Source organism: Maricaulis sp. (genome assembly GCF_048270265.1).
In the GTDB taxonomy this organism is placed as follows: domain Bacteria; phylum Pseudomonadota; class Alphaproteobacteria; order Caulobacterales; family Maricaulaceae; genus Maricaulis.
Genome location: NZ_JBLWTD010000001.1, coordinates 272601 through 330271, shown reverse-complemented (window position 1 = coordinate 330271; position 57671 = coordinate 272601). Strand labels below are relative to the sequence as shown.

Genomic DNA, 57671 nt, shown 5'->3' with positions numbered 1-57671 from the left:
TCACGCCGCCGCATGGCTGTTCGCAGCCGGTCGTTCATGTCGCGCGTCGGAACGCCGCCGATGAGAACCTCGCCGCTGTCTGGGCGTTCCAGCAGGCCGGCCGCATGCAGCAGGGATGACTTGCCGGAGCCGGACGGGCCGACCAGGCCGACAATCTCGCCGGGCATCAGGACCAGGTCGACGCCGCGCAGGACGTGCAGCTCGTCAGCCTCGGTGACATAGGTCCGCTCGATCTTGCGTAATTCCAGAACCGGTTCACTCATAACGCAGTGCCTCGACAGGATCGAGCCGGGCCGCGCGCCAGGCCGGCGGCAGCGTCACCAGCAGGGAGACCGCAAGCCCGAAGATCGAGACAAAGGCGACCTCGCCCCAGTCCAGCTCGGCGGGAATGCGATAAAGGTAGTACACGCTCGGGTCCCAGACCTGCGCGCCGGTCGTCCAGGTGATGAAGTCCTGGATCGGACCGACATTGATCACGAACAAAATGCCCAGAATGATGCCGGCCAGCGTACCGAGCATGCCGATACTGGCGCCGACGATCAGGAAGATGCGCAGCACCGAGGCCTGGGTCGCACCCATCGTGCGCAGGATGGCGATGTCGCGGCTCTTGTTCTTCACGAGCATGACCAGGCCGGAAATGATATTCAGCGCCGCGATCGCGATGACGATGGTCATCACCAGACGCATGGCCGAGCGCTCGAACTGAAGTGCGTTGTAGAAGGCCGGGTCCAGCCGCGTGTAGTCGTAAACCATCGCCTCGGGACCGGCGATCGCCTCGACCGGGCCAACGAAGGTGGCCGCGAGCTGGGGATCGTCGAGCCGGATCTGGATCATGTCGATGCCCTGATCACGGCCAAAGAAGAGCTGGCCCTGTTCGAGCGGCATGAAGGCAATGGCGTCATCGATGGTCGAGACCCCTGCCGCCAGAAGCGCGCCGACATAATAGGCCTTGCGCCGCGGCGCGACGCCGAAGGAGGTCGCCGCCCCCCGCGCCGTCAGGAAGGTGACATAATCGCCGACATTAACGTTGAGCCGCCGCGCCACGCCCGTGCCGAGCACGATCACATCGCCGCCATTGCGGCCCATGCCGAATTCCTCGATCGAGCCCTGGGTAATGCCGGTGGGGCTGCGCGGATCATCGCCGCTGCGCACGACATCGAGTTCACCAAGATCCTCCGGGCTGATCGCCAGTACCTGAAGAAAGGCCTCGGAATGCTCGGTCGAGGCCATAACCTGGCCCTGCACAACCGGGTCGGCGCTCTTGACGCCAGTCAGCGCCTCGATCTCGGCGACCATGCGGTCGACCTCCTCCGGCTCGATCATGCGCGTATCGACAAAGACATGCGGCTGGAAGCCGAGGAGCTGGCTGAACAGCTCGTTGCGAAAGCCGTTCATGATCGACATCACCGCGATCAGTCCGGTCACCGCCAGCGCAATCCCGGCAAAGGAAATCATCGCGATCAGCGCGACGCCGCCATTCTTGCGCTTGGTCCGCAGATAGCGCGCGGCGATCTGGAACTCATAGGGGCTGAACGGCATGGCGCCGCCCGGATCGATCGGCGGCGCCTCAGCCATGGGCAAAGTCTCTCGCCGCCAGCCGTGCCACCGCATCCTCGATCGACAATTCATGCGTCTCGCCCGAACGCCGGACCTTGACCTCGACCTTGCCCTCTTTCAGCCCGCGCGGACCGACAACCAGCTGGTAAGGCAGGCCGATCAGATCGGCCGTGGCGAACTTGGCGCCAGCCCGGTTGTCGGTATCGTCATAGAGCGGGTCCAGCCCGGCTGCCAGAAGGCTGGCATAGGCGGAATCGCAGGCCGCGTCACAGGCCTCGTCGCCGGCACGCATATTGATGATGCCGACATCAAACGGCGCGACGCTGTCGGGCCAGATACAGCCCTTCTCGTCATGATGCGCCTCGATGATCGCCCCGAGCAGGCGCGAGACGCCTACACCGTAGGACCCCATATGCACCGGCCGGTCCTGACCGTCGGGATGGGTGAGATTGGCTTTCATCGGCTCGGAATATTTGGTGCCGAAATTGAAGATATGGCCGACCTCGATCCCGCGCGCCGAAAGCTGGCGATCGGCAGGCACGGCCGCGAAGGCCTCCGCGTCGTGCATTTCCTCGGTGGCGGCATAGAGCGCGGTGCGCTGGTCGACCAGCGGCTGCAAATCGCCATCGAAATCGACGTCGAGGCCCGGCGCGCCCATCTCCACCAGATCGGCATGGCAGAAAACCTCGCTCTCGCCGGTTTCGGCCAGAACGATGAATTCATGCGAGAGATCGCCGCCGATCGGACCGGTATCGGCACGCATCGGCACCGCCTTGAGGCCAAGGCGCGAGAATGTGTTGAGATAGGCCACAAACATGCGGTTATAGGATTTGCGGGCTGCAACCTCGTCGAGATCGAAGGAATAGGTGTCCTTCATCAGGAATTCGCGGCCGCGCATGACGCCGAAGCGCGGGCGGATCTCGTCGCGGAACTTCCACTGGATATGATAGAGCAGCTTGGGCACGTCCTTGTAGGAGCGGCAATAGCTGCGGAAGATGTCGGTGATCATCTCCTCATTGGTCGGCCCGTAGAGCATTTCGCGCTTCTTGCGGTCGACAATACGCAGCATCTCCTGGCCGTAATCCTCATAGCGCCCGCTCTCGCGCCAGAGATCAGCGGACTGCAGCGTCGGCATCAGCAATTCGATGGCACCGGCGCGATTTTGTTCCTCGCGCACGATCTGCTCGATCTTCTGCAACACTTTCCAGCCCAGCGGCAGCCAGGAATAAATCCCCGCCGCCTGCTGGCGGATCATGCCGGCGCGCAGCATCAGCTGATGGGAGACAATCTCGGCATCCGAAGGAGTTTCCTTCAGGACGGGCAGGAAAAATCGGGACAGGCGCATGAGTCGGTATCCGTATCGCAGGGTTCAAGTCTCATTAGAACGCGTCCGGTGCCGATTACAAGCAGCGGTCCCGCCGTTCAGCTGCGCTTTGGCCTCCTAGCCCCACCGCCCGCCATGCGGGGTGAGTTGGGCCAGCACGCCGCTGTGCATCAGGACGAAGTAGGCAATCCAGATCACCGAGGTGAGCGCGGTTGTCCACCAGAGCTTCTTCGCCAGATTGGGACGCATCGGCGCGCCGGGCTCACTCCCGGCCACGACATCGCCGGTCTCTTCCTGGCTGGTGATGCCGATCGGCAGCATGGTGAAAAGCAACACCCACCAGATCAGCAGGAAGACCACCAGACCGTTGACAATGCCGACACCGCCATCGCGGATGAAAAAGCGCGACAGCCACAGCAGCGCAGCAGACGCCACCGCTGCGCGGGCAAACCATTTCATCATCGCTGCGGCTCCTGCATCAGCTCGATCAACAGACCGCAGCTATCCTTGGGATGGATGAAAATCACCGGCACGCCATGGGCACCCACATAGGGCTCGCCGGTGCCAAGCACGGTGGCGCCCTTGGCACGCGCATCATCGCGCGCGGCAATGATATCGGGCACTTCGAAGCAGAGATGGTGCTGGCCGCCCTTGGGATTGCGCTCGAGGAATTTGTGCACCGGGCTGTCGGCGCCAAGTGGCTCGAGGAGTTCGATCTCGGAATTGGCCAGTTTTACAAAGGCGACACGCACACCGAGATGCGCGAAATCGCGGGTTTCGGTTGCTTGAGTGGCACCGTAGAGCTCGGCATAGGTCTTTTTGGCGGCCTCGATATCCGGCACCGCGACTCCGACATGATTGAGACGTCCGACCTGCATCACTCGCTCCCTAGACTGCCAACACCATCACATCGACCATCGGCTTCTTGCCCCAGATCCCGTAAGCGGTGCGCCGCACGGCGCGGCGAATTTCTTCCTCGAGCTGATCGTCGTCCTTCTTGACGCGCGGATGCAGCTTTTCGAAACAGTCCTCGGCCGAGGTTTCCAGGGCATCGAGGAAATCATCGATCGAGAATTCGGCGCTTTCCGCCAGACCGGCCTGCTTGATGTCCGGTCCGGAGATCAGGCGGCCCTTGCTGTCCACCGCAAGGGCGACAACGATATAACCGGCCGAGGCGAGACGGCGGCGTTCGCGCATCGAGGTCGCGTCCGCCGGTGTCAGGAACTTGCCATCGAGATGCAGGCGCCGGGCCGGGGCCTCGTCGATGATGGACGCGGTGCCATCCGAGCGGATCTCGACCATGTCGCCATTGCGCACGGAGACCGAGTGCGGCACCTGCAGGCGGCGCGCATAATCGGCATGCTCGAGCAGGTGGCGCCGTTCGCCATGCACCGGGATGGCCACGCTGGGCTTGGCCCAGGCATACATTTGCGCCAGCTCGCCGCGGCAGGGATGGCCGGAAACGTGGATCGGCCGGTCGCGTTCGGTGATGATCTCGACGCCCTTCTCGGCCAGCTGGTTCTGCAGCTCGAAAATCCCGACTTCATTGCCCGGAATGACACGGCTGGAGAAGATCACGGTATCGCCCTTGGTCAGGGTGACATTGCGGTGATTGCCGGCGGCGATGCGCGACAGCGCTGCGCGTTCCTCACCCTGGCTGCCGGTGCAAAGATAAAGAATGCGGTTCTTCTGATAGGTGACCGCCTCTTCCTCGCTGACGAAGTCCTGGACATGGCTCAGCATGCCGACAGCCTTGGCGGCGGCCGTCATGCGGTGCATGGAGCGGCCAACCAGGCAGACACGGCGGCCATTGGCCTCCGCTGCCTCGATCGCCGATTGCAGGCGCGCGACATTGGAGGCAAAGGCGGCGATCGCCACCCTGCCCTTGTGCTCGCCGACGACCTTGATCAGCTCGTCGCGGACATCGGCTTCCGAACCGGATTCGCCCTCGGAGAAGACATTCGTGCTGTCGCAAATCATTGCGAGCACGCCCTCTTCACCGAGCGCCTGGATTGCGGAGATGTCGGTGGCCTCACCGATCAGCGGATCGGGATCGATCTTCCAGTCGCCGGTGTGCAGCACCAGCCCCGCCGGAGTGCGGATCGCGAGACCGTTCGGCTCGGGGATGGAGTGGGTCAGCGTGATCATCTGGCAATCGAAGGGGCCGACATTGAAACGGCTGTCCAGACCGACCTCGTGCAGGGTTACGGCATCAAGCAGGCCGAATTCACGCAGACGGTCGCGCACCAGCCAGGCGGTGAAGGGGGTCGCCCAGATCGGGCAACGCAGCTTGCGCCAGAGATGCGCCACAGCGCCCATATGGTCTTCATGGGCGTGAGTGAGCACCATACCGACAAGGTCGCCGCGGCGTTCCGCGATGAACTCCGGATCGGGCATGATCAGATCAACGCCGGGCGTCGAGAGATCGCCAAAGGTCACGCCACAATCGACGATGATCCATTTGCGGTTTTCCTCCGGGCCGTAGCCGAAGAGGTTCAGATTCATCCCGATTTCGTTGGAGCCGCCCAGTGGCAGAAAATACATGCTATCGGTCAATTGGCACCGCCATTGAGTTTCCAGACCTCCAGCAGGCCTCGGATGGTGAGATCGGGATCGTAATGCTCGATCGTCCGGGACGCGCCTTCGAAGAGCGAAACCACGCCGCCCGTTGCGATCACCGTCATGGGTTGGCCATACTCAGCCTTGAGCCGTTCGACAAGCCCGTCGATGAGATCGATATAGCCCCAGAACACGCCGGACTGCATGGCGCTGACCGTATCCTTGCCCATCACACGGGCCGGTTTGGCGATCGCCACGCGTGGCAATTTCGCCGCCGCGCCGTGCAGGGCCTGCATCGACAGATTGATGCCCGGCGCAATGATACCGCCCTCGAACGCACCGTCGGCACCGATGACATCGAAGGTGGTGGCCGTGCCGCTATCGATCACGATCAGGGCACCGGGATAGCGTGCCCGGGCACCGAGCGCATTGACCAGACGGTCCGCCCCAGCATCCTGCGGCCGGTCGAGCCGGACCTCGATATCGAGACGCACCCCCGGCTCACCCACAATCACCGGCTCGCACTCGCAATATCGGCGCGACAGGTTGCGCAGGTTGAACAAGGCCTGCGGCACCACGGTCGAGATCACGCAGGCATTGATGTCTGAGAATTTGAAGCCCTGCAATTCCATCAATTGCGACAGCCAGACGGCATGTTCGTCGGCGGTACGGCTGCTGTCGGTTCCGGCGCGCCACTGGGCCCGCCAGCCATCGCCATCATGGATGCCGAACAGGATATTGGTATTACCGCAATCGATCGCGAGCAGCATGTCTAGCTCTCCTCACCCATGGCCGGAAAAAACACTTCACCCGCGGAGATATACCTGTGCTGGCCTGCGGCCAAGTCGAGCCGCAGCGCACCGTCGGGCCCCAGATCGCCGAACACGCCATCCAGCGTCTCGTGATCGAGGCGCACCACACAACGCTCGCCCAGCCCGTGCGCCCGCGCCAGCCATTGATCGCGAATGGCGCCGAAACCGCTTCGCAGCCAGAGCTGGACATTGCGCTCGAACGACGCCGCGAGATGCTCCAGCGCGATTTCGCGCTCCAGCCGCCTGCCGGCCAGGGCCAGACTGGTCACCGGCCGGTCAAGATCGTCGGGCGCGACAGCGAGATTGACCCCGATACCGACTGCCAGCCAGAGGCCGCCCGCCGGTGCCGCTCCGGACTCCAGCAGGATGCCCGAGACCTTGCGGCCGTCCACCAGGACGTCATTGGGCCATTTCACCCGCGTGCGGGCAGCGTCGCCAAGCGCTGTATCGCAGAGCTCCGCGACGGCAAGCGCTGCCACGAAGGACAATTCCGCCGCCTGCGCCGGCGGCCGGTTGAACACATACAGCCCGCTTGCGAACAGATTGCCGTCGAGACTGTGCCAGGCACGGCCACGGCGTCCGCGACCGGCACTCTGTCGCCGTGCCGCTATCCAGAGCGGGCCACGCTCGCCGGCCAGTGCGCGATCACGCACTTCGACATTGGTCGAGCCTGTCTCATCAAGCCATTCGATACGGGGCGCCGGTGATGCCAACGTCTAGAGAACGTCGAGGCCGACGCTGAAGGCCCGGTAGATGAACCAGCCCAGAGCCGGAAGCAGGAGGATGGTCGACCAGCCTGCCACGCGCGTCACCCAGTAGACACTGAGCGCCGGCTCGACAAACGTGACCTCCGGCGGATCGAACCACATCACCTTGACCACCCGTAGATAGTAGGCGGCGCTCACGACGCTGAACAGAACCGCGAGAACGGCCAGGATCAGGAGATCGGACTGCACCGCCGAGAAGATGACGAAGAACTTGCCGAAGAAGCCGACGAAGAAGGGCAAACCGCCGATCGAGAACATCAATGCGGTCAGCGACCAGCCGAGGCCCGGATTGGTCTGCGCAAGGCCGGCCAGGTCGGAGATCTGCTCGACCATGCCCTCGCGGGTCCGCATCGACAGGATGGCGCCGAAGGTCCCGATCACCGAAATCATGTAGAGCGACATATAGACCAGCAGGGCCCAGACACCGGTCTCGCTGGCGGACGCGATGGCGACCAGCGCATAGCCCATGCCGCCGATGGAGGAATAGGCCATCAGGCGCTTGAAGTTCTGCTGGGTGAGCGCTCCGAAGGCACCGATGGCCATCGACAGTACGGCAATGATCCAGATCACGTCGCGCCACTGGTCCAGCATGCCGCCGAACGGCTCCAGCAGGACCCGGGTCAGCAGCACGATTGCCGCCATTTTCGGCGCGGTCGCAAACAGGGCTGTCACCGGGGTTGGCGCGCCTTCATAGACGTCGGGCGTCCACATGTGGAACGGGGCTGCGGAGACCTTGAAGGCCAGGCCACAGATCACGAACACAAGGCCGAAGATCACGCCGACCGAAGGCTCGCTGGCCACGGCAATGGCGATCTCGTTAAAGCCGGTTGCGCCGGTGAACCCGTAGACCAGCGAGGCGCCATACAGCAACAGGCCGGAAGAGAGTGCGCCCAGGACGAAATATTTGAGGCCGGCTTCGGAGGCGCGCAGGCTTTCGCGGTTGAACGCGGCCAGCACGTACAGCGCCAGCGATTGCAGCTCGACAGCCATATACATGGAGATCAGGTCATTGGCCGAAACCATCATCACCATGCCGGTGACACCGAGGGCGACGAGGACCGGGAATTCGATCTTGGAGAGCTTCTCCGCTTCCAGGTAAGGCAGGGCCAGCAGCATGGCGAGCGCCGCAGCCAGGGTGATAGCGACCTTGGCGTATTTCGCAAGCGGGTCGAGAACGAAGGCACCGCCAAAGGCCTGGCCATCTTCGCCGGTCAGGAAGAGCGCGGCGAGGCCCGCAGCGACCAGCAGGCCGATGGTGAGCAGGTGAACGAGACGGGCCGTCCCCTCACCCTTCAGGAAAACACCGAGCATCAACAGCGCCATGGAGCCGCCGGCCAGCATCAGTTCCGGTGTCAGGAGCGACAGGTCGTGGGAGAGCATATCCGCGGTCATGTCAGGCCTCTTACTGAGCCGGTGCGGCGAGTGCCGCATCATAATTGGAAATCAGCGCCTCGACCGAAGCGGCCGTGATATCGGTCACCAGGGTGGAGAAGACGCCGAGCAGAAGCGTCATGATGATCAGCGGCACGAAGATGATCCATTCCGTGCGATTGAGATCGGTCAGCGTGTTGAGCTTCGGATTGGTGATTTCGCCGAAGATCACGTCGCGATAGACGGTCAGCATGTAGACGGCCGACAGGATGACGCCGATGGCAGCACCGGCACCGACCCACCAGGCGACCTGGAAGCCACCGACCATGGTCATGATTTCACCGATAAATCCGGATGTACCCGGCAGGCCGACATTGGCCATCGCGAACAGGCCGAAGATGGCGGCATAGACCGGCATCTTGTGAACCACACCGCCATAGAAGGCGATCTCACGCGTATGCATCCGGTCATAGATCACGCCGACACAGAGGAAGAGTGCCGAGGAGATGAAGCCGTGGGAGATCATCTGGAAGATGGCGCCCTGCACACCGAGCATGTTCATCGAGAACAGACCCAGGGTCACGAAACCCATGTGCGCGATAGAGGAATAGGCGATCAGCTTCTTGATATCGGTCTGACGGAAGGCCACCAGCGAGGTGTAGACGATGGCGATCAGCGAGAGCACGAACACCATCGGCGCAAAATAGGAGCTGGCATCCGGGAACATTGGCAAGGAGAAACGAAGGAAGCCGTAACCCCCCATTTTCAGGAGCACGCCGGCCAGGATGACCGAACCGGCCGTGGGGGCCTGAACGTGCGCGTCAGGCAACCAGGTGTGCACCGGCCACATCGGCATCTTGACCGCAAAGGACGCGAAGAAGGCCAGCCAGAGCCAGGTCTGGGCCTGCGGCGCAAAGCTGGTTTCCAGCAGCACGGTGATGTCGGTCGTTCCCGCCTGCAGGAACATGTAGATCATCGCCACCAGCATCAGCACCGAGCCAAGCAGGGTGTAGAGGAAGAATTTGAACGCGGCATAGACGCGGTTCTGTCCGCCCCAGACGCCGATGATCAGGAACATCGGGATCAGGCCGCCTTCGAAGAAGACGTAGAACACCACCAGGTCGAGCGCGGTGAACACGCCCAGGATCATGGTTTCCAGCAGCAGGAAAGCGATCATGTAATCGGCGACGCGTTTTTCGATCGCACCGGACGCCAGGATACAGATCGGCATCAGGAAGGCAGTCAGCACGACGAACAGCACCGAAATACCATCCACGCCCATGCGATAGCCCATGCCGATCTGCTCAAGCCAGAGCACTTCATGCACGAACTGGAAGCCGGACACGGCCGGGTCGAACTCCAGCAGCATCACACCGGCGAAGGCCAGGGTAACCAGCGTTGTGACCAGGGCCACCATGCGCGAATTTCTGTCGATCAGCGCCTGGTCTTCCGGACGCGAGGCAAAGCGGAAGACGGCAATGATGAGCGCGCCGATTGCCGGCGTGAACGTCAGGATCGACAGGAAGGCATCGAGCTCGGAAAACATGCTATTGGCCTCCTGCGCCGACCAGGATCCAGAGCGTCAGCCCCAGAATACCGATCAGCATGACGAATGCGTAGTGATAGACATAGCCGGACTGCGCCTTGGCGATGCGTTTCGCTGCGGCGAGCGTCGTGCTGGCGACACCATTGGGGCCGAAGCCGTCAATGATGCGCACATCGAAGAATTTCCAGAACAGATCGCCCAGGCCCTTGGCGCCTCTCACGAAAATGAAGTGGTAGATCTCGTCGACATACCATTTGTTGTAGAGCAGCGAGTAGATCGGACCACCACGGGCGGCGATCCGCGCACCCATGCCGAAATTGATCAGATAGGCATAAACCGCAGCCAGGAAGCCGACCAGCGTCACGATAAACGGAGCCAGAATGACCCAGACCGGCGGATGTTCGCCACCCGCATGAGCCTCACCATCAGTGGCCTCTGCGTGCGCATTGGCTGCCACGGCATGCTCTGCCCCGTCGCCGTGTTCTGCCGCAGGTGCGCCATGGTCGGCATCGGCTCCGGCAACGGCCGGTCCGTGCACGGCACCGGGCAGGCTTTCATTCCAGAAATGGGATGAATTGCCGCCGATGAAATCATTCTTCATCAGACCGCCGGCGAAGATCGCACCGACCGCGAGCACCACCAGTGCGCCCATCATCGTCCACGGTGGATCATGGGCGTGGTCGAAGGTGTGCTTGTCACCCCGGAAGGTGCCGTTGAACGTCATGAAGATCAGGCGCCAGGAGTAGAAGCTGGTCAGAAGCGCTGCGATGACACCGACCCAGAAGGCGAGATTGCCGAAGGCAATGCCCTGCTGGCCGGCCATATAGGCCCCTTCAATGATCGCATCCTTGGAGAAGAAGCCGGCGAAACCGATATCGGGCAGGAAGCCGACACCGAGCGCGGCAAACGGCAGGCCGACACCGGTCAGGGCGAGCGTCCCGATCAGCATCATGATCCAGGTCGCAGGCATCATCTGATAGATGCCGCCCATTTTCCGCATGTCCTGCTCATCGTGCAGCCCATGGATGACCGAGCCGGATCCGAGGAACAGGAGCGCCTTGAAGAAGGCGTGCGTGAACAGGTGGAACATCGCTGCGCCATACAGGCCGAGGCCGGCGGCGAAGAACATGTAACCCAGCTGGGAACAGGTCGAATAGGCGATGACGCGCTTGATGTCGTTCTGGGCCAGGCCAACCGTGGCCGCGAAGAAGGCCGTCAGCGCACCGATCACGGTGATGAAGGCCGACGCGTTCGGTGCCAGCTCGAAGATCGGGAAGCAGCGGCAGACCAGGAAGACACCGGCGGTGACCATGGTGGCCGCGTGGATCAGGGCGGAGACCGGCGTCGGGCCTTCCATCGCATCGGGCAGCCAGACGTGCAGGAAGAACTGGGCCGACTTACCCATCGCACCGATGAAGAGGAGGAAGGCGATCAGCTCGATCGCAGGCAGCTCCATGCCGGCAAAGGCCAGCGTCGTCGCGGTGTGGTCGCCGACCTGGGCAAAGACATCGCTGAAGCTGACCGAACCGAACACCAGGAAGAGCGCCATGATGCCGATGGCAAAGCCGAAATCGCCGACCCGGTTGGTGACGAAGGCCTTGATGGCGGCGTCATTGGCGGACTTTTTCTTGTACCAGAAACCGATCAGCAGATAGGAGGCGAGACCGACGCCTTCCCAGCCGAAGAAGAGCTGGAGGAAATTGTCTGCCGTCACCAGCGCCAGCATGGCGAAGGTGAAGAGCGAGAGATAGGCGAAGAAGCGCGACCGGTGCGGGTCGTGCGCCATATAGCCCCAGGAGTAGATATGGACCAGCGAGGCGACGCTGGTGACCACGACCAGCATCACCGATGACAGCGTGTCGAGCTTGATCGCCCAGCTGACATCAAACGTGCCGACCGACATCCAGGTCGCCAGGTGAATGGTCTGGCTGTTGCCGCCATAGGCGACGTCGAAGAAATTCAGGATCGACAACAAGGCCGACACCACGACAAAGCCCGTGGTGACGATCTGGGCGGCGCGGTGACCGATGAAATTGCCGAACAGGCCTGCAAAGGCAGCGGCAAACAGCGGACCGAAGACGATGAGAACTGCCATAATCCCCTTAGCCCTTCATCAGATTGGCGCCCTCAACCGAGATATCACCCCGGTTGCGGAAGTAGACGACGAGAATGGCGAGGCCGACAGCGGCCTCGGCAGCGGCGACGGTGAGTACGAACAGGGCGAAGACCTGCCCGGCGAGATCGCCGAGGAAGCTTGAAAACGCCACCAGGTTCAAATTCACCGAGAGCAGGATCAGCTCGATCGACATCAACAGGATGATGACGTTCTTGCGGTTCACGAAAATCCCGAACACGCCGATGGTGAACAGGATCGCCGCGACGGCGAGATAATGTCCCAGACCGATATCGATCATTCGCCAATCCCCTGTCCTGGTTTGATGTCGAGCATTTCGATCGCCTCTTCGCGGCGGCGGCCGACCTGGGCCGTCACGCTCTGGCGCTTGACGCCGGTCTTGTGACGCAGGGTCAGCACGATGGCGCCGATCATGGCGACCAGCAGAACCAGGCCCGAGGTCTGGAAGAAGAAGATGTAGTCGTCATAGAGAATCTGGCCGAGCGCCTCGATGTTCGACATGCCCTCCGGCGTCGCCGCAGCGCGCAGCGATTCAGCCTGGGGCGAAGCCTGCCAGTTCATCGTGATCAGGATCAGCTCACCGGCCAGAACCAGGGCGACGATGGCGCCGAGCGGCAGATAGCTGAGAAAGCCCTGTTTCAGCTCGGTGAAATCGACATCGAGCATCATCACCACGAACAGGAACAACACCGCGACCGCGCCGACATAGACAACGATCAGCAGCATGGCGAGGAATTCCGCGCCGAGCAGGACGAAGAGGCCCGCCGCCGAGAAAAAGGCGAGGATCAGGAATAAGACCGACCTGACCGGATTGCGCGCGATGACGACCATAAGGGCCGAAAAAATCGCCACTCCGGAAAAGGCCCAGAAGGCCAGTGTTGCGAGCATAGCGCCCTCTTCCGTTCTCTTGCTTCTCAGACCAGCCCCGTATCAGCGATACGGCGCGTCAAGTTCCAGGTTCTTGGCAATTTCCCGTTCCCAGCGATCGCCGTTCGCGAGCAGTTTTGCCTTGTCGTAATACAGTTCTTCGCGCGTCTCGACGGCGTATTCGAAATTCGGCCCTTCGACGATGGCGTCGACCGGGCAGGCTTCCTGGCAATAGCCGCAATAGATGCACTTGGTCATGTCGATGTCGTAGCGCGTGGTGCGGCGCGAGCCGTCTTCACGAGGTTCCGCTTCGATGGTGATAGCCTGGGCCGGGCAGATGGCTTCGCACAGCTTGCAGGCAATGCAGCGTTCTTCGCCGTTGGCGTAGCGGCGCAGGGCGTGCTGGCCACGGAAGCGCGGGCTGAGCGGCCCTTTCTCGAAGGGGTAGTTCAGCGTCGCCTTCTTGGCGAAGAAATACCGCATGCCCATGCCGAAGGCGGACCAGAAGTCCATCAGCAAGGCACCGCGAATGGTTTGTTCGATACGTCCCATGACGATTATCCCTGTGCCCCGAAGACGATGTAGGCGCCGACCAATGCGACCGCAGCGAGCGAGGTCGGCAGGAAGATCTTCCAGCCCAGACGCATCAGCTGGTCATAGCGGTAACGCGGCACGAGTGCCTTCACCATGGCAAACATGAAGAAGAAGAAGACGATCTTGATCGCGAACCAGAAGAAGTACCACAGGTGCGAGACCATGTAGGGCCAGCCGCTGGTATCCAGGTCGATCGGCGAGTTCCAGCCGCCAAAGAACAGGATCGTCGTCATCGCACACATCAGGACGATGTTGAGATATTCGCCGATCATGAACAGCAGGTAGGGCGTCGAGGAATATTCGGTCTGATAGCCGGCGACGAGTTCGGACTCGGCCTCGGCCAGATCAAACGGCGGCCGGTTGGTCTCGGCCAGCGCCGAGATAAAGAAGATCGCCGTCATCGGGATCATCACCAGGAACATCGGCCAGCCGTCCTCAAACAGGGCCCGCCCGGCAAGCACGTTCCAGTTCCAGAACCCGCCCGACTGCGCCTCGACGATGACGGTGAGGTTCATCGAGCCGGCGAACAGCAGCACGGTAACGATCACGAAGCCGATCGAGACTTCGTAGGAGACCATCTGCGCCGCAGACCGCAAGGCCGCGAGGAAGGGGTATTTCGAGTTGGAGGCCCAGCCGCCGATGATGATGCCATAGACACCCAGCGACGACATGGCGAACAGGTAGAGGACACCGACATTGAGGTCGGAGATGACCCAGCCCGGAGCGACCGGCACCACGGCCCAGGTCGCGAAGGCGAGGATCAGGGTGATCAGCGGCGCCAGGATATAGAGCGTGCGATCAACGCCGGCCGGAATGACGATTTCCTTGAACACGAATTTGAAGAAATCGGCGAAGGACTGCAGCAGGCCGAAGGCGCCGACCACGTTCGGTCCTTTGCGCATCTGCACCGCGGCCCAGACCTTGCGGTCCATCAACAGCAGGAAGGCCAGCGAGACCAGCAACACAATGGTGAAGCCGAGGATCTGCAGCACGGCCATGCCAAGACCGCCCCAGACGCCGAATTGGGTGATGAAATCGCTCATCGCTTACTCCGCCGCAGCTTGGGCCGGCCCGGCGGCGATGGCGGAGCATTCCGCCAGCGTCTTCGAGGCCCGCACGATCGGGTTGGTAAAGTAGAAATTCGTCACCGCAACGCCGAAATCGGCCGAGGCGACATCGCCGGCAGCGCCAATTTTGGCAACGTCAAACTCGGCAGCGTCATCGGCACCCGGGGCATAGTCGATCCCGGCGAAGACGGCGTTGCTGCCGAAGAGTTTGCGGCGCAATTGTTCCAGATTGTCGTAGGGCAGTGTCTTGCCGAGGCGCTCGGACAGGGCACGGAAGATCGCCCAGTTCTCTTTGGCTTCGCCCTTGGGGAAGACGGCGCGCGAGGCAAGCTGAACCCGGCCCTCGGTATTGACGTAGATGCCGTCCTGCTCGGTCCAGGCGGCGCCGGGCAGAATGAGATCGGCGCGGTGGGCACCGGCATCGCCATGGCTGCCGAGATAGATCACGAAGGCATCGCCAAAGCTGGCCATGTCGAGCTCGTCGGCGCCCATCAGCACGATGGTGTCCATCTTGGCCGATTGCATGCCGGCGACGTCATAGCCCCCCTCACCCGGCACGAAGCCGAGATCGAGACCGCCGACGCGGCTGGCCGCCGTGTGCAGCACGTTGAAACCGTTCCAGTCGGCACTCACGGCACCAACGGCCGCAGCGAGTTCGCCGGCGGCGCGCAGCACCTGCTCGCCATCAGCGCCGGCAAGGGCGGCCGAACCGAGAATGATCATCGGACGCTTGGCGTCCTTGAGCGTCTTGATGAAGCCGGAGCGCTTCTTGGCCAGACCGGCCAGATCCGCCGCGGACGTCCCGACATGCTCATAGGTATAGGTCAGATCGACCGGCGCACCGATCAGCCCGACCTTGGTGTCATTGTGCAGCCAGGTCTTGCGGATGCGGGCATTGATGATGCTCGCCTCAATGCGCGGATTGGCACCGACGATCAGGATGGCGTCGGCCTCTTCGATACCGGCAATGGTCGAGTTGAAGAGATAGGACTGGCGCGTGCCCGAATTGAGCTTCGATCCATCCTGGCGGCAATCATAGGAGACGACGCCGAGGGCATCGAACAGGTCCTTGGCGGCCTTCATTTCCTCGACCGGGCAGAGGTCGCCGGCAATGGCGCCGATCTTCGAAGCGTCACCGGAGAGCTTTTCGGCAGCAATGGTCAGGGCTTCAGGCCAGTCGATCGGGCGGAGCTTGCCGTTTTCGCGCACATAGGCCTTGTCGAGACGTTGGCGACCGAGGCCTTCCCAGGCAAAGCGTGTCTTGTCGGAAATCCATTCCTCATTCACGCCCTCATGCACGCGCGGCAGGATGCGCAGCACCGCAGGCCCGCGCGCATCGACGCGGATATTCGAGCCGACCGCATCCATCACATCGATGGTCTCGGTCTTTTCAAGTTCCCACGGGCGGGCGTTGAAGGCGTAGGGCTTGGAGGTCAGCGCACCGACCGGACAGAGATCGATCACATTGCCGGACAGTTCCGACGTGATGGCCTGTTCCAGATAGGTGGTGATTTCGGCATCCTCGCCGCGGCCGATCATGCCGATCTCCGGCACACCGGCGACTTCGGTGACAAAGCGGACGCAGCGCGTGCACTGGATGCAGCGCGTCATCTCGGTCGCGACGATCGGACCCATTTCCTTGTCTTCGACAGCGCGCTTGTTTTCAGGAAAGCGCGAACCGGTGCGGCCATAGGCCATCGCCTGGTCCTGCAGGTCGCATTCGCCGCCCTGGTCGCAGATCGGGCAATCGAGCGGGTGATTGATGAGCAAAAACTCCATCACCCCTTCGCGCGCCTTCTTGACCATGGGCGAGAGCGTATTCATCGCCGGCGGCTCGCCATTCGGCCCGCCGCGCATATCCTTGACCTGCATGGCGCACGAAGCTGCCGGTTTGGGTGCCCCCACCAGCTCGACCAGACACATGCGGCAATTGCCGGCCACCGACAGGCGCTCGTGATAGCAGAAACGCGGAATTTCGCGCCCGGCAGTCTCGGCGGCCTGCAACAGCGTGTAGGAATTCGGAACCTCGATTTCCTGGCCGTCGATAATGATTTTGCGGAGATCTTCGCTCATGCCGCAATCCCTGCTGTTTGGGGCTTAGGCGCCCGTAACCAAAAAACTGTGCCCCAGATGGCGCCTGCGGAACCCCATGCGAGTCCCACCATCACCGCGAGCTGTGCCAGCGCCGATTGACCGGTTTGGGTTTCGAAGCCGATTCCGTATTGGGAAAGCAACCCCTCAACTGCCAACACCGACGTAATAATCGCAACGACGGAAAATAGCGCAGCCCCAACCAAGGCGAGGCCTATCGCACCAAGAGACACACCTGCGACCCGCAGCGCACTAGAGCTGATCGCCCAAAGCGCACTCCCAAACACTATCAACAAGACGAATGCCGCGATCACTGACCCGAAGAGTTGTGAAAGCGCCGAGTTAAAATTCCCAGCGCCTGGCCCTGAGCCGTCATTGCCGATCAGGCTCGGAGCCGCCGCTTGAACGAGCGCGCACACAGCCGCTGCCAAGAGCGCCGCCAGAACATATGTGAGGAGAGTTCTCACAGCCCGCCCTACTCCGCCGCGACTTGCGAAACAAACACCGGCTTGCCGGCGCGATAATTATTGATGCGGGACTCAATCTCCGGACGGAAGTGCCGGATCAGGCCCTGGACCGGCCAGGCGGCGGCATCGCCAAGGGCGCAGATCGTGTGACCTTCGACCTGACCGGCGACATCAAGCAGCATGTCGATCTCGGAGATCTCGCTCTCGCCGCGCGACATGCGCTCGAGCACGCGCCACATCCAGCCTGTGCCTTCGCGGCATGGCGTGCACTGGCCGCAGCTTTCATGGCGGTAGAAATACGAGATCCGCGCGATGGCTTTGACGACATCGGTCGACATGTCCATCACGATGACGGCGGCGGTGCCGAGGCCGGACTTGTGGGCCTGCAGGGCATCGAAATCCATCAACACATCGTCGCAGATATGTTTCGGCAGCAGCGAGACAGACGAACCGCCCGGGATGACGGCCTTGAGATTGTCCCAGCCGCCGCGCACGCCGCCGGCATGGGTCTCGATCAGGGTCCGCATCGGGATCGACATCGCTTCTTCGACATTGCACGGCTTGTTCACATGGCCGGAGATCGAGAAGATCTTGGTGCCGACATTGCGTTCACGCCCGAAGGAAGAGAACCATTCGGCGCCGCGGCGCAATATGGTGCCGGAAACCGCAATGGATTCGACGTTATTGACGGTGGTCGGGCAGCCATACAGGCCGGCATTGGCCGGGAATGGCGGCTTCATGCGCGGCTGGCCCTTTTTGCCTTCCAGGCTTTCCAGCAGTGCCGTCTCTTCGCCGCAGATATAGGCGCCGGCGCCGTGATGGATATAGACGTGGAATGGCCAGCCATGGACATTCTTGTCGCCAATCAGCTTGGCCTTGTAGGCCTCGGCTACGGCCTTTTCGAGCGCCAGACGCTCGGTGACGTATTCGCCGCGCAGATAGATGTAACAGGCATGGGCCTGCATCGCGAAGGAAGCGATCAGGCAGCCTTCGATCAGCAGATGCGGATCATGGCGCATGATCTCGCGGTCCTTGCAGGTGCCCGGCTCGGACTCGTCCGCATTGACGACGAGATAATGCGGGCGCGCGCCCACTTCCTTGGGCATGAAGGACCATTTCAGGCCAGTCGGGAAACCGGCGCCGCCACGGCCGCGCAGGCCCGAAGCCTTCATATTGTCGATGATCCAGTCACGGCCCTGCTGCAGGATCTCGGTGGTCCCGTTCCAGCAGCCGCGCTGTTTCGCACCTTCCAGATCCGGGCTGTGATGCCCGAACAGATTGGTGAAGATGCGGTCCTTGTCTTGCAGAAGCTGAGGCATCATGCGCCCTCCGCCAGGGCCTTGGCTTGCGCCACCCAGCCTTCACGTTCGATCCGGCCCTTGAATTTCAGACGGCTGTCGACCCAGGCAATCTCTTCCGGCCCCCATTGCGCAATCTGCGCAAAATGGAAGAAGCCGAGCTCGTTCAGCGTTTGCTCAAGCTTGGGGCCGACACCACTCAAACGCTTGAGATCATCGGGCTGACCCTTGGCTTTTTTCAATGTTTTCGGGGCCTTGCCGCCGCTTGTTGCAGCAGCAGGCTCGGCCTTCACCTTCGGCGCCGGCTTCGGCTTGGTCTTGCTGACCGGCTTGGTGGCCGCAGCGGGCTTGGGCGCAGGCGCCGGTTTGGCGGCAGGCTCGGGCTTGGCGGCGGGCGCCGCAGGCTTGGCGCTGCCGGTATTGGGCAAATTGATCGGCTTGGCGCGAGAACCGTCATACAGGCTCGGATCGGTGAGGACGGTCGTGCCGTGGGCTTCCGAGGAGACGCGGTCCGATTGCGGGCCGTACTTGATGGCCTTGCCGGCGGCGAGATCGTCGAGAATCTGCTCGAACTTGGCGGCATCAAGGTCTTCGACGTAGTGATCGCCATCCTTGTTGGCGAGCTGGAACATCGGCGCATTGGCGCAGGCGCCCATGCATTCCACTTCAAGCCAGGTGAACTTGCCGTCGGCGGAGATCGCGCCGGCCTCACCGATGCGCGACTTGCACACCTTGATGAGATCGCCCGAGCCGCGCAGCATGCATGGCGTCGTGCCGCAGACCTGGATCAGATGTTCCCCGACCGGAGCCAGGTTGAACATGGTGTAGAAGGTGACGACTTCGTAGACGCGGATATAGGCCATATCCAGCCGCTCGGCGACAGCGCGCAGCGCCGGCTCGGGCACCCAGCCCTCCTGCTTCTGGACGATCCAGAGCAGGGGAATAACGGCCGAAGCCTTGCGGGCTTCCGGATATTTCGCCAGCCAGAACGCAATTTCCTTCTCGCTGTCCGCGCTGAAGGTGAAGCTTTCCGGTTGCTGTTTGGCGAGACGGCGAACGCTCATCGGTCGATCTCCCCGAAGACCACGTCCAGCGATCCGATGATCGCGGAGACATCGGCCAGCATGTGGCCCCTGTTCATGAAATCCAGTGCTGCCAGATGGGCAAAGCCGGGCGCGCGGATCTTGACGCGATACGGCTTGTTGGAGCCGTCGGAGACGAGATAGACGCCGAACTCGCCCTTGGGCGCCTCGACGGCGACATAGCATTCGCCTTCCTCGACGTGCACGCCCTCGGTGTAGAGCTTGAAGTGCTGGATCAGCGCTTCCATCGAGCGCTTCATCTCGGCGCGGCGCGGTGGCGAGAACTTGGAGTCGGTCGCCAGGACTTCGCCCTGGTTTTCCGGTTTTTCCAGCCAGTCGCAGCACTGGAGCATGATCTTCACGCTCTCGCGCATTTCTTCCATGCGGCACAGATAGCGATCATAGCAATCGCCATTCTTGCCAACCGGAACGCGGAATTCGAGTTCGTCATAGACCGAATAGGGCTGCGACCGGCGCAGATCCCAGGCCAGGCCGGAACCGCGCACCATCACGCCGGAGAAGCCCCAGGCGAGCACGTCTTCCTTGGTGACAACGCCGATATCGACATTGCGCTGCTTGAAGATGCGGTTCTCGGTCAACAGCTTGTCGATATCATCGAGCTTGGCCGGGAATTGTGCGCACCAGGCCCGGATATCGCTGATCAGCTGCGGCGGCAGGTCCTGGTGGACACCGCCGGGACGGAAATAATGCGCATGCATGCGGCTGCCCGAGGCGCGCTCATAGAAGACCATGAGCTTTTCGCGCTCTTCGAAACCCCAGAGCGGCGGCGTCAGTGCGCCGACATCCATCGCCTGCGTCGTGACATTGAGCAGGTGATTGAGGATCCGGCCGATCTCGCAATACAGCACGCGCACATATTCGCCGCGCTTGGGCACGGAAATCCCGGCCAGGCGTTCGGCGGCCATGCAGAAGGCATGTTCCTGGTTCATCGGCGCGACATAGTCGAGCCGGTCAAAATAACCGATGCCCTGGAGATAGGTCTTGTGTTCCAGCAGCTTCTCGGTGCCGCGGTGCAGAAGGCCGATATGCGGATCGACCCGCTCGACGACTTCGCCATCGAGCTCGAGCACCAGGCGCAGCACACCGTGCGCAGCCGGGTGTTGCGGTCCGAAATTGATCGTGAAATTGCGCGGGGCGGTATTGGTCGCGTCGTCAGCCATGGCCTAGCCCTCCGCCTTCTCGTCGCCGGGAAGGATGTATTTGGCACCCTCCCACGGGCTCATGAAATCGAAATCGCGATAGGCTTGGACCAGTTCGACCGGTTCGTAGACGACGCGTTTCTGCTCATCATCCCAGCGCACTTCGACATAGCCCGACAGCGGGAAATCCTTGCGCAGCGGATGCCCCTCGAAACCGTAATCGGTGAGGATGCGGCGCAGGTCCGGATGGTTGGCGAAGGTGATGCCATACATGTCGAAGGCTTCGCGCTCGAACCAGTCGGCGACCGGGAAGAGCTCGTGACAGCTGTCGACCGCCGTGTCCTCATCCGTGGTCAGCTTGACGCGGATGCGCTGGTTCTGATGCATGGAGAGCAGGTGATAGACCACTTCGAAACGCTCGGCGCGCTGCGGATAATCCACCCCGCACAGATCGATCAGGGTCGTGAAACGGCAGGCCGGATCATCGCGCAGGAAGCGGAGGACTTCGGTGACGCGATCCCGGTGGATATGGATGGTCAGATCGCCAAACTTGATGTCCCAGCCGGTGACCGCCGATTCCTGGGCCGCAGCGATATGCTCGCCAAGCGTCGTGAGGGCTTCGCTCATCTCGTCCTCTCCTAGCGCTCGATCGAGCCTTCGCGGCGGATCTTCTTCTGCAATTGCAGAATTCCGTACACGAGGGCTTCAGCGGTGGGCGGGCAACCGGGCACGTAGATATCGACCGGCACGATGCGGTCACAGCCGCGCACGACGGCGTAGGAATAATGATAATACCCGCCGCCATTGGCACAGCTGCCCATCGAGATGACATAGCGCGGCTCGGGCATCTGGTCGTAGACCTTGCGCAAGGCCGGGGCCATCTTGTTGGTCAGGGTGCCGGCGACGATCATCACATCGGACTGACGGGGGCTGGCGCGCGGTGCGAAGCCGAAACGCTCCACGTCATAGCGCGGCATCGACGCCTGCATCATCTCGACGGCGCAACAGGCCAGACCGAAGGTCATCCACATCAAGGAACCGGTACGGGCCCAGGTGACGAGATCATCGGCGGCAGCGACGACAAAGCCCTTGTCAGCGAGCGCGTCGGAGACACCGTCGAAGAAGGGGTCGTGCGCCTTCGGATCATAGCCGGGCACTGTCGCACGGCCGGCCTGGCCGGCATGGGGGGTGAGGTCTGAGGTCATGGCTTCATTCCCAATCCAGCGCGCCTTTTTTCAGCTCATAGATGAAGCCGATGGTGAGCACGGTGAGAAAGACCATCATCGACCAGAATTCGAACTGACCCAGGCTCTCGCGCAGCGATACCGCCCACGGGAAGAGGAAGGCCACTTCGAGGTCGAAAATGATGAACAGGATGGCGACGAGGTAGAAGCGGATGTCGAATTTCATGCGCGCGTCATCGAAGGCTTCGAAGCCGCACTCATAGGTCGACACTTTTTCCGGATCAGGATTCGAGGGCGCGATCACGAAGGCGGCGGCCATAAAGCCTACACCCAGCGCTGCCGCGATGCCGAAGAAGATCAAGATAGGCAGGTAGTCGAGAAGCAACGCGTCCATTGCCGGGCCTCGCCAGTTTGCGTCCGATACCGGGCCGGTATCCGCCGGGTTTCCAGTGCCCGATCATCAAATTGACGAATCGAAACACCACGACAGCCCCCTGCCCGATTTGGCGCGGAAGCTAGATCGCACCGGCGTCAGGGGCAAGGGCAAAAGGCGGCGTAATTTCAGTGATTGCGGCAGATGGGGAGGTTTGACCGGGCAGTTGCGAACGGGTCTCAAATATGGGTGTGGAAAGCCGCGCAAACATGGCGGCGCAACCGGCTCACACCGCCGCCGCATCAGCCACGCCGACAATCCAGGCCGCAACCCGCTGCGGCGCTTCCATCGGGGCCAGATGGCCAACCCCGTTCATGTCGTCAATCTTCACGCCGCGCCGCTCGAGTCCGGCACGATTGACCACGGTTGATCCGTGCTCGACCCGCAGGACATGCGCCCGGCCGCCGACCACGCGCGCCGCTCGCAACACGTCATGGCCCTGCGATTCGTAATTGGCAGCCTCCCATTGCGGGTTGCAGGCAAGGCGCACGCCATTGGCGTCTTCCACCAGTCCGTCAGCGAGATAATCCTCGAGCACGCCGGGCGCCCAGCTGGCAAACGCCTTGTGGCGGCGATAGCGATCCGCCGCCGCGGCCCGGTCGGGCCAACCATCCGCACGGCGGCGGGCAAGCTTGGCGAGCCCGAACCGCCCCTTGAGCGGGTTGTGCCAGGGCCAGCGGGCTATCAGGCTGAAGCTCAACGGCAGAACCACCGGCTCGACCAGGGCCAGGGTCGGGCTGTCCGGCATCTGCGCCGCCGCCAGCAAAGTGCTGATCGCCCCCATGGAATGACCGGCCAGCAGCGCCGGTGGCTGTGGCAGCTGATCATAGACAGCGCGCAAATCGGCGGCGAGGATATCCCAGCTGCGATGGGTCTCCGGATCGGTCGGCAGGCGGGTGCGGCCATGGCCACGCAAATCCACGGCGATGATTTCGAACCGGTCCGCCAGTGGCGTCAGCATCTGGTCGTAGGCACGGGCGCAAAACCCGTTGGCGTGGGCAAACACCATCACCGGCGCCCCCGCATGAGGCCAGACACGCGCCGACATAACGCCGTCAGCCAGCTCAAACTCACGGTATTCAGGCGATGTCATGCGCGCTTGTCCCTCGGCTGCCCAAAGCGGGGCGCGTCGATTTCAATCACCGCCCGCCAGCGCAATCAATGCCGCAGGCTGCATGACGACCATGCACCGGGGCTCACTCCACCGTTGCGCAGCCGAGGGTCTGGCGCATGCGTTCACCGGCGCCGACATCGCGCATCACGGCAACATCCGCGATCGCACAATGGTCGGCCCGGGTGAGATCATCATTGGCGAGGATCTCCCGCGGCAGGCTGTCCCAGTCATCGCTGCCGGTCAGGATTTCCGGACCGCCATCCGCCGGCGAGTCAAAGCGCATCAGACGGCCGCCCGCCTCCCAGCTTGGCCATTCCAGCCGGTCTTCATTGCCGGCATTGGGATCGCCGGCATGGGCGAAGGCTCCCCAATAGGCCCCCATTGCCTCGGCCACGGCCTGACGGCCAGCGGCGTTGTCGGTGGTGAACAAGACCTTGCTGATATCGCCGTAGAGAATTGAGAAGTCATTGAACACGAACGGCAGTTCCATGGTGTGGGCGGCGCCGAGCAGGGCACCGGTGTCGGTGAAGAGCAGCGTGCCCCCCTCGTCCCAGTCAAAGCGATAGGCCCAGACCTCATCATGACCTGATGCCAGCAGCCGGTTGGCGGCATCATCAACCCCGTCCATCCGCCACAGCCGGGCGCCGATATCGCCCATCGCCACATAACGCGCCGGATCACGCCGGTTGCGGATCACGCCCAGCGTCGTCTTGGTGAACTCCGGATCGAAGGCGAGATACAGCCGGTACTCATCCCGATTGGTGCCGGTGATGAGCGGCACGAAATCACGGGTCGGATCCGAGAAGGCGGCGCGCATGCCACCGCTCATCAAGGTGACGCCATCCTCGATCACGCGCGGCATGTCTGCTTCGCCATAGGCGTTGAAGATGGCATCAAGCGGGGCGGCGCGCAGTGCCGAGGCCGGCGCAGCGGCTCCGGCAAAATGCGCGGCGGCCTCTATCCCTGCGATCTCGTCCAGCGCACTGTCGGGCAAGGGCTCGGTGCCCTCGGCGCGGGCCAGCGAGACACTGCGCATGGTGCCGCTCTCGGCGATCGCCCGATGGAACAGGCCATCGGCCAGAGGCGAGGCCATCAGGGCCAGAACATTCTGCGCCCCGGCGCTCTCGCCGAAAATCGTCACCCGCCCGGCATCACCGCCAAACGCCGCAATATTGTCCCGGACCCAGGCGAGGCCGGCGATCTGGTCGAGCAAGGCGAAATTCGCGGCCGCGTCTGCGGGCACCAGGGCGTCCTCGCGCAAGGCCGGATGCGCAAACCAGCCCAACGGTCCCAGCCGGTATTGCGTCACGACCACGATCACATCCTGGTCAAGCGCGAGCTGAGAGGCGTCATACTGGGCCGCATAGCCCCAGGTATTGGCGCCGCCATGAATGAAAAACATCACCGGCAGATCACGCCCGGCCGCGCCCGGCGGGGCGTAGATATCGAGATAGAGACAATCCTCAGCGCCGATCAGCTGGCCGGGTTCGAGACCAGCATCATAGCCATTGGTGATCTGGGGACAGCGCCCCGATGATTCCAGCGCCTCAAACACGCCCTCGTGCTGGCCGACGGCGCGCGGGGCGCGCCAGCGCAAATCACCGGTCGGAGGCGCCGCAAAGGCCAGCCCGCGCCAGGCATCGGCGCCGCGCGCGGTGCGAAAACCGACCACCTCACCCTGCCCGAGCACCCGCAGCGTCGATGCGTCCGGCTCCGGCCGTGCCGGTGGCTCTGCCGGACCACTGCAGGCAGCGAGTGCCAACCCGAAAATCACTGGAAAAATGATGCGCATATCGGCCCCCAAGCCACAACTTCGCCGGAAAGGTGCGGTGAATAGCGGCCGGGGGCAAGACGTGATCGCGCAAGCGAGCTCTTGACCTTGGGCCGCAGCTCCCCAAACAAGGGGGTGGCGGGCTCGCCTCGACCTGAGACAGGATACGGATATGGGCGTGATTTCAGACATCGGGCATGGTCTCCGGATGGTGCTGGCTGCCGGCCTGGCGCTGGCCGGCGCGGCCGCGGCCGCCCAGACTGCCGACTATGCTGACGGCCTGATGACCCTGCCCCCGCCGGTCACCGAACCGAATCGCTGGACGCGCTGCAATCCGGCGCCCGCGCCCTGCAATCATCCACGCATCGCGCTCGTCCTGTCCGGCGGCGGCGCCCTGGGCATTGCCCATGTCGGCGCCATCGCGACGCTGGAACGCGCCGGTGTCCAGCCTGACCTCGTCGTTGGCACATCAATGGGCGCCATCGTCGGCGGCCTGTATGCGTCAGGCTATTCGGCGGCCGAGCTGGAAGAGGCCGTGCTCTCGCTGGACTGGACACGCGTCTTCAGCGCCGATCCGCCGCGCCGGTCCCAGTCCTACCGCCGCCGCCGCATCGAGGAAGACTTTCCCGCCGAGCTGAGTTTCGACCTCGACCGGTACGGTCTGCGCCTGCCGCGCGCCTTCATCAATGACCAGAATCTCAATCTTGCCCTGCGCAATCTGGTTCGCAATCCCGGCCGTGGATCTTTCGACGATATGCCGATCCCGTTCCGCGCTGTCGCGACCGATATCGCGACCGGCGCGCCGGTCAGCCTCAGCGAAGGCGACCTGGCCATGGCGATGCGCGCCTCGATGGCCGTGCCCGGAGCGCTGCCGCCGGAGGAGATCAACGGTCAAATGCTGGTCGATGGCGGGCTGAGCAAGAACATACCGGTCGATATCGCCCAGGCGATGGGCGCCGACATCATCATCGTCGTCGCCGTCCAGGGCCGCCTGCTCACGGCCGAGGAATTGCGCACCGGTGTGGAATTGCTCACCCAGTCCATGACGCTGCTGGTCCTGTCCAACGAAACCGCACAGCTGGCCCTGCTCGGCCCGCAGGATATTCTGATCCAGGTCAGCCAGGGCGATCTGACCGCCGGGGACTTCACCCGCGGGGAAGAGCTGATCGCGGCCGGTGAACTCGCGGCCAACGAGGTGTTCGACCGTTTGCAGGCCCTGCAGACCCATCACACCCCCCTCGTCGCGCCGCCGGTCCCCGAGATCGACGAGGTCCAGATCCACAACAGCTCGCGCCTGAGTTCCGAACTCCTGCTTGACCACATTTCCCAACGCACCGGCGCGCCGCTCGACGTCGATGCCCTGGCCGACGACCTGGCGACGATCTACGGCCTGGGCGCGTTTGATCAGGTCTCCTACGAGCTTGCACGGCATGGCGAGGCAACGGCGCTGGTCATCAATGCCGATGCCCGACCCGATGACATCGCCAATATCCGCGTCGGAGTGACCCTCGAGAATGATTTCGATGGTGATGGGGAATACCGGATTTCCCTGGAATACCGTTCGCTGCCAATCGACCCCTATGGCTCGGAAATCCGCATCGACGCCATGTTCGGTGACCGTTTCGGGCTTTCCGCAGAAATGTTCAAACTGTTCGACACGTCGCAGAATCTCTTCGTCGCGCCGCGGGCCAATTTCGTGATCCGCAATATCCCTCGCTACCGCGCCGATGGTTTCCGGACCGGCTCCTATCGTGCCACCTATGCCGAGGCCCAGCTCGATGCCGGCTGGCAGTTCGACTATCCGGCGGAAGTCCGGATCGGCTATCAGCGCGGCACCGGCCAGGCCTCGCTGGAAGAGGGTTATGCGACACCGGACGAGGTCGATATCGATATCGGCCAGATCAATCTGTCGGCCGGGATCGACACGCTCGACAACGCCTTCTTCCCGACTGAAGGGATGCGTTTGTCGTCGCAACTGTCAGTCGCGCGCGAAACCCTCGGCGCCAGCGCCGATTTCGAGAGCCTTGAAGCCCACGCCATGCAGGCCTGGTCGCGCGGCGCCGACACGGTGATCATGCAACTGGATGCCGGCTCCAACCTGTCCGGGGTCATGCCGCTGGACTCGCTCTACCGGCTGGGCGGGTTGTTCAGCCTGTCGGGATACAAGGACGAGGAATTGATCGGCGAGAGCTTTGCGCTCGGACGTCTGGTCTACCGCCGCCGCCTCAACGCCGCCAATACCCAGGCCTTCGGTGTGCCGCTCTATGCCGGTGTTTCGCTTGAAGGCGGCAATGTCTGGGCTGACCGCGATCTGGTCAGCAGCTCGGACATCACGCTTGCCGGCAGTGTCTTCCTGTCCGCCGACACCGTGCTCGGCCCGGTGTATATGGCCTATGGCCGCGCCGACACCGGGCGGCAATCCCTGTATCTGTTCGTGGGGCGGCCCTTCTGACCATCCCCGGATACACGTGGTCCGGAGCACACGAAGTGCCCCGGACCATGTATGCAGGCGACAGGTTCGGCGCGACGAGGCGCAGGACCGGTCGTCCGGCTCGAACTAGTCTTCCAGTTCGAAGGTCACGAGAAGGTTCACCTTGAATTTGGTGAGCTTGCCGTCCTCGACGATGACCTGTTGTTCCTTGACCCAGGCGCCGCGGATATTGCGCAGCGTCTTGCTGGCGCGTTCGATACCCTTGCGGACGGCTTCATCGAAGCTTTTCGAGGAGGTGGAGGAGATTTCAGTGATACGGGCGACGGACATGGTGGATTTCCTTGTTCAGGGGGGCAATGCGCCTCTGCGAGACGGGCCCCGCAACGGCCTCACTGCCGAATCGGGGACCGCGATTAAGCCTGAAACGCTCGCATTAGGCCACCAAATGTTGCGCGCGGCCCCGGCCGACGCCGCCGGACCCGCCCGCAGTGGCACGCGTCAGCCGTCAGGCCGAACGCCCTGACGGCGGCCGGCTGCCGGGCCGACGTGGTTTGAAGATCTTGCCTTCCCCGCCGCGCGACACCTTGCCCTTGCCCGCAGGTCCCTGGGGGCGCGAACCACCCTTGGAGCGCGGCTTGTCACCATCACGGCCCGGCTTGCCATGCCCTGCCGGCCTGCGATCCTCCCGCTTGTCGGCATCGCGGGGACCGGTAGCGGATTTGCCACGGGAGGCCGGACGGCCCTCGCCGCGCGGCGCACCGTCACGCTCGACCCGGGCACGCTCTGGCCGGGCCCCCTCCGGGCGTGCGCGTTCCGAACGGCCCCGCTCCGGGCGTCCGCCCTGGCCTGGCCCGGCGTCGCGTTGCTTGAAGGCCTCTCCGGAGCGAGCGCCACCGGCGGACTTGCCGCGGCTGCCCGGCCGGCCCTCAGCGCGCGGAGCGCCATCACGGCGCTTGAACGCTTCGCCGTCGCGGGCAGACCCAGCGGGCTTGCCATGCGGCGCAGGACGGGACGTCTTGCGGGCCCCGTCACCATCGCGAGCGACGGTCTGGGCCTGGAAGGCCCGCTTGACCGGCTTGGGACGCGGTTTGGTCGGTACGGCGGCGTCGGCCTCATCGCCCTCGAGCTCGACAACATGACCGGCCGCGACCTTCGGGATGGTGGTGCCGATCAGATGCTCGATATCGCGCAGATAATGCTTCTCCGTGCCATCGACGAGGGAAATCGCCACCCCCGTCTTGCCGGCCCGGGCAGTGCGGCCAATGCGGTGAACATAGGCTTCCGGCACATTGGGCAGCTCGTAATTGACGACATGGGAGATATTGTCGACATCAATACCGCGCGCGGCGACATCGGTAGCGACAAGGATTTTCACCTTGCCGCGGCGAAAGCCGTCCAGTGCCCGCGTACGTTCCCCCTGCGACTTGTCGCCATGGATCGCCTTGGCGTTGAGGCCGTATTTGACGAGATGCTCGTGCACCCGGTCGGCGCCGCGCTTGGTGCGCGTAAACACGATGCCGCGGGTCATATCCTGCGCCGACAGGATGTCGAGCAGCAGGGAGCGCTTGGATTCGCGGTTACACAGGATCGCCTGCTGGTCGATCGCCTCGATCGGCTGCGACTGTCCGGCGACGGAGATATGCTTGGGATCCTTGAGCAGATCCTTGATCAGGGCCTTGATCTGTTTCGGCATGGTCGCCGAGGTCAGAACGGTTTGACGATTGAAGTTCAGCTTGGCCGAAATGTCCCGCACCGCCGGCAAGAAGCCGAGATCGAGCATCTGGTCCGCCTCGTCGAGAACAAGGGTGCGGGTCTGGTTGAGCTTGATCGCTCCGGAATCCATATGATCGACCAGCCGTCCCGGCGTCGCGACGACGATATCGACACCGCGTGACAGGGCACGGATTTGCGGAAACGGCTTGGAACCGCCGACCACAAGGGCGACGGAAAAGCGCACATGCCGGCCATAGGCGCGAATGGCCTGTTCGATCTGGGCCGCCAGCTCGCGGGTCGGAGTCAGGATCAGGGCGCGGCAGCATTTCGGGTCAACCGGTCCGCTCGCCGCGGCCAGGCCATTGAGGATGGGCAGCAGAAAGGCGGCGGTCTTGCCGGTCCCGGTCTGGGCGATACCAACGAGATCGCGGCCGGCCAGCATTTCGGGGATGAATTCGGCCTGGATCGGGGTGGGGCTTTCATAGCCCTCCGAGGTCAGGGCGCGAAGGATAGGCTCGGCAAGGCCGAGATCGGTAAACTTGGTCAAGGGGGGCACGCTTTCATAATAGGCGTCCGTCGCGCAGGCCAAGGGCCCGCCGCGTACGACGCCGTGTTTGCATCGAGGAAGCTTGCGTAGAACAGCCGCCATGTCGGTGTGCCGCAAGCGGCACGTCTGGTTTGGCTGGGATCGATACGCAGTTAATCTCGCCAACACACGCCGTCGATGAGATTCACATCATCTACGCACGGCATGTTACCTGCCCTCTCCCACGGATAGGCTGCGGCAGCAAGTCATTTCGCAAGACCGGCATGGCCCCGCCTCGCCTGTCGCGCAGGGGGCCAGGCGCACAGGACTCGCGATGCCCGCCGTCCCATCAGCCGTTGCATTGACGCCAATACCCGTTAACCTTTTTGCCAAGACAGCCATGCTGGAAAACTTCAGGGGAATGACCATGCCGCCCAATACGATGCTCCGCGCCTGCGCACTCGGTCTGGCACTCATGCTCGGTGCCTGCGCGACCACCGTCCCGGTCTCGGTCGTTGCACCGGCCCGTTATCCCGAGGCCTCGCTGTTGCGCGTCGTTTATGTCGGAGACCTGCGCGGCCGCGGCGGCAACGCCGTGCGTGATGCGCTCGAAACCGCGCTGGGCCGCCACACGCTGGACGGACAGCCTTTCTTCAGCGTGGTCCGCGACCAACGCCGTGCCGACGGTCTTTACGGTGGCCGCATGATCAATGACCGCCGCCAGGAAGAATACTACCAGACCACGCAATCGGTTTGCGTCCGCTCCGGCGATGATCGCTGCGGCTCCCGCGTCAACCGCGAGGTGACCTGCACGCGCTATTATGTCGACCTCGCAGCCCAGATCGATCTGGTCGATGCCCGCACCGGCCTCATCGTCTATTCCCGTGATCACCGCAATCGCGCCCAGGACAGCTGGTGTCCCGGCCAGGCGGCATCGCGCACCTATGGTCAGCTGGAATACCAGGCCGCCCAGGGCATCGCCAGCGCTGTCCTGCTTGATGTGGCGCCGCACAATCAACAGTTCACCGCCGCCTTCTTCACCAATTCAGACACCGTCAGCGAAGCCAATCGCCCCGCCTTCGAATACGCCACGGACCTGGCCCAGAACGATGCCGTCTACGATGCCTGCCAGGAATGGGGGGCGCTCGAGGCGCTGGAGCCCAACAGCGCCGGTCTGCTTTTGAATCTGGGGATATGTTCGGAACTGGTGAGCGATACCAGCGCCGCCGAGAATTATTATTATCGGGTGATGGAACTCGACCCCTCGCTGAACAACCGGGCCCAGCAGGGCATTCGCCGGGCGCGCATCGCCGCGGCCGGTGTCGACCAGCTCGCCGATATCGCCGATGCGGAGCGCGAGGCCTGGGACTGACCGCGCCGGCCGGCGATGGGCCGGGCAACACCAGGGGTCAAAGGAATGCGTACACGTCCGCCGTAACCGGCGTCATGTCAGAACGCACGCCATTGACCGCCGCCGCACGCACCTTCCTGACCGATCAGAACGCTTCGGAGGTCAGAATGACGTCACACCCGAGCGGGGCGTTTTCTCGCCCGCGTCGCTCTCGGCAAAGGAATTGATCAGAGCCATGAAGGTGCTTCCGGTCGGGTAGCCTTGGGGCAAGGCATCGGCCGGATAGGTGGTTCCACCCTTAATTTGCGCAACGCTTTGCGGCACGAGGACCTAGGCCTGCTGGTTCGGGTCCATGACCCAGACCCCTGCCTCAGCCGGCTGGTTGGTGACGGCCTGGATATCGGCCTCAAGCTGCCTCCTCGGGGCGTTCTGGGCTGAGGCCGCCTGCGTCAGGACCACCAGGGACACGGTCGCAACCAGCGACACCGAAACAATTCCTCTTTGATCTCCGCTCATTCGAACTTGAGCTCATCAACCCGCCAGCCGCGCCACTACGCGAAACGGCCGCCCCAAGGGGCGGCCGTCTTCGTATCCAGGACCATCTTCGCCCTCGAAATCCTCGAGAGAAGAAAATGGCGCGAGTGACGGGACTCGAACCCGCGACCTCCGGCGTGACAGGCCGGCGCTCTAACCAACTGAGCTACACCCGCTTGGTGTTCCCGCCTCAGCGAGAGGCGTTTGTCTAAGGTTTCACTGCTCCCCGGTCAAGCGACTTTGGGCAGGCCTCAACAGCCCGAAAGCAGCGGCTGGCCTAAAGCCCTGCAAAATGCCGTTCGGCCCAGCGCCGCGTCACGCCCAGACAGGTGTTTATCAGCGTTTCCAGATCGCTATCGCCGATCACGAAGGGCGGCATCAGGTAGATGATGTTGTTGAAGGGGCGCACCCAAATCCCTGCGTCAACAAAATCCGCCTTCAGCGAATCGAGTTCCGGCAGGCCTGCCATCTCGATCACGCCGATCGCGCCCTGCCAGCGCACATCAATGACACCGGGAATATCACGCGCCGCCGGCAGGAGACGCGCAAAGGTACTTTCAATGACACCGACCTGCTGCAGGCGTGGCTCGCGTTCGAACAGGTCCAGCGAGGCATTGGCCGCAGCACAGGCAGCCGGATTGCCCATATAGGTCGGCCCGTGCATCAGCGCCGCCGAAGCCTCATCGCTCCAGAAGGCGTTGAAGATTTGTTTGGAGGCAATGGCCGCAGCCAAAGGCAAGGTGCCACCGGTCAGCGCCTTGGAGACCGTCATGATATCGGGCGTCACGCCGGCTTTCTCGGCCGCGAACATCGTGCCCAGGCGGCCAAAACCGGTCATGATCTCATCGAAGATCAGCGGCAGGCCGCGCGCATCGCAGGCCTCACGCATGGCCTGCAGGGTTTCCGGCGTGTGGAATTTCATTCCCCCTGCCCCCTGAACCAGCGGCTCGGTCATGACGCCGGCAATTTCGCCGGCATGCGCGTCGAGCAGCGCCTCGAATCGGGCACGCGAATCGGCATCGGCAGGAAGGTCGGCGATGATCTGGTGCGGCAGCGAGCCGCCAAACAGGGAATGCATGCCCTCATCGGGATCACAGACCGACATGGTGGCGATGGTGTCGCCATGATAGCCGCCGCGGAAGGCGACGAATTTGGTGCGGCCGGCAACGCCCTGATTGATCCAGAACTGGATCGCCATCTTCATCGCGATCTCGACCGAGACCGATCCGGATTCGCAGAAGAAGACATGATTGAGCTCGCCCGGCGCCAGCGCGGCCAGCCGGGCGGCGAGTCTTTCGGCCGGATCATGGGTCAGCCCGCCGAGCATGATATGCGGCACCAGATCGAGCTGAGCCTTCACGGCATCTATGATGTGGGGATGCCGATAGCCATGGCACACCGTCCACCAGGAGGAGATGCCATCAATCAGCTCGCGGCCATCCGCGAGGCGAATCCGCACCCCCTCGGCCGAGACGACCGGCAGGGCTGCCGGCGTGGTTTTCATCTGGGTATAGGGGCGCCATAGATGCTGGCTGGCCGGATCGGCGATCGCTGTTTTCATGGCCGGGGCTTTAGCAGGCCTGAATTCTGTGCGACAGGGCTGAGATGACATCGCCCGAATCCATGCCCGCCGCCGCAAGCCTCGACGCCTTCGCCAGCTCCAAGCTGGCCGGGCTGGAACGCCGCCAGCTGCGCCGCCGCATTGTCGAGACCGACGGGCTCGACGCCGTCCGCGTCGAACAGGACGGGCGCACCCTGCTCAATTTCTGCTCCAATGATTATCTCGGCCTCTCGCGCCACCCCGAAGTGATCGCCGCGGCACAGGCTGCGACCGCGCGCCATGGCACCGGCGCCGGCGCATCACGGCTGGTGACCGGCGGTCACCCGCTCCTGTTCGAGCTGGAAGCCCGTCTGGCCCGCTTCAAAGGCACTGAGGACTGCATCGTGTTTGGCTCGGGCTATCTGGCCAATCTGGCGATCGCACCAGCTCTCATGGGCGCAGGCGATCTGATCCTGATCGATGAGCTGGCCCATGCCTGTCTGTTCGCCGGCGCGCAGCTTTCACGCGCCCGTGTCGAGACCTTCCGGCACAATGACCTGGCCGATCTCGAAGCCAGACTTGCCAAAATGCGCCCCGATGCGCGCCGCGCCATGATCCTGACGGATGGCGTCTTCTCGATGGATGGCGATCTGGCACCCCTGCCCGGCCTGCTGGCGATCGCTGACCGCCATGACGCCTGGACGCTGGTCGACGACGCCCATGGCGTCGGAGTGATTGCCGGCGGACGCGGCTCGGCCCACGCCTTCACTCCCCCGGCCCTGGCACCGTTGCAAATGGGGACATTGTCGAAATCGCTTGGCAGTTATGGCGGTTATCTGTGTGCCTCGAACGCCGTGTGCGAGCTGCTGCGCACCCGCGCCCGGCCACTGGTCTTCACCACCGCCCCGGCACCCGCCAGTATCGCTGCCGCCCTCAAGGCGCTTGATCTGGTCGAAACGGACACGGCGATGTGCGAACGGCCTGCCCTGCTGGCGCGCCGCTTCTGCGCCGCCGCTGGTTTGCCCGCGCCGGTCTCGCCCATCGTGCCTGTGATCCTCGGCAGCGCCAACGCGGCGCTGGAAGCCTCCAGCCGGCTGCGGCAGGCCGGCTTTCTCGTCACCGCGATCCGGCCGCCCACCGTGCCGCGCGGCACGGCGCGGCTGCGCATCACCTTCTCGGCCGCCCATGACGAAGCCGATATTGACCGGCTGGCGGGTCTCGTTGCCGCCTATGCCCCACAGCAGGAGGCGGCGGAATAATGCGGCGACCCATCTTCTTCACCGGCACTGGCACCGATATCGGCAAGACGCATGTCCTGTGCGCCCTGCTGACGGCCCGGCGGGCGGCGGGCAAGACTACCCGTGTTCTCAAACCGGTCGCCTCCGGCTTCGACCCCGACGCCCTGTCCGCCACCGATACGATCCGCCTGCTGCGCGCCAATGAACAAGTGCTCGACGCACAAGCCGTACACGCCATGACACCCTGGCGTTTCAAGGCTGCGATCTCGCCCGACATGGCGGCGCGTCTGGAAAATCGCGAACTGCGTCTGTCGGCGGTGGTGAACTGGTGTCTCGACCATCTCGACCCGGCCGGACCGACCCTGATCGAAGGTGCCGGCGGCGTGATGTCACCAATCGCCGAGGACGGACTCAATCTCGACCTGATCCGCGAACTCGATGCGCGGCCGGTCATGATTGCGGGCAATTATCTCGGCACAATCTCGCACACGCTCACGGCTCTCCGGGCGCTCGATGGTCGCTGCACCGTGATCATCAACCAGCAGGCACCCGGACCGGTCAGCGCCACCGAGACGGCACTGACGATTGCCCGTCATGCACCCCGCGCGGATGTGCGCGTGTTTGACCCGGACAATGCCGGCGCCCTGCTCGACATTCTCGACAGCGAGTGATGCGGCACGGCGAGCGGAGTGCGCCGCTCGCCTGCCGGATCCTCTAGCCCGCGCGGCGGCCCTCAGTAATCGCCCCGTGGCCGGTCGATCAGCCCGCCGAAAAAGATCGCGTTCAGGAACATCTTCTCGGTGCCGCGGAAAGTGGCGCGGAAATTGGGATTGTCAGCGAACAACACCACACTCCCACGCCCATAACGCTGGGCAATCACCGCCGGCGTGCCGGCGATCTCGTCCTGGCGCCGCTGCGAGGCATAGCCGGAGAGCAGCGGATCCTCGGCATACTCCACCACGACCGCAAAGGGATCATCCTGCGGCCGATCCAGCACGAGTTCGGTATTGCGGTGCAGGGCGATGAAACGGTCGGAATAGCCAAAGCCGATCGGGTGACTGAAATCGAGATCGCCGGCGAAGATGGCACCGCCAATGACATGCTCGGCATCATCAATCGGCATCGCCGCATAATCGCGCCGCCGCTGACCGTCCCCGTCTTCCGCTTCGGCCTCGCCGGTGTCTGCATCCTCGCCGGAGGGGAAGAAGGCCGCCTGTGCCATCTCCGCCGCCTGGCGCGTCGCGATCATCACACCGCCATCAGTGCGGATCCATTCCCGGATACGCTCCATATCACCATCGGCAAAACCGGTATTGCCGCCGCCGACAACAATCAGATGCGTATAGCGCGACCAGTCCAGCCCGCCCAGTTCACTCTTGCGGCGCAGGGTTACCGGCATCTGCATGCGGTGATCAAGCTGGTGCCAGACCTCACCGACGTCATAGGATGAAATGCCATCATCAAACACCAGCAGGACTTCAGGCCGCTCGATGGCGCGGAAACCGCTGCGGTCACCGAGATCCGGCGTATCGCCCGGCGTCGAGCCGGAGGTGGCCGCATAGACCGGCACACCATTCTCGACTGCGATGCTGGAGACCAGCGCGTGGATGTCGTCCAAATCGACATCCTGGCCGACCAGCGGGATAAACGCCGCACCCGGCCCGAATTCGACCAGGCCCTGGCTCGTCATGATTGAAACCGGTTCGGTCGCGATACGGACACGGATGCCGGCATCAAGCACCCGGTAGAGGGCGCGCGGGGCGTAATAGTCGGACCACCGCAGCACATAACCATAGCTTGAGACCGGTGGCGCGCTGAAGCTGATCTCGGCGCTGTGGACCTCGGGCCCGGCAGGCAGGTTCCCGGTCAATGGCGCATACTCGAGGTCATAGGCCAGCGGCAGTGTCCAGCCGGAGACGTCGTAGAAGACGTTCTCCTCGAAACTTGTGACCCGGTCGAAGATGGCGCGGATCATGGTGTATTGCGGCTGGCGCATCGAGACGATGTAGGCCTCGCCGGCCCGGTAGGTGCGGCCACCCGCGCGCAGATCGCTGGCCAGGGCGTTGACGCGAATATCATGGCGCTCGAGCAGATCGACGAACAGATTGAGCCGCGTCGGATCGCCCTCGGCGGAGAAGACATAGCCGCGAGTGCGATCGCGGCCGGCATTGGCGACGGCGTCAGCAAAGAATTGACGCTGATAGGCCGCAATGTCGCTGCGCTGGGCCAGGGCCCCGGAGATCGTCGTCAGCCCGGTGCGGAAATGGGTGCGGATATTGTCGGCATGGCTGACCAGCCCCCGTTGGGACTCGATCAAGCCGCCCTTGGCCGAACCGATCTCGAACAATATGCCCAGCGAGCCATTGACCTGGGGATAGGTCGAGCCCTTGCCGACATAGAAATTGTCGAAGCCCTCTTCAGTCGTGTAGAGCCGCGCTTCCGAATCGAGAAAACCGACATGGTGCCGGGCAATATTCAGGGTCAGGTCGCGGGCCTGGTCCGGGATGAGCGGATTGAGGCGGCGCGGCTCACCGGGATGGAAATAGAATGTCGCCTCGGTACCCATTTCGTGGAAATCGGCCGAGACCTGTGGCTTCCAGCGGTGCCATTGTGTGAGCCAGGCCTGGGATTCCGGTTGGGTCTGGAGCAGCCATTGGCGATTGAGGTCAAACCAGTAGTGATTGGTGCGCGCCTCGCCCCATGTGGCGTGCTGGGCATGCGCCGGATCCGTCACCGCAACGTCTGAGCCGAACATCTCGACCGCATTGACGCGGCGGTTATGGCCATCCGGATTGAAGATCGCGGTGATCAGGATGACGCTGTCATCAAGCGTCTGTTCGATCGCCCCACCCTGGGCAGCGGCCAGGTGGTAGAGCATTGGAATGGCCGCATCCATGCCGGCCGGTTCAGCGCCGTGGACACCGTAGTTCAGCCAGAGGATCGCCGGCCCGTCGGTCGCGGCAGCGCCCGGTTCAAGCTGGGCGATGTGATCGGCACGGATATCATCGATCCGGGCCTGGTTTTCCGGCGAGGTCACCACAAAGAACAGGATCGGGCGATGCTCGTGGGTATAGCCGATGGTCTCGACCGTGATGCGGTCAGAGCCCTGCGCAATCTCTGTCAGATAGCTGACCATCTGCTCATGGCGCACCGGGCGGTCACCGAGCTCGAAGCCAAGGCGTTCCTCCGGGGCCGGCACCGAGGCGTCATAGACGGTGTCGCGCAGCTGGAAAAAGCCGATCGGCTCTGCCAGGGCCGGTGACGACAGGCCGAGAACAAGCAGTGCGGCGACAGATCTGAAAACGGACATGAGCGGCTCCCCGGAAGCAATGTGTGTCGCAGGCAGGCTAGCGCGTGGCGCTCGGGAGGCAAGCGTTTCCGGTGCGATTGCGAAGCCGCAGGGCGGGTGGTGGCGGCATGGTGACGTGGTGCGCGACCGGCAGCCAGGTGTGGGGCTCGCCCAGCCGTAGCTGCGAGATGGCGAGCGGTCCGCCTTCGCCCTTCGGGCTACGGCGTGACAGCCTTCGCTACTTCGCAGCGAAGGCTGGTGGGCGGTGAGGGGCTCGAACCCCCGACCCTCTCGGTGTAAACTATTTTTCCCCACATTTCAGCGCATAACGCGGCCTATCACGGACAACCGGCTACATCCCTGTCTAGACTACAATATTGAACTCACGTTAGAGTCCGATATAGCGAAGCTAAACGTCGCCTATTGCCCCTTCGCGTTACCCCATGAACGATTTGGGTAACAGATATTGGCCAGCGAAAGGTACTCGAAATGGCACGGCTCACAGACCAGAATCCGATGACACGGCTCACCGATCTAAAGGTGAAGGCGCTCCCCCCAGACCCGTCGCGGCGGCTGGAGATGCCAGACCCCGGTCAAGCGGGGCTCTACCTGATTATTCAACCGACCGGGCGGAAGAGCTGGGCGGTGCGCTACCGTCAAAACGGACGAAGCCGAAAGCTCACACTTGGCAGATTTCCGGCAATTGGCCTTGCCGACGCGCGCCGGATGGCCGCCAAAGCGCTGGACAAGATTGAACGGGGCGAAGACCCAGCGACCGACATGAAGGCTCGGCGCACTGTGACCGGTGCTGCGGGACATCAGCGAACTGACACCCTCGCGGCGCTGGTCGCGGAATACTTGCAGCGGCGGCCCCGCGAGAAAGCACTCCGATCTATCGGCGAGGTGAAGCGGATTTTCGATAAGTACGTTCTGCCCGTCATCGGGCAGCGCCCTGCTGCCAAAATCACGAAACGCGAGATAATCGAACTGCTTGATGGCATCGCCGACCGCCCCGCGCCGATCATGGCCAACCGGACATTTGAAGCCCTGCGCGCGCTATTCAACTGGTCAATAGGCCGCGACTGGATGGCGGCTTCCCCGATGGCTGGCATGAATAAGCCGTTCGAGCCCCAAAGCCGCGACCGGGTGCTATCAGTCGACGAGATTCGCTGGTTCTGGAAAGCGACCGGCGCAATGGGCTACCCGTTTGGCGATGCCTTGCGAGTGTGCCTCCTGACTGGGCAGCGCGTCGGTGAGGTCAGCGGCCTTACCCGGAGTGAAATCGGGCAAGAGCAGATAACCCAAGTGACGGAAGCTGACGGCGAGCGGATCGAAATCACGGCGCCGGGCAACGTATGGACCATCCCCGCCGCGCGGGCGAAGAATGGGGAGGAACACAAGGTTCCCCTTGCCGACCCGGCGCTGGCCATCATCAAAAATGCGCCCGCTATCGGCCCCAACGGGCTGGTTTTCACGACCACCGGACTAAGCCCGATATCTGGCCGGTCAAAAGCGAAGGTCCGTCTTGACCGACTAATGGCGGCGGCGGCGGAGGAGGAGCGCGGCGAAAAAGTCGAGATTGACCGTTTCACGATACACGACCTCCGGCGGACATGCGCCAGCCAGATGGCTGAACTGCGCGTTGCCCCGCACGTTATCGAGGCCGTCCTAAATCACCGGACCGGCGTCGTGCGCGGAATTGCGCGCGTCTACAATAGATACGACTATGGAATCGAAAAGCGGGAGGCGTTGGACGCCTGGGCGCATCGGTTGAACGATCTTGTGACGGGGAAGCCTGCGGAAATGGCAATCGAAGTGGAGGCTAAGCGTGACCGATGCTGATGATCCGATACCCACTCGGAACGGCGAGAAGCAATCCGCCGCTCCTTCGCTTGAGGACGTATTCAGGAAGCACCTTCACATATCGCAAAGCGAAGCCGACCTAGCCGCAGACTGGTTCGCAAGCTCAGCTTGGGGCAACCCAACCGGGTTTTACCATCGCTCAGCGGACATGAAGGACCTCATCGACCTACGAAATGCGGTTTCTGCAATGCTTCGCTTTGACGTTCATGGGAGCGAAGAAGTGCAAGAGCTTCTCCGCCTAAATATGATTCAATTGGATATCGAAACTGACACAGAAAACGCTACAGGCGCCGCAGAGAAGTGGCGACCAAAATCGCATGACTCTTTTGTCTCGTCCAAACAATTCACTACTAGATGGCAGAAGGCAATTGACACGACAATTCGCACTGTAGAACAGTCCTCTCTGACCGTAAGATCGAGACGGCGCGTAAATGTTGAAGGTGTAAATATTGTAGACCGCGCACGTTTGTTATGGGAGCGGAAACTCGGGTCGCCAGCACCAGCGCGCGGGCTCAATGTTGCCACGGCTTTCGGCAAATACCTATTTGATTTGTTTGAGGCTTGCGAGTGTGAGGGTGACCCAAGGTCGGCATTCCATGCGTGGTCACGCCACATAGGTGCCCGCGTGCATAGTGACGGCGAAACTGGTTAGCTCACTGTGATCGGAAATGGTGCTTCAAGGCTCCACATTCTGCCCCATGTTCAAACCATGGAGCGAAACACATGCCCTCCCCTGCCATCAATACCCACCGACACATCTCCGCCGCGACCGTCCGCGAATTGTGCGGCGGCATTTCTGACATGACGCTTTGGCGCTGGCTGGATCAACGCGACTTTCCTGAACCGGCCCGCATCGGCCGCCGCCGCTACTGGAGAGAGACGGAGGTGCTCGCGTGGCTCAACACCTTCCGGGAGGCGGCACAATGACCGCCCGCCGCTGGAAGCCCGCCCGCTTGATGGCGGACATCGACGGCAACCGCCGCGCCTTTGTCGGGCGGAATGCCGAAATCATGCGCGCAATGATCGAACACGGATCAGTCAATTCATCCGAGCTTGCGCCCGGCGTTCGCCTTGCCGCAGTCGTGCACAGGCTGAAACGCAAGCATTCGATCGGCATTGCGTCCGCCCGGTTCTGTAACGCCCGTGGCGACGGTGGCGAGTATGCCGCCTACAGCCTCACAGCGCCCGCCCGGCTTGTCGAATACCAGCCCGGCAAATGGGACGGCGTGAGGGCCGACTAATGACAAAGCGGCGCCCTAAAGGAGGAACACAAGACGCCACCGGCAGGAGCAAGGGACGCGGCGAAAAGATCACCGTCCTGCCCCTCGCGCTTCTGCAAGAGCCTGCTTGGCGCGCGCTCTCCCCTAAGGCGCAAATGACATATATCCACCTGCGCTTTGAGGGGCGCGACCGGCAATGCAGCAATAACGGCAAGATTCAACTCAGCGTCCGGCAGGCTGCGGAACGTCTAGGCATTCGTCCAAATGCGGCGGCGGGAGCCTTCCACGAATTGCAGCAAAAGGGCTTCATCGTCGTAACCGTCCTGGGCGCGCTTGGCGTCACAGGAGAAGCGAGAGGGCCATCCTACGAGCTTACCGAGTACCGAATGCCACAAACAACGGAGATGACCGGGCGGCGTCTCTACAAGGCGTGGAAGCCCGGCGCGGATTACGAGGTCGCCCGGCACCCCTCAAACAACCCGACAGGATCAAACGGAAACAGAAACCCGTCTCGAAAAGCGGGACGGTCCTGTCTTGAAAAGAGTGACGTTTAACCAATCCCTGTCTCGAAAAGCGGGACAGCACGTATCGAAAAGAGGGACGTTCGAGGCCAAAAACCGCCCGCGACCGTCACGAAAAGCGAGACATCCTTATTACCATACCCATAGCCCGACAGCGTCACCATCAATCACGCGATTTGTCCGAATTGCCAATTTTGGCCGGAACGGTCGCCAGCGAACACGGAGCAAAGAATATGCCTGTCTCATTCGTGAGTACCCCGCCGACAGTCGAAACCGCCTCTGGCGTCATATCAATCGAGTTTGAAAGCGGCGGGGTAACCGTCTCCGTCGCGCTCTCTCGTAAGGCCGCATATGGCCTTAACCATTCCCTAGGCCGCTTGATCGCGGACATGGAAGCCCCCGGCAACGTCACGCCGTTCACCCGCAATCCAACCAGCACATCAGGAGAAACCAACCATGACTGACAGCAACGCCGACCGCCAAAACCACGACCGCAACGTCAAGGTTATCGCACGTTCTGTTGCAGGGCTTGCCCCGCAATTCCGCCACATGGGCCTAAACTCCGTCCAGATTCTTGAGGGCGCGATTAAGGGCGCGGCAGTGTCGCTTGTGACGGACGGCGCGACTGGCGACAACATCGCCGATCTACTGGAAGACATCGCGGGCGCATTCCGCGACCTGCCGACGCCCGACAACAGCAAGCCGAACCTGCGCCTTGTCCAATAGTGGCAGAACGGCAACGGTACGGACTTGTTTTGTTCTCCCGTCCCGCCGCCCCCTTGCGCTCTTTAGCCCCCGTCACCACGTCCGGTGTGGAGTGTGATTGTATTGGACTGGTGCCAGCCGTAGCGGTGCCAGCCCGACACACCTTCTAGGCCCGCCGTAGCGGCCTAACGCATGAACCATTCGCCGCGCTGTGAAGCGCCGCACCAATTCGACCGCCGCGCTGTGAAGCGCCGCAAAAGGAGGGCTGGCAATGTCCGCTCGCAATAAACCCGTGGCAACCTGTTTGCCAAAAATCACCAAACCCAACTTTGCCGTTATGGCATCCCTGCACGGAAAGCCCGAACCGGTTAGCGTGACTGAGGCGGTCAATTCCGTCAAAGCCGCATTCGAGGAGTTCAGGGAGCGAAACGAAGCCCGTTACAGCCAACTTGCCGACGCCACCGACAGGCTTGCAAAAGACCTCGCACGCCAAACCCTTGGCGGCTCGGTTGGAGGCGGCTCTGACGTTGCGGCATCGGTCGCGCTAAAGCCGTTTGCATCCTTTATCCAGAATGGCGCTCGCGCGGCTATGTCGGTTGGCTCTGATCCAAACGGCGGCTACACGGTAACGCCTGAGGTTGACGGCGTTATCCAGCGGTTTGCACAAGACCTCTCGCCAATGCGCCGCCGCTGCCGTGTTCAAAGCACCACGGCAAACGCCTATCAAGTTCTCTTTTCGAAAGGCGGAACGGGAACGGGCTGGGTAGGTGAAACGTCTGCCCGGACGGCGAAAGATGCCAGCAATTTGGCGCGGCTCGAATATCCCTGCCATGAGGTTTACGCTTACCCGGAAATCACCCAAAACCTGCTTGACGATTCGAGCTTTGACATTGAACGCTTCACCCGCGAAGAAATCGTAGAGGCGTTCGACGATCAGGAAAGCGCAGCATTCGTTACCGGCGACGGTGTGGAGAAGCCTAAAGGCTTCCTGAGCTATGACACGGCGACGACTGGCGACGCCACCCGGCCCTTCGGAACAATCCAGTATTTTTCCACCGGCTCCGCGTCCGGCTTCCCTGAGCTATCGGGCGGCGGCACAGACGCAGACGCGCTCTATAACGCCGTCTACGGCCTCGCCAGCAAATACCGCTCGCGCGGCGTGTGGCAGATGAACTCGGCAACGGCCGGCGCGGTCCGCAAGATGAAAGACGGAGAGGGTCGCCCGCTCTGGGCTGACAGCCTTGCCGAAGGTCAGCCCAATATGCTGATCGGCTACCCGGTCGAGCTTAACGAGGATATGCAAGACATTGGCTCTAACGCATACCCGATTGCATTTGCGGACTGGTCGCGGGCTTACATCATTATTGACCGGCTCGGCATCCGGGTCATTCGTGACGACCTGACCAATAAGCCTTATGTCGGCTTCTACACGACTAAGCGTGTTGGCGGCGGCGTGGTCGATAGTCGCGCAATCAAGCTGATCAAGACCGCAGGCTAGGCGCGGACGCCTCCCTTTCCTTAGGTGAAGCGCGCTAGGGTGCGACTGTGACGTTACGGCTCCAGTCGCACCCGCCCCTACCCCGCACACGCCTACCCCCCCCGGCCCCTCGAATACCTAGGGCCTCCGGTCCGGGGAGCGGCGAGGGGAATGACCTTCTGCTAAACCGTAACAATTCGAGGACAGACAATGACAAAACGCGGACGTAAATCGGCGGCGGAAATTCTAACTCCGATTCGCCCCCTGACTGACAGGCACCAACCCGCACCCGCTGACATGACGCCTGCGCAGATCCGCATATGGGAACACATTGTCTCTAGCGAACCACCTGGCTGGTTTGCGACCGGCGCGCATCAAGACCTGCTCCGGCTGTACTGCGAGCACGCAAGCTCTCGGGCTGACCTCCAAACGCTAATCGACGACTGTTCAGCCGAAGCCATAGCCTGCGAAAACACCGGCGCGGCCTTCCTCCGTATGCTCACCGTCCGCGACCGTGAAACCAAGCTGCTGGCCAGCCTCGCACGGCAAATGCGCCTCACGCATCAATCACGCTACACGCCGCAAGCTGCAGGGACAGCCGAACGCAACAACCCGACGGGCGGGCGTCCTTGGGAAAACAATGGCGCCTATATTTCTAACGGAACAAGTCATGACCCGTGAAGAAGCTCAGACGGTTGAGGTCACGCCTGAGATGATAGAGGCCGGAGTGAAGGTTCTGTTAGGGGATTTCGGGGACCACTACTTCGCTGACATTCGCGCGCGCAGCTGCGTCTCGGAAATTTTTGTCGCGATGATCTGCTCATCTGAAATGTCCGACCCGTAGGCTTTTTTTAGCGGGCGCAGTGCGTCTGTGCACTCATTGCATAGGGCCAAAATGGCGCGCACTGATTGCTTTTTTCGTCGATTTTCCGCTCCTGGGGCGGCGCGATAGTCAAACGTGTAGCAGGTTTCTGTGAGCACGTCGTAGAACCACCGATGGTGCACCAGTGCATTCCGGCGCGCGCAGAGTCGCCGCACCCAGGGTAGGGCCTCAAGGGCTAGCGCGGCGTCTTTTTTATTCTCGTGACGCTCCGCCGTCAGGCGAACAATGTCCAACCGCGCGCTAGTCGCGTTCACGCCATACATGACCGCACCGGCGGTTTCGTATGTGCAGCCTGAGAGAAATTTGAACAGAAGCGTAAGCTCGTATTCAATCGCAGTCCAGCGAACCGTTAGCTCGCCCAAGGCACAAGCAATGTCGGGCGCGGCCATAATGGTGTCGTCCCGGCCAACCATTGTACCGCGCTTTTTTGAAGGGTTACCCATGTCAGACCCAATATGTTGCGAAGGGTGAAGCGACGAAGACGCCGCCTGCATATGTGACGAGGCGTTGCGGCTTATGCCCGCCACGTCACCTTACCCACACAAGCCGATTAAGGTTTCAGAAACCAAATCGGCCAACAAACGCGGGTGACGCCGCCTGGCAGCAAACGTCACCCGCCCTGCAAGCTAGGCCGTTAGGCTTCTACTTGCGCTTGATGGTCTCAACAACGTGAGTGCTCGGCTTAGACTTGGCTTTCGCCACCGTCGTAAACCGCCCAGTCACTGCGCTGCGACCAACCTTACGCGACTTCGCCATATGAAATCTCCATTTGACGTAGACAGTGCGGCAGGGCCGCACACCCCGAGACGCCGCTCACGCCTCATCGGCAACGACGGTTGAGGCGAATCGGGTGCGTAGCCGGGATGATGCAAGCGGTGGGTGAGTTAGTCTAGTCAGCCACAGGGACACCACCCCGACACGACGCTGTAGTGCGCAGCTTCACGACAGAGTTGTGAAAACTGCTGATGCGCGCTTATGGTCGCCTCATGGCTGCCGTTCGATTGCTCGACCACACTGTTGGCTCCCGCGTCGCCTTGGCCCGGATTGTTCGGGGCTGGACGTGTGGCCAGCTCGCGGGCCGCACTGGTCTTGCCCCTCGCACTGTCAAAGGCATCGAAGCGGGCGAGCTAAGGGCCGGTGCAACCCGACTGTTCGGTTTTTCCGTTGTTCTGGGCGTCCCGATTTCATGGTTTTTTGAGCCAAGATCGCGACTGCGTTGGCGTCGTCAGCTGACCCGGCAATGAGGCATGAAGTTGGTCATGGGGCTTCCCAAGTCTGAAGCTCTCCCGCATGTTCTCCAAGGTTTGGATTGGGGACCAAGGCGCAGTTCAGGCTCAACCTCGGTGCAGACGTTCTACGGTCAAAGGCATGCGGATCGAACGGCGCGCAGACCGAGATGTCCCCAGTTTGAGAGTTCAGTCGGTAGACCGATGGCCCATCCGCTAGGGCGAATTGGTAGCGCGGGGATTGCGAAAGCGTACCGTGGAGGGCGGCGGCGGCAATAATGCATCCGCCGATCAGTGCCGCATTGAGCGTGTCACGAGTCATTTGTTCAATTCCTAAATGAGCGACTCCCGGATTCAGATAGCGCTCCACCTAGGGATGAAGGTAAAAGGGACGCCATCGAATCATTCTATCGAGAATGCGGGGCTGTGGCGGGGCGTCACTAAAACACGCCACCACACGGTTCAGTTAGGCCCCAATCACACTTGAAGGCAAGTCCGCTTTCGTTGGAGGTTTTGGATCATGAAGCCAAGGCTCATCGCCCTCGCTGTCGCACTTTCCATCGCCTCGTGCGATGACACGCCGGTGCAAGCGCACTCCACACCGACACCGATCTATGAATTTACCTTTCCGGAACGGGCCGCACTCGATCCGCCACCGGGTGAGCCGGGCATGGCCCCCATGCGCTGCGTTGCGGTTGAGCAGCTTTCGGACCCGGAAAACGCCCAATTTCTGAGCCGATATATTGGGAATGGCTTTGCAGAGTACCAAAGGGAATTGGTCGAAGAAGCAGGTCTAACGGATCAACCGCTTGGCCGCTTGATTGGGGTCGCCCCCCCCTCACATTTCACCGGACGACCTGGCGACAGAATCCAAATCTTCGCCGATCATTTTGTCGTGGATCAGCGCTACCCTGGTCATCCAATTCCAGTAGAGGTACCTGGAGAGCCTTATCGGGAGCGTTATTGGTGGGGCGGGCAGGCAGCGCCCGACGGCTTTGGCCTTAGAGTCTTAATCACCCAAAACGCCGCCTGCGTATTTTCTCCACCGATGGCTCGAGAGATGCGCCTGCGAGAACGAATTGGAGCGTTTTGCGGGACGAACCCATCCTCTGACTTTTGCAGGCACTTGCCAGCACACCCGGAATGAATGCGCCTGCATAGCCCTCGCCACATGCCAATGTCGGCACGGTTAAGGTGGAACCGCACCTAGGCATTTCGACCGCATCGGGGACCTCCTCAACCAACGAGGCTTGCAGAACCTTTACCCCTACGGTTACCCTGGTGACACACGCACTCAAGACTGTGCGGAAAATGTCTATTAACCCGTTGTATTCAATGGTGGGCGGTGAGGGGCTCGAACCCCCGACCCTCTCGGTGTAAACGAGATGCTCTCCCAGCTGAGCTAACCGCCCGACCCATCGGCCTGCATCGGCCTTGGCCGATCTGGAGGCGCTTTCTAGTCTGACCGGGGCATTCCGCGCAAGCCAAGACTACTGCGGCAGGCTCGCATCCCGGGTCACGGCTCCGAGAATCAGATCGATCTGGGCCAGGGCATCAGCCGCGGGGTCGCTGGCGCGGCTATTGGCCAGGGTCACGCTGATAATGCCATGCACACTGGCCCAGAGCGCCCTCGCCGCCCGCGCACGCAAGGCCGGATCGGCGAAACGGGGCAGATCGGCGATCACCGATTCAACGATGGCAAACAGGCCCTCCTCGGACTGGACATAATCTGCTGAGCGGCCACCCTCCCCCCGCCGGCTGGTGCGCAGAACCGCATCCCAACGCCGCCCGTTTGCAAGCACAAAATCGAGATAGGCCCGCGCCAGTGCCATAAGCCTCGCCTCGGCACTGACTGCGCGCCCATCGATGGCCTCGAGCGCGGCGCGGTGATGGGCCGAGAACTCGCGATGGGTTTCCAGATTCAGCAGCCGGACCAGGGCCTCGATATCGCCGAACAGCTTGTAGATCGATCCGACGCTGAGCCCGGCCTCCCGCGCGATCGCGCGCGCCTGCATGCCCTCAAGCCCCACGGTCGCCAGCAATTTGCGCGCCGCCTGCAGAGCCGCACCGCGGTCTTGCTCGGTCAGGCCGGGCCGGCCCCGGGGTTTTCGGGTGTCGGGGCGGGCGGATTCGGGGCGCTGGGCGGGGCTCGGTTTCATCCTGCCCAGATTAGCGGAAAAGAAATAACGAACAACGTTCTTTTTTGCTTGCCTGAATCCGATTCACAGCCACTTTGTGAACATCGTTCGTTTTAAAGAGTGATCGCCATGACGACCTTCCCGTTCAGCCTCAAAGCGCACCCTCACCTGGCCACGCTGCGTCACTGGCTGCGCCTGCGCCCGGCCCGCGGTCATTTCCACATTGGCGATGGCTGGCTGGCCGCCTATCTCTCGCTTCTGCTCGGCGTGCTAAGTCTGGCGGGCGTGCTGGCCTTTCACTTCCCGGCCCACCTCACCATTCCCGAACTGCGGGCGAATTATGACCTCCCTGCCCTGCGCGCCGGGCTGGGAACCCTGATGATCCTGTCGGGTGTATTCGGTGTGCTGGCATTGATGCGCAAACGCCTGATGATCGCAGGCGCCGGACTGGGCGTTCTGGCCCTCGCCGCCCTGCTCGGCGGCGCCGACACGCCGCTGGGGCCGATAGAGGCCTCCAGCGTCTATGTCGGGCTGGACTGGTTCGTGCTCGGCCTGCTGTCGACCGGTTTCGTCTTCACCCTGCTGGAAAAAGCCGCCCCGCTGCGCGAGGACCAGCCGGTCCTGCGCGAGAACTGGTCGCTCGACCTGAAGCATTTCTTCGTCATGCACCTCCTGCTCGGTGCCTATCTGGCCGGCACCAATTTCCTGCTGGTCCAGGGGCTCGGCTGGGCGCGTTTCGATGTCATCACCGATTTCATCTCCGGCCTGCCCTTCATCGTGCAGTTCTTCGCCATCATGCTGGCGGTCGATCTGGTGGAGTATGTGGTCCACCGCGCCTATCACAGCCACCAGGCGCTGTGGGGCATCCATGCCGTCCACCACTCCTCCAGGACGATGGACTGGCTCGCGAGCTCGCGGCTGCACGTGCTCGAAGCCCTGATCACCCGCACCGCGACCCTGGCCCCGATCTTCCTGCTCGGCTTCGACCAGGCGGTGGTGAATGCCTACGCCCTGATGATCGGTTTCCACGCCACATTCATCCACGCCAATATCGATTGGGATCTGCGCTGGCTGGAACCGGTCTTCGTCACGCCCCGCCACCACCACTGGCACCACGCACTGGAAGAGTCGGCCCACAACAAGAATTTCGCGGTGCACTTTTCCTTCATCGACCGCCTGTTCGGGACGCTGCACATGCCGTCTGGCTGGCCGGCCGAGTACGGCATCGGTGCGGAAGAGCCGGCGCATAGCTACCGCGCCCACACCCTGCATCCGTTCAAGGGCCTGATCACGGTCTGAGGCGCCTCACGGCTTGCGGTCCATGCCCGTCACTTTCCCCCTTGCGTGAACCGGATTCAGCTGTAGCGTTTTTTTTATGAACATAGTTCATTAAAGGAGATACTGATGTTCAAAACCCTGTTCACCATCCTGCGAGGGCAGACTGCCCGGGCGCGCGACGAGATCGAAGACGGCCATGCCGTGCTGATCCTGGAGCAGAAACTGCGGGAGGCAACCGCCGGGCATGAACGCGCCAAGCGCGCCCTCGCCACGATGATCCTGCGCGAACGCAATGAGAAGCGCGCCCTGGCCGGGGTCGACACCCGGATCAATGATCTGGAAATCCGGGTCGGCGATGCCCTGAAGTCCGGGATGGAGGCCTTCGCCGCCGAGGGCGCAGACGCCATCGCCGAACTTGAACGGGAACGCGAGGTCCGCCGGCAAACCCTGGAACGCACGGAACTGGCGGCCCGGCGCCTGCGCCTGATGATCGAGAAAACCGACCGGCGATTGGTTGAATTACGGCTCGGCCTGACCACGGCCCGCGCGATGGAGGCCGAACGCGGCGCAACGCGTGAATTGCGCGGCGACTTCGCCGGGATGGCCGCGATCGTCGAGGGCGAGGCCGTACTCAAGCGCGCCCTGGAACGTGCCGATCCGGGCGAGGAACTCGATATCCTGGACCAGATTGATGCCGAGCTGAATGGCGATGACCTGGTCGAGCGAATGGCGGCCAAGGGACTGGGCGCGCCGCCCCGCACCCGCGGCGAAGACGTGCTTGCCCGATTGCGGGCCAAAACATCAACCGGCGCTGATGCCGGCCAAACCCAGAGCGCCTGAAGGAGATCACCATGCTGGGACAATCAAAACTGTGGGTCAGCTTCAATTACGCCTGTGTCATCGCCGCCTATGCGATGCTGGGCCTGTCGCTGATCCTGATGCCGGTCGATCTGTCGACCAAGGGCTATGTCGGAATGGGCGTCCTGTTCCTGACCGGCTCGCTCGTCACACTGGTCAAGACGCTGCAGGAACAGCGCATCAATGAACAATTCTCGTCCAAGGTCGAACGCGCCCGGCAGGAGAAACTGCTGAGCGATTACGTCGCCGCTGAATAGGCTGGGCACGCAAGCCGGGGGCCTGGCACCGCGACGTGCCAGGCCCTCTCGCCTCAATCCACGCTGACCCGGTCGATACGGTCCGCGGCATAGCAGCCGAGCATCCGGATCTCGCGGGTATGCTCCTCGAGCACTTTGAGACTGTCGCGCAGCCTTGGGTCATCGAGATGACCCTCCACATCCATGATGAACATCTCCTCCCAGGGATTGCCGGCGATTGGCCGCGATTCCAGCTTCACCAGATTGATGCCGTGATCGCGAAACCCGGTCAGCGCATTGACCAGCGCACCCGGATCGTCCCGGGTGGTGAACATCATCGAGGTCTTGCACTCGACCCCGCGCGCCGGAAGTTTGCTGTCACGGGCCAGAACGATGAAACGGGTGATATTCTGCTCGTGATCGCCAACCCCGTGCGCGAGGACGTCAAAGCCGAACAGCTTGGCTGCATCCTCACCGCCGATCGCGGCCGCGGTATCGTCCTCCTCGAGCAGGCGCTCAAGCGCCCGCGTCGTACTCGAGGACATATGGGTCTCGATCTCCGGATGCCCGGCGAGATAGCGGCGCGACTGCGCCAGCGCCTGGGGGTGGCCGAAGACGCGGTTGATACGGCCATTGCCGGACGCCTTGCCGATCAGGCAGTGATCCACCCGCAACATGAATTCGCCGGCGATCTTGGTGCGCCCCTCGAGCAGGATGTCGAAGACTTCATTGATCGAGCCTGTGGTGGTGTTCTCGATCGGCACGACGCCGAAATCGACCTCGCCGGTCTCGACGGCGCGGAAGATCGAGACGAAATCTCGTTTGGGTGACGGGACCACATTGGCATTGCGCCGCGCGAAGATCTTCTGGGCCGCGATATGGCTGTAACTGCCGGGCCCGCCGAGATAGGCGACGCTGGCTTCGTTGAGATCGGCATCGCGCATCGAGTCGAAACGGGTGCGTTGCATCCGGATGGAATCGTCAAACAGCGCGTGGAACACCTGCTCGACCAGTTCGCGCGAGACTCCACCGGCCTCGGCGCGGGCAACGGCTTCGCGCAATACCGCCTGTTCGCGCTCGCGGTCACGGACCGGAAGCCCGGAGCGCACCTTCTCATCGACAATTGCCTCGACCAGGGCTGTGCGCCGGGCGATGGCATCGACGAGATCGCGGTCGATCTGCGAGATCGATGACCGGATATCATCGCGGGATACTTGTTCAGACATGGCCTGTCTCTTCCTCAAAACGAAAAAGGCCTCCCCGGTTGGGGGAGGCCCTGGAAACTCGCTGCTTGTCGCGCGCGCTAGCCGGCCACCGCCCCCGAACGGGTTGCGTTGCTAAAATAGCCGGTAAAATAGAGCGCGGGACAAGTCATGGGAGGATTGTGCGTCCCTGCACCGCCGCCGTCAATGCCGCTACACCCACGTGACGCAAGTTTTATGCAGAAAAAAGGCCGGGATGACTAATCCCGGCCTTTCAATTCCAAACCGGCGTGAGCCGGAGGCATGTTAGTGTGCGAGCTGAGACTCACTGCCGTCAGCGGTCGGATTGGCCATCCCGGCCAGTGCAGCCGCATCGGACTCGGTCCATTCCACCGGCTCGACCGGGGTGGTCAGGGCGCGGGCCAGGACTTCATCGGCGGTTTCAACCGGGATGATCTCCAGACCCTGTTTCACATTGTCCGGAATTTCGACGAGATCCTTCTCGTTTTCCTTCGGGATCAATACCGTCTTGACGCCGCCGCGCAGGGCCGCGAGCAGTTTTTCCTTCAGACCGCCGATCGGAAGGACATGGCCGCGAAGGGTGATCTCACCCGTCATCGCCAGATCCTTGCGCACCGGAATACCGGTGAGCACCGAGACGATCGCCGTCATCATGCCGATACCGGCAGACGGACCGTCCTTCGGCGTCGCGCCCTCAGGGACGTGAACATGGATGTCCGTGGTGCGGAACACCGTTGGCCGGATACCCATGGAAGGCGCCCGCGACTGCACGAATGAATTCGCCGCCGAGATCGATTCCTTCATCACATCGCGCAGATTGCCGGTGACCGTCATCTTGCCGCGACCGGGCATCTTGACGGCTTCGATCTGCAACAGATCGCCGCCCGCTTCCGTCCAGGCCAGGCCGGTCACGAGACCGATACGGTCCTCGCGCTCGGATTCGCCGAAACGATATTTGCGCACGCCGGCGAATTCGCCGAGGTTTTCCGTCGTGATATCGACCCGCTCTGCCTTGCCGGTCTGCAGGCGACGCACCGATTTGCGGGCCAGATTGGCAAGCTCGCGCTCGAGACTGCGCACGCCCGCTTCCTGGGCGTAATAGCGGATCAGATCGCGCACGGCGTCATCAGACACCGACCAGTCACTCGGTGACAGGGCGTGATTGACCATCTGCTTGGGGATCAGGTGACGCTTGGCGATCTCGAGCTTTTCATCCTCGGTGTAACCGGCGATGCGGATGACTTCCATCCGGTCGAGAAGCGGCTGCGGCAGATTCAGCGTATTGGCCGTTGTCACGAACATGATGTCTGACAGGTCGTAATCGACCTCCAGATAATGATCGTTGAACGTCGCGTTCTGTTCCGGATCGAGCACTTCGAGCAGGGCTGCAGACGGATCGCCGCGGTAATCGGCGCCGAGCTTGTCGATTTCGTCGAGCAAGAAGAGCGGGTTGCTCGACTTGATCTTTTTCATCGACTGGATGATCCGGCCCGGCATGGAACCGATATAGGTGCGGCGGTGGCCCCGGATTTCCGCTTCGTCACGCACGCCGCCCAGCGACATGCGCACGAAATCGCGGCCCGTCGCCTTGGCGATCGAACGGCCGAGCGAGGTCTTGCCGACGCCCGGAGGCCCGACGAGACACAGGATCGGCCCACGCATCTTCTTGGTACGCGCCTGGACGGCGAGATGCTCGAGGATACGTTCCTTGACCTTCTCGAGGCCGTAGTGATCGGCTTCGAGAATGCCTTCGGCTTTTTCCAGATCGTTTTTCAGGCGTTTGCGCTTGCCCCAGGGCAGAGCCAGGATCCAGTCGAGATAATTGCGCACGACCGTGGCTTCCGCCGACATCGGGCTCATCTGGCGCAGCTTCTTGAACTCGGCCTCGGCCTTGGTGCGGGCCTCTTTCGAGAGCTTGGCCTCGGCGAGACGGTCTTCGAGCTCGGCGAGCTCCTCACGGCTGTCATCGCCCTCACCCAGCTCGCGCTGGATCGCCTTCATCTGCTCGTTGAGATAATATTCGCGCTGGGTCTTTTCCATCTGCCGTTTGACACGGCTGCGGATTTTCTTTTCGACCTGGAGAACGCCGATTTCGCCTTCCATCAGGCCGAGGATGCGCTCAAGACGAGCGGCCGCATCGGACTGTTCCAGCAAAGCCTGCTTTTCCTCGATCTTGACGGCGAGATGCGCGGCGATCGAATCCGACAGCTTGGCCGGATCGCTGATCTGGGCCAGCGAGGCGAGAGCCTCGGGCGGAACTTTCTTGTTGAGCTTGACGTAATCATCGAACTTCGCGGCGACGGTGCGCATCAGCGCTTCCAGCTCGGCCGGGTCGCCAACTTCCTCGACCATCGGCTCGCAGGTCGCCTCGTAGAAGTCCTCGTTCGCGGTATAGCCGGTGATTTCGACGCGGACGCCGCCCTCCACGAGAACCTTGACGGTCCCGTCAGGCAGTTTGAGCAATTGCAGGACCGAGGCGATCACGCCGGTCGAATGGATGGCTGAACTGGCCGGCTCGTCATCGCCGGCATTGCGCTGGGTGGCCAGCAGGATCTGCTTGTCGGCGCGCATGACTTCTTCCAGCGCCTTGACCGATTTCTCGCGGCCGACGAACAGGGGAACAATCATGTGCGGAAACACGACAATGTCGCGCAACGGCAGGAGGGGAAGTGTTTTTATAGTGGACATATATGCTCCATGCGCACCCGCTTGCCGGCGCGCCAGAACAGGACAGGCAGTCCTGATCCGGTTCGGCCCGACGCCGACGGGTGAAAACTAGTGGCAGCCGGGTGGCCGCCTCTTACGCCAACAGGTGGCGATGCGAGGCGGCGACGTCAAGCACCCGTGCGCTTATCGTCTTTGCGTTCGGCATAGATCAGCAATGGCTTGGCATTGCCCTCGACAACTTCGGCGTTGACGACGATCTCTTCGACCCCGTCCATCGAAGGCAGATCGAACATGGTCTCGAGCAGGATGCCCTCCATGATCGACCGCAGCCCGCGGGCACCGGTCTTGCGCAGGATGGCGCGCTTGGCGATCTGCTTCAGCGCATCCTCGGTGAAGGTCAGGCCAACGCCTTCCATGTCGAACAAGCGCTGATACTGCTTCACCAGAGCGTTCTTCGGTTCGGTCAGGATCTGGACCAGGGCGTCCTCGTCAAGGTCTTCCAGGGTCGCGATGACCGGCAGACGACCGACGAATTCAGGGATCAGGCCGAAACGCAGGAGATCATCAGGCTCGACCATGCGCAGGATATCGCCGGTGCGGCGGACATCGGGCTCACGCACATCGGCACCGAAGCCGATCGAGGAGCCCTGGCCGCGTTGCGAGATCACCTTGTCGAGACCGGAGAAGGCACCGCCGACCACGAACAGGATATTGGTGGTGTCGACCTGCAGGAATTCCTGCTGCGGATGCTTGCGCCCGCCCTGCGGCGGCACGGAGGCAACCGTGCCTTCCATGATCTTCAGCAAGGCCTGCTGCACGCCCTCACCCGAAACATCGCGGGTGATGGACGGATTGTCGGACTTGCGCGAAATCTTGTCGATCTCATCGATATAGACGATGCCGCGCTGGGCCCGCTCGACATTGTAATCGGCGGACTGGAGAAGCTTGAGAACGATGTTCTCGACATCCTCGCCGACATAGCCGGCCTCGGTCAGGGTCGTTGCGTCGGCCATCGTGAAGGGCACATCGAGGATGCGCGCCAGCGTCTGGGCCAGCAGCGTCTTGCCGCAACCGGTCGGGCCGATCAGCAGGATGTTGGACTTGGCCAGTTCGACATCGGAATTCTGGCTGGCGTGATTGAGGCGCTTGTAGTGATTGTGGACCGCGACCGCGAGCACGCGCTTGGCGTGCGACTGGCCGATCACATAATCATTCAGAACGTCAAAGATTTCCTTGGGCGGCGGCACGCCTTCCTTGGATTTCACCAGCGAGGATTTGTTCTCTTCGCGGATGATGTCCATGCACAGTTCGACGCACTCATCGCAGATAAAGACCGTCGGTCCTGCGATCAGCTTGCGCACCTCGTGCTGGCTCTTGCCGCAGAAGGAGCAGTACAGCGTGTTCTTGGACTCGGCGTCGCCGCCTGTGGTCTTACTCATGTCCGCTCCATTTCAAGCCCGGCTATCTCGTCGATCGCCGTAATGTGTTCAGTCCTGCAACATCAAGGCCGAACTTTAGCGAAAGGTTTCCGCGTCTGCTAATTCGACCATATCGCGACAGTCTGGTTCAAGCCAGCCTGCTGTTTCCGATCAGGATCAGGCCTCCGGATTGTCCGGATCGATCCGCTTGGCATAAACGTGATCGACCAGGCCGAATTCCTTGCCCTCATCCGCCGACATGAAATTGTCGCGGTCGAGCGCCTGTTCAATCTCATCATATGTCCGACCGGTGTGTTTCACGTAAATTTCGTTCAACCGGCGTTTGATCTTCTGGATGTCAGCCGCATGGCGTTCGATATCCGAAGCCTGGCCACGGAAACCGCCCGATGGCTGGTGCACCATGATCCGCGCATTCGGGGTCGCATAGCGCATGTCCGGATGACCGGCGGTCAGCAGCAGCGAACCCATCGAGGCCGCCATGCCCATGCACATCGTCGACACCGGGCTGCGGATGTATTGCATCGTGTCATAGATCGCCAGACCCGCGGAAACCACGCCGCCGGGCGAATTGATGTAGATGGAAATCTCTTTTTTCGGGTGCTCGGATTCGAGGAAGAGCAGCTGGGCCACGATCAGGCTGGCCATGTGATCCTCGATCGGACCGGTGATGAAGATGATCCGTTCCTTGAGCAGGCGGGAGTAGATGTCGAAGGCGCGTTCGCCCCGGCTGGTCTGTTCCACCACCATCGGAACCAGATTCATCATCACATCCTCGGGATTCTGCATATCAAGCTCCTTGGGCCATCGCCCCGCCTATATGGGGACGATTCTCTTCACGCGCGAGGTTCGAACTATTGCGGGCGTTGCCGAGACACGCAAGCCGCAGGCTGCAGCGCGAGGTGCGATGCGCCGGGTATAAAAAAGCGCCGGTGTGAAGCCACACCGGCGCTGTTTTCATCATCAGGCCCGATGGATCAGGCGTCTTTCTTGGCAGCAGGCTTCTTCTTTGCCGGTGCCTTCTTGGCGGCAGGCTTCTTGGCAGCAGGCTTTTCGTCAGCCTTCGCTGCAGCCTTGGCCGCCGGCTTTTTCTTGGCCGGAGCCTTCTTTTTCGCCGCTGGCTTGGCCGCTGGCGTCTCGTCGTCATCGGCATAGAGCTCTTCGCGGGTCACCGGCACATCGGTGACATCGGCGAGCTCGAGGATGTAGTCGACGACCTTCTCTTCATAGATCGGGGCGCGAACCTGGGCGACGGCGCCCGGATTTTTCTGGTAGAATTCCACCACCTGACGCTCCTGACCCGGATAGCGCATGGCTTCCTGGTTGATCGCGCGGGAGAGCTCTTCCTGGGTGACGTCGAGCTTGTTGCGATTGCCGATCTCGGCCAGCACCAGACCGAGGCGCACGCGGCGCTCGGCAATGCCGCGATATTCAGCCTTCAGCTCGTCTTCGCTCTTGTCCTTGTCTTCGTCCTCGAGATGGCCGTGCTCGATGGCATGGGCCACTTCGCGCCAGATATTCTCGAATTCGGCTTCGAGCATTTTCGGAGGCAGGTCGAAATCATGGGCTTCGTCGAGCTGGTCCAGCACGGCGCGCTTCACCTTCAGACGCGACTGGGCGGCATGCTCACCGGCGAAACGCTTCCGGAGGGCGTCCTTCAGGGCGTCGAGATCGGACAGGCCGAGGCGCTTGGCCAGCTCGTCATCAATCTTGGAGTCCTGCGGCGCTTCGACGGCCTTCACGGTGACGTCGAAGACGGCTTCCTTGCCGGCCAGATGCTTGGCCTGGTACTCGGCCGGGAAAGTGACGGTGACAGTGCGCTCTTCGCCGGCCTTGGCGCCGACAAGCTGTTCTTCAAAGCCCGGAATAAAGGCGCCATCGCCGAGACCGACGCGGCTGTCCTCAGCGGAACCGCCTTCAAAGGCAACGCCGTCGATCTTGCCGACAAAATCGATCACGACGATATCGCCATTCTCGGCCTTGGCAGCCTTGCCCTTTTTCGGTGCAAATTCACGGCTCTCATCGGCCAGCTTGGCCAGGGCGTCGTCGACTTCCTCGTCAGAGACCTCGATCACCGGGCGCGAGACCTTCAGCTTGGACGCATCGGCCGGATCAAATTC

52 protein-coding genes and 2 tRNA genes (2 of these 54 cut by a window edge) are annotated in these 57671 nt (G+C 62.4%); 16 read left to right on the top strand and 38 right to left on the bottom strand.

The window, feature by feature from the left end; translation table 11 throughout:
• The 24 genes from ACN0YF_RS01555 to ACN0YF_RS01440 all read right to left on the bottom strand — a co-directional run.
• Positions 1-263, bottom strand: partial view of an ABC transporter ATP-binding protein gene (locus ACN0YF_RS01555; RefSeq protein WP_417483365.1) — the beginning only. The gene continues 427 nt to the left of window position 1, outside the view; only the first 263 of its 690 coding nucleotides appear in the window; its start codon is at positions 261-263; the stop codon falls past the left edge of the window.
• Positions 256-1575, bottom strand: coding sequence for a lipoprotein-releasing ABC transporter permease subunit (locus tag ACN0YF_RS01550; RefSeq protein WP_417493061.1), 1320 nt, complete (start codon positions 1573-1575; stop codon positions 256-258). Before ACN0YF_RS01550 ends, ACN0YF_RS01555 begins: the two co-directional genes overlap by 8 nt.
• Positions 1568-2902 carry a proline--tRNA ligase gene (proS, locus tag ACN0YF_RS01545; protein WP_417493060.1) on the bottom strand — a complete coding sequence of 445 codons (1335 nt, stop codon included), beginning with the start codon at positions 2900-2902 and terminating at the stop codon, positions 1568-1570. Before proS ends, ACN0YF_RS01550 begins: the two co-directional genes overlap by 8 nt.
• A 96-nt stretch (positions 2903-2998) precedes the next feature.
• Complete coding sequence (locus ACN0YF_RS01540; RefSeq protein WP_417493059.1) at positions 2999-3343, bottom strand: DUF1467 family protein; 345 nt, start codon at positions 3341-3343, stop codon at positions 2999-3001.
• Positions 3340-3759, bottom strand: coding sequence for a methylmalonyl-CoA epimerase (mce, locus tag ACN0YF_RS01535; protein ID WP_417493058.1), 420 nt, complete (start codon positions 3757-3759; stop codon positions 3340-3342). The genes ACN0YF_RS01540 and mce overlap by 4 nt, the downstream gene beginning before the upstream one ends.
• Before the next feature lie 10 nt (positions 3760-3769).
• Positions 3770-5425, bottom strand: a complete 1656-nt coding sequence (locus ACN0YF_RS01530; protein WP_417493057.1) for a ribonuclease J — start codon at positions 5423-5425, stop codon at positions 3770-3772.
• Between the two features lie 8 nt (positions 5426-5433).
• Entirely contained in the window at positions 5434-6210 is a 777-nt protein-coding gene (locus tag ACN0YF_RS01525; RefSeq protein ID WP_417493056.1) for a type III pantothenate kinase, read from the bottom strand.
• Between the two features lie 2 nt (positions 6211-6212).
• The gene (locus ACN0YF_RS01520) at positions 6213-6965 is read right to left on the bottom strand and encodes a biotin--[acetyl-CoA-carboxylase] ligase (protein ID WP_417483359.1); all 753 of its coding nucleotides are present in this window, start codon (positions 6963-6965) and stop codon (positions 6213-6215) included.
• A gap of 3 nt (positions 6966-6968) precedes the next feature.
• A complete protein-coding gene (nuoN, locus tag ACN0YF_RS01515) occupies positions 6969-8411 on the bottom strand; it encodes an NADH-quinone oxidoreductase subunit NuoN (protein ID WP_417483358.1) in 1443 nt (480 codons plus the stop codon).
• A gap of 10 nt (positions 8412-8421) precedes the next feature.
• Positions 8422-9936 (bottom strand): NADH-quinone oxidoreductase subunit M, encoded by a 1515-nt coding sequence (locus tag ACN0YF_RS01510; RefSeq protein WP_417493055.1) that lies wholly within the window; start codon positions 9934-9936, stop codon positions 8422-8424.
• Between the two features lies 1 nt (position 9937).
• Positions 9938-12031, bottom strand: coding sequence for an NADH-quinone oxidoreductase subunit L (nuoL, locus tag ACN0YF_RS01505; RefSeq protein WP_417493054.1), 2094 nt, complete (start codon positions 12029-12031; stop codon positions 9938-9940).
• Positions 12032-12038: 7 nt separating this feature from the next.
• Entirely contained in the window at positions 12039-12347 is a 309-nt protein-coding gene (gene nuoK, locus ACN0YF_RS01500; RefSeq protein WP_417483384.1) for an NADH-quinone oxidoreductase subunit NuoK, read from the bottom strand.
• Positions 12347-12958 (bottom strand): NADH-quinone oxidoreductase subunit J, encoded by a 612-nt coding sequence (locus tag ACN0YF_RS01495; protein WP_417493053.1) that lies wholly within the window; start codon positions 12956-12958, stop codon positions 12347-12349. Before ACN0YF_RS01495 ends, nuoK begins: the two co-directional genes overlap by 1 nt.
• A gap of 42 nt (positions 12959-13000) precedes the next feature.
• Positions 13001-13489 (bottom strand): NADH-quinone oxidoreductase subunit NuoI, encoded by a 489-nt coding sequence (gene nuoI / locus ACN0YF_RS01490; RefSeq protein ID WP_417483354.1) that lies wholly within the window; start codon positions 13487-13489, stop codon positions 13001-13003.
• A gap of 5 nt (positions 13490-13494) precedes the next feature.
• Positions 13495-14574, bottom strand: a complete 1080-nt coding sequence (nuoH, locus tag ACN0YF_RS01485; protein ID WP_417483353.1) for an NADH-quinone oxidoreductase subunit NuoH — start codon at positions 14572-14574, stop codon at positions 13495-13497.
• Positions 14575-14577: 3 nt separating this feature from the next.
• Entirely contained in the window at positions 14578-16671 is a 2094-nt protein-coding gene (gene nuoG, locus ACN0YF_RS01480) for an NADH-quinone oxidoreductase subunit NuoG (protein WP_417493052.1), read from the bottom strand.
• A gap of 493 nt (positions 16672-17164) precedes the next feature.
• Positions 17165-18475 (bottom strand): NADH-quinone oxidoreductase subunit NuoF, encoded by a 1311-nt coding sequence (nuoF, locus tag ACN0YF_RS01475; protein WP_417483383.1) that lies wholly within the window; start codon positions 18473-18475, stop codon positions 17165-17167.
• Positions 18475-19518: an NADH-quinone oxidoreductase subunit NuoE gene (gene nuoE / locus ACN0YF_RS01470; RefSeq protein WP_417493051.1), complete on the bottom strand. Its 1044-nt coding sequence runs from the start codon at positions 19516-19518 to the stop codon at positions 18475-18477. The genes nuoF and nuoE overlap by 1 nt, the downstream gene beginning before the upstream one ends.
• Entirely contained in the window at positions 19515-20717 is a 1203-nt protein-coding gene (locus ACN0YF_RS01465; RefSeq protein ID WP_417493050.1) for an NADH-quinone oxidoreductase subunit D, read from the bottom strand. Before ACN0YF_RS01465 ends, nuoE begins: the two co-directional genes overlap by 4 nt.
• A 3-nt stretch (positions 20718-20720) precedes the next feature.
• Positions 20721-21323, bottom strand: coding sequence for an NADH-quinone oxidoreductase subunit C (locus ACN0YF_RS01460; RefSeq protein ID WP_417493049.1), 603 nt, complete (start codon positions 21321-21323; stop codon positions 20721-20723).
• 11 nt (positions 21324-21334) lie between these two features.
• Positions 21335-21901, bottom strand: a complete 567-nt coding sequence (locus tag ACN0YF_RS01455; protein ID WP_417468051.1) for a NuoB/complex I 20 kDa subunit family protein — start codon at positions 21899-21901, stop codon at positions 21335-21337.
• A 4-nt stretch (positions 21902-21905) separates the two neighbouring features.
• Positions 21906-22274 (bottom strand): NADH-quinone oxidoreductase subunit A, encoded by a 369-nt coding sequence (locus ACN0YF_RS01450; protein WP_417483581.1) that lies wholly within the window; start codon positions 22272-22274, stop codon positions 21906-21908.
• A 265-nt stretch (positions 22275-22539) separates the two neighbouring features.
• On the bottom strand, positions 22540-23406 hold the full coding sequence (locus ACN0YF_RS01445; protein WP_417493048.1) for an alpha/beta fold hydrolase: 867 nt from the start codon (positions 23404-23406) through the stop codon (positions 22540-22542).
• A 103-nt stretch (positions 23407-23509) separates the two neighbouring features.
• Entirely contained in the window at positions 23510-25219 is a 1710-nt protein-coding gene (locus tag ACN0YF_RS01440) for a carboxylesterase/lipase family protein (protein ID WP_417493047.1), read from the bottom strand.
• A 151-nt stretch (positions 25220-25370) separates the two neighbouring features.
• On the opposite strand from ACN0YF_RS01440, the gene ACN0YF_RS01435 reads away from it, so the two are divergent.
• Complete coding sequence (locus ACN0YF_RS01435) at positions 25371-27650, top strand: patatin-like phospholipase family protein (RefSeq protein ID WP_417493046.1); 2280 nt, start codon at positions 25371-25373, stop codon at positions 27648-27650.
• Positions 27651-27755: 105 nt separating this feature from the next.
• Here ACN0YF_RS01435 and ACN0YF_RS01430 read toward each other — a convergent pair whose 3' ends face one another.
• Positions 27756-27959 (bottom strand): dodecin family protein, encoded by a 204-nt coding sequence (locus tag ACN0YF_RS01430; RefSeq protein ID WP_339738876.1) that lies wholly within the window; start codon positions 27957-27959, stop codon positions 27756-27758.
• A gap of 175 nt (positions 27960-28134) precedes the next feature.
• Positions 28135-29898 (bottom strand): DEAD/DEAH box helicase, encoded by a 1764-nt coding sequence (locus ACN0YF_RS01425; protein WP_417493045.1) that lies wholly within the window; start codon positions 29896-29898, stop codon positions 28135-28137.
• A gap of 391 nt (positions 29899-30289) precedes the next feature.
• Here ACN0YF_RS01425 and ACN0YF_RS01420 point away from each other — a divergent pair, with 391 nt between their 5' ends.
• Entirely contained in the window at positions 30290-31240 is a 951-nt protein-coding gene (locus ACN0YF_RS01420) for a hypothetical protein (RefSeq protein WP_417493044.1), read from the top strand.
• Positions 31241-31852: 612 nt separating this feature from the next.
• Here the strand turns inward: ACN0YF_RS01420 and ACN0YF_RS01415 are convergent.
• Both ACN0YF_RS01415 and ACN0YF_RS01410 read right to left on the bottom strand, forming a co-directional pair.
• Positions 31853-31929, bottom strand: a tRNA-Asp gene (locus tag ACN0YF_RS01415).
• A 101-nt stretch (positions 31930-32030) separates the two neighbouring features.
• A complete protein-coding gene (locus tag ACN0YF_RS01410; RefSeq protein ID WP_417493043.1) occupies positions 32031-33314 on the bottom strand; it encodes an adenosylmethionine--8-amino-7-oxononanoate transaminase in 1284 nt (427 codons plus the stop codon).
• A gap of 44 nt (positions 33315-33358) precedes the next feature.
• Between ACN0YF_RS01410 and bioF the strand changes: the two genes are divergently transcribed.
• Both bioF and bioD read left to right on the top strand, forming a co-directional pair.
• Positions 33359-34552 (top strand): 8-amino-7-oxononanoate synthase, encoded by a 1194-nt coding sequence (gene bioF, locus ACN0YF_RS01405; RefSeq protein ID WP_417493042.1) that lies wholly within the window; start codon positions 33359-33361, stop codon positions 34550-34552.
• Positions 34552-35202, top strand: coding sequence for a dethiobiotin synthase (bioD, locus tag ACN0YF_RS01400; RefSeq protein WP_417493041.1), 651 nt, complete (start codon positions 34552-34554; stop codon positions 35200-35202). Before bioF ends, bioD begins: the two co-directional genes overlap by 1 nt.
• A 62-nt stretch (positions 35203-35264) precedes the next feature.
• Here bioD and ACN0YF_RS01395 read toward each other — a convergent pair whose 3' ends face one another.
• Positions 35265-37841: a M14 family zinc carboxypeptidase gene (locus ACN0YF_RS01395; RefSeq protein WP_417493040.1), complete on the bottom strand. Its 2577-nt coding sequence runs from the start codon at positions 37839-37841 to the stop codon at positions 35265-35267.
• A gap of 495 nt (positions 37842-38336) precedes the next feature.
• On the opposite strand from ACN0YF_RS01395, the gene ACN0YF_RS01390 reads away from it, so the two are divergent.
• The 7 genes from ACN0YF_RS01390 (at position 38337) to ACN0YF_RS01360 (ending at position 44287) form a co-directional block, all read left to right on the top strand.
• Positions 38337-39662, top strand: coding sequence for a tyrosine-type recombinase/integrase (locus ACN0YF_RS01390; RefSeq protein ID WP_417493039.1), 1326 nt, complete (start codon positions 38337-38339; stop codon positions 39660-39662).
• Between the two features lie 744 nt (positions 39663-40406).
• Positions 40407-40610 carry a helix-turn-helix transcriptional regulator gene (locus ACN0YF_RS01385; protein ID WP_417493038.1) on the top strand — a complete coding sequence of 68 codons (204 nt, stop codon included), beginning with the start codon at positions 40407-40409 and terminating at the stop codon, positions 40608-40610.
• On the top strand, positions 40607-40924 hold the full coding sequence (locus tag ACN0YF_RS01380; protein ID WP_417493037.1) for a hypothetical protein: 318 nt from the start codon (positions 40607-40609) through the stop codon (positions 40922-40924). The genes ACN0YF_RS01385 and ACN0YF_RS01380 overlap by 4 nt, the downstream gene beginning before the upstream one ends.
• A gap of 134 nt (positions 40925-41058) precedes the next feature.
• The gene (locus ACN0YF_RS01375; RefSeq protein WP_417493036.1) at positions 41059-41457 is read left to right on the top strand and encodes a hypothetical protein; all 399 of its coding nucleotides are present in this window, start codon (positions 41059-41061) and stop codon (positions 41455-41457) included.
• Positions 41458-41880: 423 nt separating this feature from the next.
• On the top strand, positions 41881-42150 hold the full coding sequence (locus tag ACN0YF_RS01370; RefSeq protein WP_417493035.1) for a hypothetical protein: 270 nt from the start codon (positions 41881-41883) through the stop codon (positions 42148-42150).
• A gap of 250 nt (positions 42151-42400) precedes the next feature.
• Complete coding sequence (locus ACN0YF_RS01365) at positions 42401-43627, top strand: phage major capsid protein (protein WP_417493034.1); 1227 nt, start codon at positions 42401-42403, stop codon at positions 43625-43627.
• Between the two features lie 189 nt (positions 43628-43816).
• Entirely contained in the window at positions 43817-44287 is a 471-nt protein-coding gene (locus ACN0YF_RS01360; RefSeq protein ID WP_417493033.1) for a hypothetical protein, read from the top strand.
• 78 nt (positions 44288-44365) lie between these two features.
• On the opposite strand, the gene ACN0YF_RS01355 is transcribed toward ACN0YF_RS01360, so the two are convergent.
• A complete protein-coding gene (locus tag ACN0YF_RS01355) occupies positions 44366-45016 on the bottom strand; it encodes a hypothetical protein (protein WP_417493032.1) in 651 nt (216 codons plus the stop codon).
• Positions 45017-45454: 438 nt separating this feature from the next.
• Here ACN0YF_RS01355 and ACN0YF_RS01350 point away from each other — a divergent pair, with 438 nt between their 5' ends.
• The gene (locus tag ACN0YF_RS01350; RefSeq protein WP_417493031.1) at positions 45455-45733 is read left to right on the top strand and encodes a helix-turn-helix domain-containing protein; all 279 of its coding nucleotides are present in this window, start codon (positions 45455-45457) and stop codon (positions 45731-45733) included.
• Between the two features lie 13 nt (positions 45734-45746).
• On the opposite strand, the gene ACN0YF_RS01345 is transcribed toward ACN0YF_RS01350, so the two are convergent.
• A complete protein-coding gene (locus tag ACN0YF_RS01345) occupies positions 45747-46085 on the bottom strand; it encodes a hypothetical protein (RefSeq protein ID WP_417493030.1) in 339 nt (112 codons plus the stop codon).
• A gap of 150 nt (positions 46086-46235) precedes the next feature.
• On the opposite strand from ACN0YF_RS01345, the gene ACN0YF_RS01340 reads away from it, so the two are divergent.
• Entirely contained in the window at positions 46236-46862 is a 627-nt protein-coding gene (locus ACN0YF_RS01340) for a hypothetical protein (RefSeq protein ID WP_417493029.1), read from the top strand.
• Positions 46863-47051: 189 nt separating this feature from the next.
• On the opposite strand, the gene ACN0YF_RS01335 is transcribed toward ACN0YF_RS01340, so the two are convergent.
• Both ACN0YF_RS01335 and ACN0YF_RS01330 read right to left on the bottom strand, forming a co-directional pair.
• Positions 47052-47127, bottom strand: a tRNA-Val gene (locus ACN0YF_RS01335).
• Positions 47128-47205: 78 nt separating this feature from the next.
• Positions 47206-47874, bottom strand: a complete 669-nt coding sequence (locus tag ACN0YF_RS01330) for a TetR/AcrR family transcriptional regulator (RefSeq protein WP_417493027.1) — start codon at positions 47872-47874, stop codon at positions 47206-47208.
• Between the two features lie 108 nt (positions 47875-47982).
• On the opposite strand from ACN0YF_RS01330, the gene ACN0YF_RS01325 reads away from it, so the two are divergent.
• The 3 genes from ACN0YF_RS01325 (at position 47983) to ACN0YF_RS01315 (ending at position 50246) form a co-directional block, all read left to right on the top strand.
• Positions 47983-49152: a sterol desaturase family protein gene (locus ACN0YF_RS01325; RefSeq protein WP_417493026.1), complete on the top strand. Its 1170-nt coding sequence runs from the start codon at positions 47983-47985 to the stop codon at positions 49150-49152.
• 105 nt (positions 49153-49257) lie between these two features.
• On the top strand, positions 49258-49971 hold the full coding sequence (locus ACN0YF_RS01320) for a PspA/IM30 family protein (RefSeq protein WP_417493025.1): 714 nt from the start codon (positions 49258-49260) through the stop codon (positions 49969-49971).
• Positions 49972-49982: 11 nt separating this feature from the next.
• Entirely contained in the window at positions 49983-50246 is a 264-nt protein-coding gene (locus ACN0YF_RS01315) for a YiaA/YiaB family inner membrane protein (RefSeq protein ID WP_417483431.1), read from the top strand.
• Positions 50247-50299: 53 nt separating this feature from the next.
• On the opposite strand, the gene pheA is transcribed toward ACN0YF_RS01315, so the two are convergent.
• The 5 genes from pheA to tig all read right to left on the bottom strand — a co-directional run.
• Complete coding sequence (gene pheA / locus ACN0YF_RS01310) at positions 50300-51451, bottom strand: prephenate dehydratase (protein ID WP_417483432.1); 1152 nt, start codon at positions 51449-51451, stop codon at positions 50300-50302.
• Between the two features lie 282 nt (positions 51452-51733).
• Positions 51734-54136 carry an endopeptidase La gene (gene lon, locus ACN0YF_RS01305; RefSeq protein WP_417493024.1) on the bottom strand — a complete coding sequence of 801 codons (2403 nt, stop codon included), beginning with the start codon at positions 54134-54136 and terminating at the stop codon, positions 51734-51736.
• A gap of 146 nt (positions 54137-54282) precedes the next feature.
• Positions 54283-55554: an ATP-dependent Clp protease ATP-binding subunit ClpX gene (clpX, locus tag ACN0YF_RS01300; protein ID WP_417483434.1), complete on the bottom strand. Its 1272-nt coding sequence runs from the start codon at positions 55552-55554 to the stop codon at positions 54283-54285.
• A gap of 156 nt (positions 55555-55710) precedes the next feature.
• Positions 55711-56340: an ATP-dependent Clp protease proteolytic subunit gene (locus tag ACN0YF_RS01295; RefSeq protein WP_417483435.1), complete on the bottom strand. Its 630-nt coding sequence runs from the start codon at positions 56338-56340 to the stop codon at positions 55711-55713.
• 188 nt (positions 56341-56528) lie between these two features.
• A protein-coding gene (gene tig, locus ACN0YF_RS01290; protein ID WP_417483436.1) for a trigger factor crosses the window boundary here: on the bottom strand, positions 56529-57671 show its 3' portion. Its footprint extends 354 nt past the window's final position; only the last 1143 of its 1497 coding nucleotides appear in the window; the start codon falls outside the window, past its right edge — the gene reads right to left on this strand; its stop codon occupies positions 56529-56531.

Excerpts from the sequence above, each read along its gene's own strand:
- ACN0YF_RS01550 (WP_417493061.1), bottom strand. The coding sequence starts at position 1,575 with ATGGCTGAGGCGCCGCCGATCGATCCGGGCGGCGCCATGCCGTTCAGC.
- nuoF (WP_417483383.1), bottom strand. The coding sequence starts at position 18,475 with ATGCCTCAGCTTCTGCAAGACAAGGACCGCATCTTCACCAATCTGTTC.
- ACN0YF_RS01365 (WP_417493034.1), top strand. The coding sequence starts at position 42,401 with ATGTCCGCTCGCAATAAACCCGTGGCAACCTGTTTGCCAAAAATCACC.
- bioD (WP_417493041.1), top strand. The coding sequence starts at position 34,552 with ATGCGGCGACCCATCTTCTTCACCGGCACTGGCACCGATATCGGCAAG.
- ACN0YF_RS01530 (WP_417493057.1), bottom strand. The coding sequence starts at position 5,425 with ATGTATTTTCTGCCACTGGGCGGCTCCAACGAAATCGGGATGAATCTG.
- ACN0YF_RS01320 (WP_417493025.1), top strand. The coding sequence starts at position 49,258 with ATGTTCAAAACCCTGTTCACCATCCTGCGAGGGCAGACTGCCCGGGCG.
- ACN0YF_RS01460 (WP_417493049.1), bottom strand. The coding sequence starts at position 21,323 with ATGAGCGAAGCCCTCACGACGCTTGGCGAGCATATCGCTGCGGCCCAG.
- ACN0YF_RS01380 (WP_417493037.1), top strand. The coding sequence starts at position 40,607 with ATGACCGCCCGCCGCTGGAAGCCCGCCCGCTTGATGGCGGACATCGAC.
- ACN0YF_RS01540 (WP_417493059.1), bottom strand. The coding sequence starts at position 3,343 with ATGATGAAATGGTTTGCCCGCGCAGCGGTGGCGTCTGCTGCGCTGCTG.
- ACN0YF_RS01295 (WP_417483435.1), bottom strand. The coding sequence starts at position 56,340 with ATGCAGAATCCCGAGGATGTGATGATGAATCTGGTTCCGATGGTGGTG.
- nuoH (WP_417483353.1), bottom strand. The coding sequence starts at position 14,574 with ATGAGCGATTTCATCACCCAATTCGGCGTCTGGGGCGGTCTTGGCATG.
- ACN0YF_RS01375 (WP_417493036.1), top strand. The coding sequence starts at position 41,059 with ATGACATATATCCACCTGCGCTTTGAGGGGCGCGACCGGCAATGCAGC.
- lon (WP_417493024.1), bottom strand. The coding sequence starts at position 54,136 with ATGTCCACTATAAAAACACTTCCCCTCCTGCCGTTGCGCGACATTGTC.
- bioF (WP_417493042.1), top strand. The coding sequence starts at position 33,359 with ATGACATCGCCCGAATCCATGCCCGCCGCCGCAAGCCTCGACGCCTTC.
- ACN0YF_RS01330 (WP_417493027.1), bottom strand. The coding sequence starts at position 47,874 with ATGAAACCGAGCCCCGCCCAGCGCCCCGAATCCGCCCGCCCCGACACC.
- proS (WP_417493060.1), bottom strand. The coding sequence starts at position 2,902 with ATGCGCCTGTCCCGATTTTTCCTGCCCGTCCTGAAGGAAACTCCTTCG.
- nuoI (WP_417483354.1), bottom strand. The coding sequence starts at position 13,489 with ATGGGACGTATCGAACAAACCATTCGCGGTGCCTTGCTGATGGACTTC.
- ACN0YF_RS01510 (WP_417493055.1), bottom strand. The coding sequence starts at position 9,936 with ATGTTTTCCGAGCTCGATGCCTTCCTGTCGATCCTGACGTTCACGCCG.
- ACN0YF_RS01455 (WP_417468051.1), bottom strand. The coding sequence starts at position 21,901 with ATGACCTCAGACCTCACCCCCCATGCCGGCCAGGCCGGCCGTGCGACA.
- pheA (WP_417483432.1), bottom strand. The coding sequence starts at position 51,451 with ATGTCTGAACAAGTATCCCGCGATGATATCCGGTCATCGATCTCGCAG.
- ACN0YF_RS01410 (WP_417493043.1), bottom strand. The coding sequence starts at position 33,314 with ATGAAAACAGCGATCGCCGATCCGGCCAGCCAGCATCTATGGCGCCCC.
- nuoL (WP_417493054.1), bottom strand. The coding sequence starts at position 12,031 with ATGGCAGTTCTCATCGTCTTCGGTCCGCTGTTTGCCGCTGCCTTTGCA.
- ACN0YF_RS01395 (WP_417493040.1), bottom strand. The coding sequence starts at position 37,841 with ATGTCCGTTTTCAGATCTGTCGCCGCACTGCTTGTTCTCGGCCTGTCG.
- ACN0YF_RS01445 (WP_417493048.1), bottom strand. The coding sequence starts at position 23,406 with ATGACATCGCCTGAATACCGTGAGTTTGAGCTGGCTGACGGCGTTATG.
- clpX (WP_417483434.1), bottom strand. The coding sequence starts at position 55,554 with ATGAGTAAGACCACAGGCGGCGACGCCGAGTCCAAGAACACGCTGTAC.
- nuoG (WP_417493052.1), bottom strand. The coding sequence starts at position 16,671 with ATGAGCGAAGATCTCCGCAAAATCATTATCGACGGCCAGGAAATCGAG.
- ACN0YF_RS01420 (WP_417493044.1), top strand. The coding sequence starts at position 30,290 with ATGACCATGCCGCCCAATACGATGCTCCGCGCCTGCGCACTCGGTCTG.
- ACN0YF_RS01370 (WP_417493035.1), top strand. The coding sequence starts at position 41,881 with ATGACTGACAGCAACGCCGACCGCCAAAACCACGACCGCAACGTCAAG.
- ACN0YF_RS01325 (WP_417493026.1), top strand. The coding sequence starts at position 47,983 with ATGACGACCTTCCCGTTCAGCCTCAAAGCGCACCCTCACCTGGCCACG.
- ACN0YF_RS01430 (WP_339738876.1), bottom strand. The coding sequence starts at position 27,959 with ATGTCCGTCGCCCGTATCACTGAAATCTCCTCCACCTCCTCGAAAAGC.
- ACN0YF_RS01525 (WP_417493056.1), bottom strand. The coding sequence starts at position 6,210 with ATGCTGCTCGCGATCGATTGCGGTAATACCAATATCCTGTTCGGCATC.
- nuoE (WP_417493051.1), bottom strand. The coding sequence starts at position 19,518 with ATGAGCGTTCGCCGTCTCGCCAAACAGCAACCGGAAAGCTTCACCTTC.
- ACN0YF_RS01450 (WP_417483581.1), bottom strand. The coding sequence starts at position 22,274 with ATGGACGCGTTGCTTCTCGACTACCTGCCTATCTTGATCTTCTTCGGC.
- ACN0YF_RS01440 (WP_417493047.1), bottom strand. The coding sequence starts at position 25,219 with ATGCGCATCATTTTTCCAGTGATTTTCGGGTTGGCACTCGCTGCCTGC.
- mce (WP_417493058.1), bottom strand. The coding sequence starts at position 3,759 with ATGCAGGTCGGACGTCTCAATCATGTCGGAGTCGCGGTGCCGGATATC.
- ACN0YF_RS01385 (WP_417493038.1), top strand. The coding sequence starts at position 40,407 with ATGCCCTCCCCTGCCATCAATACCCACCGACACATCTCCGCCGCGACC.
- ACN0YF_RS01465 (WP_417493050.1), bottom strand. The coding sequence starts at position 20,717 with ATGGCTGACGACGCGACCAATACCGCCCCGCGCAATTTCACGATCAAT.
- ACN0YF_RS01390 (WP_417493039.1), top strand. The coding sequence starts at position 38,337 with ATGACACGGCTCACCGATCTAAAGGTGAAGGCGCTCCCCCCAGACCCG.
- nuoN (WP_417483358.1), bottom strand. The coding sequence starts at position 8,411 with ATGACCGCGGATATGCTCTCCCACGACCTGTCGCTCCTGACACCGGAA.
- ACN0YF_RS01315 (WP_417483431.1), top strand. The coding sequence starts at position 49,983 with ATGCTGGGACAATCAAAACTGTGGGTCAGCTTCAATTACGCCTGTGTC.
- ACN0YF_RS01435 (WP_417493046.1), top strand. The coding sequence starts at position 25,371 with ATGGGCGTGATTTCAGACATCGGGCATGGTCTCCGGATGGTGCTGGCT.
- ACN0YF_RS01495 (WP_417493053.1), bottom strand. The coding sequence starts at position 12,958 with ATGCTCGCAACACTGGCCTTCTGGGCCTTTTCCGGAGTGGCGATTTTT.
- ACN0YF_RS01350 (WP_417493031.1), top strand. The coding sequence starts at position 45,455 with ATGCGCGCTTATGGTCGCCTCATGGCTGCCGTTCGATTGCTCGACCAC.
- ACN0YF_RS01360 (WP_417493033.1), top strand. The coding sequence starts at position 43,817 with ATGACAAAACGCGGACGTAAATCGGCGGCGGAAATTCTAACTCCGATT.
- ACN0YF_RS01340 (WP_417493029.1), top strand. The coding sequence starts at position 46,236 with ATGAAGCCAAGGCTCATCGCCCTCGCTGTCGCACTTTCCATCGCCTCG.